Here is a 44,680-nt window from a genome sequence, read left to right on the forward strand (position 1 = left end):
AAGTTATTTGTATTGAATCCGCCGACAGCGTAACCGCCTTTACGAGCAGCTTTTAAAAATTCAGCTCCTGATACTACTGGCATAATAAATTCCTCCTAAGTTTTGTAAAACTAAATTTGTTAAGACTATCCTTAACCAACGAACCTATTTTACCAAACATTTTCAGAGTTTTCTACTAAAATCAATGAAAATGAAAATTTTCAAGAACTTTTTTGCAAAAAATAAGGTTTTCAGTTGGCTGATTTAGTCAAAAATGGCTAGTTTATCGTTTTTTATTGTTCAAACAATAACAATTTATTTATAACTGTTTTCTCTAAATTCATCTGAAACATTAAAAGCGTATTTGTCCCGCTTATTTTCCTTCACGTTCAGACAAAGCAGCTCCGACAAATCCTTTGATCAATTTTTGTGGGCGATTTGGTCTTGAGATCAATTCTGGATGGAATTGACAACCAACAAAGAATTTTTTCTCTGTTAATTCCACGATTTCCACTAAACGATTATCAGGAGAAACACCTGAGAATACTAATCCTTTTTCTTCAAATAATTGACGGTATTTATTGTTGAATTCATAACGATGACGGTGACGTTCTTGTACTACATCGGCTCCGTCATAAGCTTCGGCTGTTTTCGTTCCTTTTTTAATTTTACATGGGTAAAGACCTAGACGTAACGTTCCACCTAAGTTTTCGATATTTTCTTGGTCTGCCATCAAATCAATGATATTGTTCGTTGTTTCTGGTGTAGTTTCTGCTGAAGCAGCATCTTCCAAACCAACCACATTACGAGCAAACTCAACACACGCCATTTGCATGCCTAAACAAATCCCTAAGAAAGGCACATCATTTTCACGAGCATAACGGATCGCTTCAATTTTTCCTTCGACCCCACGATCGCCAAAGCCACCAGGTACTAAGATACCATCTGCATCTTTCAAATATTCTGCTACATTTTCTTTGGTTAGATCTTGGGCCTTGATCCAGTCAAGTTCGATATCCGCATCAAAAGCAAAGCCTGAATGTTTCAACGCTTCAACAACTGAAATATAAGCATCTGGTAATTCAACATATTTACCTACTAAAGCAATTCGGACTTTTTTCTTCAGATTCAATACTTTTTCTTCTAATTGTTTCCATTCTTCCATATCAGCTTCTGGCGTTTCTAGTTTCAAATGTTCACAAACGATGCGATCCATGCCTTGTTTTTGTAAAAGCAACGGAATAGAGTAAAGAGTGTCCACATCTGGTGATTCAATGACCGCTTCGGGTTCTACGTCACAAAATTGTGCTAATTTATTTTTCACATTTTGTGAAACAGGTTGCTCTGTTCGAACCACCAAGATATTAGGTTGGATTCCTAAACCACGTAATTCTTTTACACTATGTTGAGTTGGTTTAGTTTTCATTTCTCCCGCAGCTTTTAGATAAGGAATCAATGTGGTGTGGATATACATCACGTTATCAGCACCAACATCCGCCTTCATTTGGCGTAGTGCTTCTAAAAATGGTAAAGATTCGATATCGCCGACTGTTCCGCCAACTTCAGTGATGATCACGTCTGAATCAGTCATTTTTGCTGCACGCATGATTTTCTCTTTGATTTCATTTGTGATATGAGGGATGACTTGAACAGTTGCTCCTAAGTATTCCCCTTTTCGTTCTTTACGAAGTACTTCTGAATAAATTTTCCCTGTAGTAACATTGGAGTATTTGTTCAAATTGATATCGATAAAACGTTCATAATGGCCTAGATCCAAATCAGTTTCTGCTCCGTCGTCTGTTACAAAAACTTCTCCGTGTTGGTACGGACTCATCGTTCCCGGGTCTACGTTGATGTAGGGATCAAATTTTTGGATGGTTACTTTTAAGCCACGATTTTTCAACAAACGACCTAAAGAAGCTGCAACGATTCCTTTACCAATCGATGAAACTACGCCGCCCGTTACAAAAATGTATTTTGTCATAAGTTCAAAAACTCCTTCTTCTTTTATCTGCAGGAAAAGTCCCAGAAAATGAACAAAGCTCCCTATTCTAGTTAGAATAGGGAGCAAAATTTCTGTGAACTTCTGACCCTTTAAAAGGGTGCCCAATGAGTATACTACAAGCAAATTTGAAGAAAGTCAAGCCTCTAATTTAACGTTGCAGATGTCGTTAGTCATAAGAATAATCCAACGTCATTGATAAATGAAAACAGGTAGTTCACTCTCTAATAAAAAACTGCACGAAAAATAGTACACTCATTCTTTTAGTAAGAACGATTAGCCATACGACTTCTTTACTCATTCACTAGACTATCTTTGATGATCTCTAGAAGATTTTTGTCCTTTTTTTTCAGATATGTTTGTACTTCTCGTTCTTGCAGCATTGAATTTTTCTGTCCTATTTTTTAACGGTGACAATTTTTCTACATCTAATTGTTTCCAGTTTTCTTGTCTTCTTTTCTTAAAATCCTCCACTTTTTTCATTACCTGTTCCTGTTGTTCAGGGGTCAAATTAGAAAATTCAGCTTGAAAATCTAATTTATCTTCAGCTTTAGTTCCCACCTTGCCTACACTTTCTTTAACCAACTCTCTAAATTCTCTTTTATATAATTCAAGGTTTGAAAGTTCCTGTGGATTGCCATGCACAAGATCTGTTTGTGGATGCTGTAACATATTGAATTCAGCATAGTTAGTCAGCAGTTCTACAGCATGGCGGTTAACCTGCCAACGTTCATTTACGTTTTCCACGCTCAAACCGAGATTATGTATAATTTCCCTATATTCATTCTGCCTAAGAGGCAAAACACGTCTTGAAGTACCTTCTATTGTTATACTATGTCGTGTATCTAAATTCGCTTCTAATATAGATACAACCTCGTGTTGTGCAAGTGGAATAACTGGGTCATTCATTTGCTCACGAAGTACTGAAGTGATATCCTGTATCAGGGTAACAGGACGGCGTATTCTCAACTCCTCTATTTTTATTGAAAGTCCAACATCCCTACTTGCTTTCATACCCTCAATTCTTTTCTTTTGAGATTCTTTAATTTCATTACGAGTATCAGGATTGAGGTCAAACAAGTCCACGAAAGAACCAATATCATTAGGTTTCATCTTAAACGTTTCTATTACAAATCCTATATCCTCACTTAAATCAGCCTCATTAACTTTGTAAGGTAACTCTGAATACATTTTTTTAAGACTTTCTGCAACCTCTGTGAATGTCCTTGAAGAATCTGTCATCGACTGTTGCACCATTTCGTTAATTTTTTGCTTTCGTTCTTTTTTTAAAAACTTGATTTTACGTCGAGGTTCTTGTTCAATCTCCGTTTTTCTAAGTGTTTCACGAAAATTTTCTTTATTTGCTAGTTCTAGCTTATCAATAGTTGAATTTATTTCATCTGGTGTAAAATAGTTTTTTTCAAAGAAGATGTATAATGCCTCACTTATCTCAGACTCGTCTATCGGTCGAATAGCATTAATTTCCGGATCATGAATCAATTGATTGATAGATACAACAACTGTATCTATCCTCTTTGAGCGATCAGAGAATGAATGGACTTCCTCACTTTGTTTGTTTAAATTTCTATGAACAGCTCTAAGTTTTTCTTCTCTTAATAAATATTTTTTTTTCACTTGATGTTTTTCCATTGAATTAATTTGTGATTTTCTAACCTGTTCACGCATATGATCATTTAGATTAAGACGATCTACTACGTAATTGATTTCATCTTTAGAATAAGTACGTAGGTCTAATACAAATATATTTTCTTCATCTTCCTCTAATCCTTCATTCATATCTTTGATTATTTGATCTAATTCAACTTTATTCATAAATTTATGCCTCCTTTATAATATAATAATAAGGCAATAACTTTAATTTGAGCATACCTAATTTTCCCCCCAGAAGAAATAGGTATGCTCAAATTAAAAAAATTCAATTATTTATCATCATATACAATCTTCAATGAACTCATTTTTTACTTGTGCGTATCAACCAGGAGTGCAATAATCACTGTAAAACAAGAATATTCTTAGAAAAATTCTACACAAAAAAAATGAAAAAAATTTTTTTATACTATAGAATAGGTGTGTTATTCATATTTTGCAAATAATTTTCTTTCCATTAAAATTTTAAAAAAAATTTCAATCAGAAATAGCTGTATACTACTCGTAGAGAATGATTTCATTACACAATCCAACCAGTTATTTGTGATTCAGAATAACTTAACATCATCCGTTTCTCATTCTCGTACTCCTGAAGTGTATTCTTCAGGAGTTTTTTGTTGTCCCACCACATAAGTTACTCACCAAACAATGCGCGAACAAAATAAGCCAAAATTTCCTAAAATAAGTCTTCAGCGACTAAGAAATCAGTTAAAACAAACTGTCTTTCTTTTCAGTCGTACTCATTTTTCGTAAAATTTTGGCTTATTGTCCTGTTTATCAAGCATAAGAAGGTTGTGAATCAGAGGTTGTGAATCAGAGGTCGTGAAAACATCGGTCAGCTCCGATGACAATAAGAAAGAATTTTTCAAAACAGCTTCTCATGTTTTGAAAAATTCAGACTTACTTCAAGGAGCTAATGCTTAAAAACCATTCACTCGTTTTTAAAGTGAAGTGAGATTGATATCTTCAACTCCAATTATTCGTATTCTAATGGGGAAGCGATAATCAATATAATTCCAAGTATTGTTCTCTTTCCCATTCTGAAACAGTTTGTCTAAAGGCTGCCCATTCTAAGCGTTTTGCTTCGACAAAGTTCGAAAAGATATGTTGTCCCAATGCATCGATCATCACTTTGTCTTTTCTTAATTCTTTGATTGCATTATGGATCGTTGAAGGAAGATCTTGAATGTGGGCTTCTTCTCGTTCTTCTTCGTTCATCACATAAATATTTCGGTCCACCGCTGCTGGTGGTGTGATTTCATTACGGACACCATCTAATCCAGCTTGTAATAAAACAGCCATTGCTAAATATGGGTTAGCAGATGGATCAACTGAACGCAATTCCAAACGTGTGGATAAGCCACGTGATTCTGGAACACGGACTAATGGTGAACGATTACGACCGCTCCATGCCACATATACTGGTGCTTCATAGCCAGGAACTAAACGTTTATATGAGTTGACGGTAGGATTGCAAACCGCTGTATAGGCACGAGCATGTTTCAATAGCCCACCTAGGAAATGATACGCTGTTTGGCTAAGTTCTAAATCGCCATCTTTGTCATAAAAGACATTTCCTTCATCATTGAACAAGGACATATTACAGTGCATCCCCGAACCATTGATCCCGAATAATGGTTTAGGCATGAACGTTGCGTGTAACCCATGTTTACGAGCAATTGTTTTAACGACTAGTTTGAATGTTTGAATATTGTCACAAGCATCCACAACGTCTGCATATTTAAAATCAATCTCATGTTGCCCAGGAGCTACTTCGTGGTGAGAAGCTTCTACTTCAAACCCAAGGCTTTCTAATTCTAAAACAATATCACGACGACAGTTCTCACCTAAATCTGTTGGTGCAAAATCAAAATATCCACCTTTATCGTTTAACGTGGTCGTGATTCCACCATCTTCATCTAACTTAAATAAGAAGAATTCTGGTTCTGGACCTAAGTTGAAAGAGGTAAATCCAAGGTTGCGCATATCTTTTAATGCACGTTTCAAATTCCCGCGTGGATCACCTGCAAAAGGTGTGCCATCTGGGTTATAGATATCACAAATCAAACGAGCTACTTTGCCATGATCACTTTCCCAAGGGAAGATCATCCATGTTGAAAGATCAGGATACAAATACATATCGCTTTCTTCAATCCGAACAAAACCTTCGATCGAAGAACCATCAAACATCATTTTGTTTTCAAGTACTTTATCGATTTGACTAACGGGTACTTCGACATTTTTGATCGTTCCTAAGATATCTGTGAACATTAATCTTAAAAATCGAACGTTCTCTTCTTCAATGATTCGTTTAATTTCATCACCAGTTATTTGTTTCTTTACCATGGTATCCCTCTTTCTTTTTCTTTATATTATTCAGTCAAAGAATTGTCGTTGCATTCCTTGCGACTGATAATGCCCAGTTTTACTTAGCCCACCTTGCGCCAATATCTCATCACGAAAAATTTGTCGAACGTCATGATCAGTTAGCGGTTTTTTGCTCTTTTCTTCCTGTTTTTTGGCTTGAGCCATTTCGTAAACTCGTTTGATACCAGCCATATTTAATCCATCAGAAAGATAATCTTTGATCTCTAACAACAAGTCAATATCGTTTAATGAATACATTCGACGATTTCCTTCGCTTCTTTCAGGATGAACAAAATCTTGTTCTTCATAATAACGAATTTGTCGTGCGGATAAATCAGTCAGTTTCATTACTGTACCAATTGGAAATACAGACATTGAACGGCGCAATTCCTTTTCTCCCATCAGACGTCCCCTTTCGTTTAACAAGTTGGGTAAAGTATACCAATCAAAAAAACTACTGTCAACCGCTTATGTCAGGTTTTCTAACATGAGAGTTGGTTTTTTTTACAAAAAAACTTGAGCAACGATTCATTGCTCAAGTTTTCTAACTTTTAATAAAAGAGAAAATACATAGGTCACTCTGATAAGAAAGAGACAACGACCATTTAACTATTCAGCCATTTAGAAGTTGACTTTGCAAATCCTTTTACTTCATATCCATTTTTTTCTTCTACAAAATGCTCTTTCAAAACGAGCGTTTGTCTTCGTAAAGCACTTAACGTTTGCCCATCCTGACTGGGTACAAAGAGCGTGTATGGCACCATCAATTCCAACAACTGCTGTTTGATCGCTTGTACTAGCTTTTCTTTCCCATCGGTACTTTGCGCCGATATCAATACATTTGGAAAGAGTGAGGGAATAAATAAGGCTGGATCAATTTGATCCGCTTTGTTATAGACTGTTAATACAGGCATCTCTTCCATCTTTAGTTCCGCCATCAACTGTAATACAGTCTGCTCCTGCAAAATACGATCTGGCGAACTTGCATCAACTACATGTAACAATAGATCCATTGATTGACTTTCTTCCAATGTTGAATGGAACGCATCAATTAATTGTGTCGGAAGATCTTGAATAAATCCAACCGTATCAGTAACAGTAATCTCAAATCCTTCTGCAAATCGCCATTTCTTTGTTAAGGGATCCAAAGTAGCAAATAACTGATCTTTAGAATACGTATCCGCTTGCGTAAGCAAATTAAGAATGGTTGACTTCCCCGCATTGGTATACCCAATCAAACCAATTTGAAAGATTTCACTAGACTGTCTTTTTTGGCGATTTCTCGCTCGATGGGCTTCTACAGCCTTCAACTCACGTTTTACCCCTAATATTTTATTACGGATATGACGTCGATCCGTTTCCAATTTGGTTTCCCCAGGTCCTCTCGTTCCAATTCCACCACCTAATCGAGACAATGACTTTCCTTGTCCAGCTAAGCGTGGTAAAAGGTATTCTAATTGAGCTAGCTCTACTTGCAACTTTCCTTCTTTCGAACGGGCTCTCATGGCAAAAATATCTAAAATCAACTGGACTCGGTCAATGATAGGGATTCCTACTGCTTCTGAGACTAGCTGACTCTGCCGAGGGGTCATTTCATGGTTAAAGATAATCAGATCCGCTTCATGAGCATCCGCTTGTTGGATCAATTCTTGTAATTTACCTTTACCGATAATGGTTTGACGATCGACTTGCGGTCGTTTTTGCGTCAATGTAAATACAACTTCCCCAGAAGCTGTATTGGTCAGCTTGCTTAATTCTGCCATCGACTCTGTGAAGTATCGTTGATTCTGTTCTGTCTCAACGCCTACGATGATCACTTTTTCTTTTTTATTTGTCATCTTTTTCCTCCAACCACGTTCTGATCAATTGATCAATTTGCTCCATACTACTGGACTCTGCTAATAAGTCAAACCAATGTGCATCAAGACGATTACGAAACCATGTTAATTGTCGCTTTGCATACCGTCTCGAGTTCATCTTCAACTGCTCCACAACGTTTTCTAAAGATTCTTCTCCCTTAAAATACGGATAAAATTCTTTGTATCCAATACCTTGACTCGCTTGGACTTCACCAAGTTCATACACAAAACGTGCTTCTTCTAATAAGCCTTCCTCTAACATACTATCTACACGTTGATTGATGCGCTGGTATAACAAGGATCTCTCGGTATTAAGACCAATCATACAATAATCATAAAGACGTGCGGGTTCCTCTTGCGGTGTTGTGATACTGTAGCCAGTCACTTCAAATACTTCTAAAGCTCGAATCACTTTTCGTTGGTTGTTCCAATGAATTTTTTCCGCTGCTAGCGGATCTTTTGTTTTCAAGTACTCCCAAAGTTCTTTTTTACTGAGTGTTTCAGCTAATTCTTCATATTTTTTTCGTACTGCTGTGACGCTTTCCTCTTTTGCACCCAATTGAAAATCATAAAGCAAAGATTGAATATACAACCCTGTTCCGCCAACGATCATCGGCAAATGGCCACGTTCTGTGATTTCTGTGATCAATTTTCGTCCAGCTTTTTGAAAATCTGCTACGGAATAAGTTTCATTAGGTTCGATGATATCAATCAAATGATGGGGAATACTTTCCATTTCTGACGTCTTTATTTTAGCTGTTCCGATATCTAATTTCTTGTAAACTTGCAGTGAATCCCCACTAATAATTTCACCGTTAAATTTTTTAGCCAATTCCACGCTAAGCGCTGTTTTCCCTACCGCTGTAGGTCCAACGATTACTAATACTTTTTCCATTATCATCCTACTTTTTCATTGTTTGTTTTATCCAAAATGCTTTTTGGGGAAAGTCTGTGATTATTGCATCTAGTTGTTGATCGAAACATCGTGTCATCTGCTGGTCGTCGTTGATGGTCCAGCATCTGATCGATTTGGGGAATGTCTCCATGGATGGCAAATGCTCCAAGTACCAGTCACCTCTAGGATGAATCCCTTCTATCCAAGGAGTATCTTCAGCTAACTGTACTTTCTTTTGTGACGTACTTAAAAGAAGATCCAGCTGTGCCTGAGGATCAATTTTTACTACTCGTTCCAATGTATGAAAGTTAAAACTGCAGTACGCATGTCGAAAAGGCCATTCCACTGCTTTTAATTGTTGAACTACTTTTTCTTCGATGCCAGCATACTCATATTTATCTGTTTTAATCTCGATCATTACCGTTCCACGATAATTCATTTCCCAAAAAAGATGCAAGACCTCTTTCAAAGTTGGCACTTTTGTTGCCTGAAACTCTGTATTGAACCACTTTCCTGCATTCAACTTTTTTATCTCTGTTAATGTTTTTTCCCGTACCAATCCTTTGCCATCCGTCGTCCGATCCACTTCCTCATCATGAATCACCACGATCTGCTCATCTTTCGTCAAATGAACATCTAGTTCAATCCCATCTGCACCTATTCGAACAGCTTCGGCAAACGCAGGCAATGTATTCTCTGGATGGGTACCACTACTTCCACGATGCGCAAAAATCTGAACCATTTCATCACCACTTTCAGTCTCTTTGATTGTACCATAGGAAAAAGGCTGTGAAAAAGTCGTAATACTTCGAATGTCTAAGAATGAGGTTGACTTGTCATTCTAAAAAATGAGTAAACGGTATTCAATAAAGAACTACTCAGCAATAAGCGATGATTTTCTAAAATATGAAAAGCTATAAAAAAGTCCTCTCTCATTCATAGTGTTCCCTCTATCGAAAATAAGCCGAAAAAACCAAAAATATAAGGAACTACTTTTGGATTCTTCGGCTTATTTCTAAAAGCTAGACAATTCTGTCACAACCTTGACTTTACAAATTATAAAAGTTTTTTGATCCTCTTCGATCTCAACTCAAAAAACAATTAGCTCCACACATTATCATTTGAGAAAAAGCCAATGGGTTGTCGCGTGACACTTTTTAATTGCGCTTTTTTTTCATTGATCATTTCCGTCAGATTATCCGTGAAGTTTTCTAAGATCACACGTCCACCTTTATAAGCATAACCGCCTATTTTCATCGTTTCGTCAGGAGAAAGAACGACTTTACGGTGCGCAATGTTTTTAAACAATTCTTCTAAGATGTAATTTGGAAGATAAAAATTATTTTGTGCAGCAAATGACTGTAAATAAGCAAAATCATCAATAGTGATATAACAATCATCAAATGCATCAAAGCTGACATATTCATCTAACAGTGTTGCTCTTTTTTGCAAGATTTCATTGATTTTTTTATTTAGTTGATTCAAAGTCTCAATCTCTTTGACTTTTAATTCTAACTCCCGTCTTCGTTGCTCTTTGTTTTCAAGATGGCGCATCTGAACAACCATCCCGATATATACTAAAATAGCTCCTAATAAAACGCCAATTAAGCCTACGATGCCAACTACCAATTAGTGTTCCTCCTTGCTGTATTCTTCTATTTCATCATAACATAAACGTGCAAGCACAGACTATTTTCTAAAATTTTTTTATTTGACCTTTATTGACCAAGAATGTATACTACTTTTTAGGTAGAAGAAATGAATTTGTGTTACACTATTTGTAAAGAACTTAAGGAGGAACCAAATTATGAATTTAATCCCTACAGTTATTGAGCAATCCTCTCGTGGCGAACGAGCTTATGATATTTATTCACGCTTATTAAAAGACCGCATTATCATGTTAAGTGGTCAAGTGACTGATGATCTTGCAAACTCGATTATTGCCCAATTGCTTTTCCTAGATGCACAAGATTCTGAAAAAGACATTTATCTTTATATCAACTCTCCTGGCGGTTCTGTTACTGCTGGAATGGCGATTTATGATACGATGAATTTTGTTAAAGCAGATGTCCAAACCATTGTGATGGGTATGGCTGCTTCTATGGGTAGTTTCTTACTGACAGCAGGTAAAAAAGGCAAACGTTTTGCTTTACCAAATGCTGAAATCATGATCCATCAACCACTTGGCGGCGCACAAGGTCAAGCGACAGAAATCGAAATCGCAGCTCGTCACATTTTACAAACACGAGAACGCTTGAACAAAATTTTAGCAGAACGTACTGGTCAACCTCTTGAAGTGATCGAAAAAGATACCGACCGTGATAATTACATGACTGCTGAACAAGCGAAAGCATACGGTTTGATTGATGAAGTGATGGAAAACAGTGCTGGATTAAACTAATATCATTTGTAAACTAAAAGGACGATGGGACTGCTCGATTGAGCGGCTCATCGTCCTTTTTTCAGTTGGAACGAAAGCTCGGTTTTTCAATGCTGTTCTTTAAACTTTCCTTCGTTATATTGTTCTCCAAGTTCAACGTAATGTTGAATATTTTGGCGATTCTTTTCAATCTCTTCTTCCGTTAAAGGACGAATGACTTTAGCTGGCCGACCAAACGCTAATACGTTGGGCGGAATGACCTTGCCTTCGGTCACTAAAGAACCAGCACCAATCAAACTATTTTCACCGATCACTGCATGGTTCAAAATAGTTGATCCCATACCAATCAACGCGCCCTTTTCGATGGTGCAACCATGAAGCATACATTGATGTCCTACCGTTACATTTTCAGCAATTTCAACTGGTGCATCATGGTCCACATGAATAACAGTACCATCTTGAATATTCGTTCTTGCTCCAACTTTAACCGTATTGCTATCCCCACGAATCACCGCTTGATACCAAACTGTGACCGATTCTGCGAGCTCTACATCGCCAACAACAGTTGCATTCGGTGCAATAAATTTTTGACTCATTTTTACACATCTCCTTTTTTGGCTTATTTCCAATTATAGCAGAAGATGGATTTCTCCTTCAAAAAGACTGGCAGCTATTATTTCATAGTCCCTTCAAGCACGCCTACTCTCTAGGGACTGAGACAAAAGTTGTCTCAGTCTCTTCTAGTATCTCTAAAAACGAATAAACGGCGTTCAAGAAGCAACTCCTCAACAATAAGCCTGAATTTTTCAAAACATGAGAAGCTGTTTAAAAAATTCTTTCTTATTGTCATCAGAGCTACCCGATGTTTTCACGACCTCTGATTCACGGTGATACAAAAGTAGCATCTTCGGAAAATTTGCCGAAATTTACCAAAAATTTGAGAAGCACCAAGTAGGTAACAATCAACATCAAAAACTAGTTTTTGTGTTTCTTGTCAATTTTCGGAAATTCCTTCTTATTTCTTGATGCTGAACACTTTTGTCTCAACCTCTCGTTTTTACACAAATAAAGAGCTCAGAACAATCTTTCGTGTTCCAAGCTCTTTCCTTTTATCTATATGCTATCTAAACTGGTAGCTAAATTTTATCCATTTACTTTAGAAATATTGATTGAGCCGATATAGCCAGCTTTATAGTTTTCCACATTGATTAGTGGGCTTGTTTCTCCTTTATTTACTTTAAAAGTAGTTGTAAGTCGATAGTATCCTTTTTCTTCTAAAACCCCATCTCTCATCAATGTGGTGTTAAGGAGTTCACGACTATCTTTAGACGAAGTATCTTCCTTCAATGCCACTTTTACATAATGGTCACTCAACATATCGACCACTGGTTTCACATAAACGGTTACTCGATAAGTTGCATTTTCTTCTAAAGCTTCACTACCGTTAAAGATTTTATATACACTAGCATGCTGATCAGCAAAGAAAGTATAGTCACCTACTAAAGCATTCACAGGGTCTTTCACTAGTTCAATGTCATCTCCTGAGAACATTTTCCATCCAGCAGTTTGTCCGTCAGGCCAAGTATCATTGATTTTCACCGTTACATTAATCGTTTTTCTAGCCACTTCATTTACACTATTTTTCACTTCATAAGTGACTTGGTATTTTCCAGGAATAGAGGAATCAACGTTGTTTTCTACCACTTTGATTTTGTCTGTGATGTCTCCGTCAACACGATCATAAGCACTTAGATTGATTCGTTTGTCAAATGGATCAAATAACTCATCGTGCAAAATTTCAATATCATTTGCATGTAACTCTGGTTTTTCAAAAACAGCTGCAAATTGATTGATTCTGACAGTATGCGTATTGAAGTGTTCTCCTGTTGCAGCTCCAATCGTAAAAGTATATTTCTTTGATTTATCGATGTTTGGATTTTTCAATTCCCAATGTTGCCCATCATAATCTGCAGTAATAAGTTGTTGCTTGCTATTCCATTTTAACGTTAATTTTTTAAAAGTATTTGGCGTGAATTTAATTTGTTGCATAGGAGCTAAAGCGGTTAAAAATCCGCTGTTGGCATCTGTTGAAACAAAGCCTCCATGAGCACCAACCATTTGAGCATGGTTGAAAGAAGTATCCGCATCATCTCTATCTGGCGCTTTAGAATAGGTATCCAATTCAAATCCAATTCCCTTTTTCAGGCCTCTGATACCTAGACCACCACCATTAGCTCCAATGTCGCCAATTGCTCCTTGGTGGAAAGCCACACCTACCCCATCAGCACCATTTACATTATCACCTAAATTGACATCCATATCCAACAAGAAATCATAGTTCATATCAAGGGAGACGATTCCAGATATTGTTCCTTTTTGAAATTGTTTCGATTGAGTAAGACGAGCTGTATGGGAATCAAGTTGGACGGCACTTCCATTAAATGCGACGATGTCTTTCAAATCAAAATTATTTTGATCCACATTTTGGGAGATAGCAATATTTTTATTGACTAAAACATTACTAGTTTCTGCATTTACTGACAATCCAACAACACTTACCCCAATTAATCCAATAGTTCCTGCACATACTTTTTTATAAAAGGTCTTTTTGTTCATAATAAATAACGCTCCCATTCATATAGTTATTTTTTATACACTATCCTTTTCCGTTCTATCTGCATTTCACCATCTCTTTTCATTCTTTTAGTAAACAATTACGCGTAAAATTCATTTACTAGCAAGCATCCAGTAGTAGAAGCATTTTTGAATGCTATTTCGCCTCCCTTGATCTTTTTTCTACTACAAAATTATCGTAACGCTCAGATCCTATTATTTTTATTTTGTATAGTAGTCCAACAAATAAAAAAAGAGGTGAGACAAAAATGTTTCGCATCAAGAAATAAGAAGGGATTTCTGAAAATTAACAAGAAGCATAAACACTCGTTTTTTGCTGTTGATCGTTACCTACTTGGTGCTTCTTATTTCTTGATGCTACTTTTATCTCACTGTTTATTCGATTTTTAGAGATACTAAAAGAGACTGAGGAAAGTTTTTCCTCAGTCTCTCTCTTCTAAAATTCTTTCTTATTGTCATCGGAGCTGTTCGCTTCTTTCACAACCTCTTGGTTTAATCGGTATCAAGCATCAGCAACATCTTCAGCAAATTGGCTATTGTACAGTTTTTCATAGAATCCGCCTTGAGCTAACAGCCCTTCATGCGTTCCTTTTTCGATAATTTGTCCTTGATCCATCACTAAGATCAAATCCGCATCACGAATCGTTGAAAGGCGATGAGCAATAACGAAACTTGTTCGTCCTTCCATTACACGATCCATTGCTTTTTGGATCAATGCTTCTAAACGAGTATCGACAGAACTAGTAGCTTCATCAAGTATCAAGATTTTAGGATCAGAAACCACGGCTCTGGCAATAGTCAATAATTGCTTTTGCCCTAACGAAACATTGTCACCTTCAGCGTTGATTTCCATTTCGTACCCATCAGGCATTGTCCGAATAAAATGATCAACGTTAGCTGTTTTTGCTGCATCAACGACTTCATAATCCGTCGCATCTAATTTACCAAAACGAATATTATCAGCAATTGTCCCTTCATAGAGCCAAGCATCTTGAAGAACCATCCCGAATAATGAGCGGACATCACTACGACTCATCGTTTTAGTATCAATACCATCGATTTTTATTGCCCCATGACTCACATCATAAAAACGCATCAATAAATTAATCAGAGTGGTTTTCCCTGCACCGGTTGGCCCGACTACCGCAACAGTTTGACCAGCTTTTACTTCAAAGTTCAAATCTTGAATCAACGGTTTTTTAGGGTCATAAGCAAAATCAACATGTTCAAATGAAACATTTCCTGCTACTGTTTCTGGTAAAGTGACATCCACTTTATTTTCTTTTTCTTCTGGTTCATCTAAAATCTCAAAGACACATCTGGTAGCCGCAGATGCACTTTGCAATACAGAAGATAACTGTGTGATATTCCCCATTGGCTGGCTGATTTGCCAAATATATTGGATAAATGCTTGTAATTGCCCCACAACGATGACACCCGTAATGACGTAAAAACTTCCCAATACAGCCATACCGATATAAGTAGCATATGCGGTCAACTGAACTAAGGGCATCATCAATCCAGATATAAAGGCTGCTCTAAATCCATAATGTTTCAATCGATGATTGACTTGTTTGAATCCTTCAAACGTTTTTTGCTCACGTCCATAAACTTTTAACACACTAAAACCAGTCATATTTTCTTGGACATAACCATTTAAATCCCCTAACGAATTTTGCATTTCTTGGAAATATTTTTGCGAAGCATTGATCACACGTTTTGAAATCCAGATAGATGCAGGAATCATGATCATCGAGATCAACGCCATCAATGGCTGGATATAAAACATCATCGCTGCTGCCAGTGTGATCCCTAAAATAGCATTCACCACACCGATAAACGCTTGCTGTAACGCTCCACTGACTGCGTCTACGTCATTCGTCACCCGAGATAAGATATTTCCTTGTTGATTTTTATCAAAATAAGAAACAGGCAATCGATTGATTTTTTCTTCAATATCTCTTCGCAAATCTTGCATTGCACTTTGCACGACATTCGTCATCAAAACACCTGAAAGTAATTGCGAAACACAATAACCAACGCCCACGATCGTGATCCAAATCAAACAATTGAAAATATAAGAAAAATTAATCGCTTCGTTGTTTGCAATATTGTGACTGATCTCAGTAGTTGGCAATCCGACAACGTAGGGTAAAGCAACGTTGAAAATCACCGTCAAAACAGTAAACAACAGCACAAAGAAAAATGTTAACTGATAAGGTTTGATGTATCGAGCTAATCGTTTTAAGGAAGATAATGTTTGTTTCATGCTAATTCCTCCTTCGATAATTGCGAAGCTGCGATATCATAATAGATTGGACAGTTTTCTAATAATTCACGGTGTGTCCCGATACCTACGACTTCTCCCTCATTCAAGACGATGATTTTATCAGCATGCATGATCGTACCCACTCGCTGCGCCACGATTAACACCGTTGATTCGGTCGTTTCTTTTTTCAAGCGAGCCCGAAGTTTTGCATCCGTTTGATAATCAAGTGCCGAGAAGCTGTCATCAAAAATATAGATTTCCGGACGTCGAATAATAGCTCTGGCAATCGCTAAACGCTGCTTTTGTCCTCCAGAGAAATTAGCTCCACCTTCGGAAAGAAGTTCATCATACCCATCCGTTTTCTTCGAAATGAAGTCCGTTGCTTGTGCGATTTCAGCTGCTCGCTCCATCTCCTCTTGCGTAGCATCTTCTTTTCCATATCTTAAATTATCTGCGATCGTCCCAGTAAATAACAATGCTTTTTGAGGAATAAAGCCAATTTTATCTCTTAATTTACTCAAGCGATAGTCCCTGACATCTACGCCATCAATAAGGATTTCCCCATCACTTACATCGTAAAATCGAGGAATCAATTGAATCAACGTTGACTTCCCGCTACCTGTACTACCGATGAATGCGACTGTCTCTCCTGGTGAAGCAGTAAAACTCACATTACGGATCACGGGTTCTTGTGAATGTCCAGGGTAAGCAAATGTCACATTCTTAAACTCAATATATCCTTTGGTTTTTGTTTCAGATACACCATTTGGATCTTCTTTGATCGACGGTGAGGCATCTAATGCTTCTTGGATACGCCCTGCTGAAACAGCTGCCCGTGGATACATCATAAAGACACTTGCAAACAGCATGAAGGAGAATAATGCATGGAAAATATATTCAATAAATGCAATCAGATCCCCCACTTGAAGAGAACCAGCATCGATTTGAACCGCTCCGCTCCAAATAATCAAGACCATTACAATGTTAAACAGGAAGTAGAATCCAGGCTGTGCAACAGCCATTAAACGAAACAAGCTTTTCGAGCTTTTTGTATAGTTATCATTAACTTTCGCAAATCGTTTTTCTTCAAATTTTTCATTAACGAATGCCCGGATAACACGTAATCCTGAAAGATTTTCACGTAAAATACTATTGATCTTATCCAAATTTTTCTGTTGTTTTTTTGATAACGGTTCAGAAAATTTCGCAATCGCAACCACTGAAAGTAGTAAAAACGGTAGAGCTCCGATCACATAATAACTCAATGAAACACTGGTCCGCATAACCATATAAAGACTGACAACAAACATCATCGGTGTCATAAATCCGATCCGTAAGATATTTTGTAAGAACAGCATAATTTGATAAGCGTCGTTTGTCGTACGCGTGATCAACGAAGCAACCCCTAATGTTTCATATTCTTGGTGAGAATAACTCTGGATTTTCTTGAATAGATCGTCACGAATATCCGCAACGATGTTCGTCGTGATCCGTGAACCAAAATAGCCTAATAGAATATTCATAATGATCCCAACCACAGTAATCACGACCATCAAGATCCCTTGTTGTTTTACATAACCAAAATCGTTGTTACGAATCCCGACATCAATCATACGAGCTAAAATCGTTGGTAAGCCTAACTCAATTAAAATAAAACCAAATACGCAGATGAAATTTAATAACAAATATTTCTTATAGCGCATGGTATAGTGCCACATCAACTTCAAACTCTCATCTCCTTTTAATTAGAATAAATTTAGCTATTAATAAAAATAATAGCACACTCCTATAGTATATAGAACACTTCTCTCATCAAAAATTTTTTTTATTACATTTAAATGATAAAAAACATTTTTCCTTTCCACCTTGTTGATTTCTATACTTATCCACTTTTTTATGCTAAAATAGCAATTAACTATTGTATGAATTTATACAGAAGGTACGGTTGAAAAAATTTCCGAACAGAGAAGCAAAACGAGGCTTGTCTCTTTGATTAGAATCGCTCATTTTAATCAAAGCATATCAAAAAACAGGTGGCTTGACCCCTCGTTTTGTGTTGTCTAAAAAATCAACTAGCTAAATTACTGCGACATGCAGATAAAGGAGACATAAACATGATTTACAAAGTATATTATCAAGAATCAAAAATCCGTAATCCTAAACGGGAAGAAACAAAATCACTTTACATTGAAGCAAATAGTGATGTTGACGCACGTCAACAAGTGGAAGAAAATACCCCATACAACATTGAATTCGTTCAACTTCTAGAAGGCAGTCATCTAGAATACGAAAAAGAAAATGCTGAATTCACATTAGTGGAGTTTTAAAATGAAACTTTCCATCAAAAATAATGAGACAGGCGTCTTTGCTATTGGTGGATTAGGTGAAATCGGGAAAAACACGTATGGGGTACAATTCCAAGATGAGATTATCATCATTGATGCTGGAATCAAGTTTCCAGAAGATGATCTGCTTGGGATTGACTACGTAATTCCTGACTACAACTATATCGTTCAAAATATACACAAAGTGAAAGCACTGGTGATCACGCATGGACACGAAGACCATATCGGTGGCATTCCTTATTTGTTGAAACAAGCGAATATCCCTATTTATGCTGGGCCATTAGCGCTTGCACTGATTACCAATAAGTTGGATGAACATGGATTGCTTAGAGATGCACAATTGCATGAAATCAATGAAGATACCGTGATTCGTTTCAGAAAAACATCGGTCAGCTTTTTTAGAACAACCCATAGTATCCCTGATGCGTTGGGTGTCGTTGTAAAAACACCTTCTGGTAATATCGTTGCAACAGGTGACTTTAAATTTGATTTCACCCCAGTCGGTGAACCTGCTAACCTGCACAAAATGGCACGGATCGGTGAAGAAGGCGTACTCTGCTTGCTATCAGACAGTACAAATGCTGAGATCCCAACATTTACAAAATCAGAAAAAACGATTGGTCTTTCGATCCTAAAGATTTTTGAGAAAATCGAAGGTCGGATCATTTTTGCCAGCTTCGCTTCAAACATCTTCCGTCTACAACAAGCAGCAGATGCAGCGGTTGCTACCGGCAGAAAAATTGCTGTTTTTGGACGCAGTATGGAAAATGCGATCGTTAACGGCCAACGTTTAGGCTATATCAAAGTCCCAGAAGGAACCTTCGTTGATGCACATGAAATCAATCGATTACCTGCGAATGAAACGATGATCTTATGTACTGGTTCTCAAGGTGAACCGATGGCTGCTTTAAGTCGTATTGCTAATGGTACCCATCGCCAAATCCAGATCCAACCAGATGATACCGTCATTTTCTCAAGCTCACCAATTCCTGGGAATACTACCAGCGTCAACCATTTGATCAATTTATTATCTGAAGCTGGTGCAGAAGTCATTCATGGGAAAATCAACAATATCCATACTTCTGGACACGGTGGTCAAGAAGAACAAAAGCTGATGCTTCGTTTGATGAAGCCTAAATACTTTGTTCCAGTCCACGGAGAATTCAGAATGTTGAAGATCCATGCTTCCCTTGCTCAAGATACTGGTGTACCTGCTGAAAATTGCTTTATTATGGAAAATGGAGATGTGTTGGCTTTGACTAGCGAAACCGCTCGTCCAGCCGGACATTTTATTGCCGGTGACGTCTATATCGACGGTAGCGGGATCGGTGACATTGGAAATGTTGTTTTGAGAGACCGTCATTTGTTATCTGAAGAAGGACTAGTTCTGGCAGTTGCTACTGTCGACATCAAAAAGAAAGAAATTTTAGCGGGACCTGATATTTTATCACGTGGCTTTGTTTATATGCGTGAATCAGGTGAGATGATCAATGAGGCGCAACGCATCCTTTTCCATGCATTGCGTGAAGTGTTAAATGCTCCTGATTGCTCTGAACATAAACTGAAAGAAGCCATGACAGGCGCTTTACAACCTTTCTTATTTGAACGAACAGAAAGACATCCAATGATCCTTCCAATGGTCATGACACCTGATGAAGAAAAATAAATGAAAAACTTATAATGGCTACATGCGCCGACTACCTACATAGATGGGTAAAGTTCGGCGCAGTTGTCCATTATAAGTTTTTTTGTAACAAAAAAGAGCGTAATCACTTACGCTCTTAACATGTTTAAATAGGTGAACAACACTTATTTAGTTTACTCGCTCTACTTAAGCTTTTTCAACATTAGCAGCTTGTGGGCCACGATCTGATTCTTCAACATCAAAAGTCACTGCTTGACCTTCTTCTAAAGTTTTGAATCCGTCACCTTGGATAGCTGAAAAGTGAACAAAAACATCGCTTCCGTCTTCACGTGAAATAAAACCAAATCCTTTTTCAGCGTTGAACCATTTAACTGTTCCGTTTTCCATTAATAATACCCTCCTCGTGCCTAAGCACTTAATTGATTGTAACATTGCTCGCGTACGATAGAGGTGCAACAGATGTTTCAACTTCTATTCCCAAACAAAATTACAATACAATTGTACACTTGGTTCTTTTTTTTTGCAAGAAAGCTACTTCCACTTATTCAATTTATTCCTCTTCCATCAATCCCTCCTCTCTCAGACTAAAATACTGTTTGCATCCAATGATCAAATGATCTAAGACATCGATTCCCATCATCTCCCCACATTTTTGAACTCTTTTAGTAAAAAGCAAGTCTTGTTTAGATGGAAGAACATTCCCCGATGGATGATTATGAACTAAAATAATTCTCGCTGCAGAATATCGAACAGCATAATGGAACACTTCTCTTGGATGTGCGATCGTTTGATCCAGGGAACCAATAAATAGCGTTTTTTTCAACAATACTTGATTCTTAGTATCCAAATAAATACAAATCAAATGTTCTTGTTTGTGATCCTTTAATTCTATGATCAATTGATGCGCTAATTCATAGCTGGCATGGATCGTGGGTTGTACCGCTACATGCTGTGTTTGGATTCTTTTTCCTAGCTCGATCAGTGCTTTGATTTCAAGAGCCTTAACCTGACCAATTCCTCGTATTTTTTCCAGCTCCGACAGCGTTGCCTGTCTTAACAGTGCAAGTCCACCAAATGTTTTCAACAAATTACCTGCTAGTTCCAAGACATTATAGGGATGCTGTCCCGTGCGTAATAAAATAGCAAGTAATTCTTGATCAGAGAGTGCTTTCTCTCCGTAAAGCAACATTCGCTCCCTTGGAAGTGAGGTTGCTGGCACAGCATCCAGCAAATTTTTTTCCATAAAATCCCCCCTTTCTTCTTCTCACTAATAAGATACGAAAAAAGGGGGGAGCTATTTTTATTTTTTTAGATATCCTGGTACTTCGTGCAGAGAAGATAAAACTGCTAACGTTTTTTGTTGCAAGTCTTCTGAAGGAGCCAGCAAATCTGGGATCATGATCACTGGGATCTCCGCACTTGCAGCTGCAAGTATCCCATTTTTAGAATCTTCTAGAACTAATGTTTCCTGTTTTTTTGTTCCTAAATATTCATGGGCTAGTAAAAAAATTTCTGGATCGGGCTTAGCACGTTTGACATTTTCTGCCGAAACAATCGTTTCAAAATAGTTTGTCAGTTGGTTCTTTTCCAATAATAGCTCAATAATATGACGTTGGTTACTAGAAGCGACAACTTTAGGTATTCGGTGTTCTTCTAAAAAATCCAGTAATTCGATTACTCCTGGTTTTAATTGCACTGCACCTAAAGAAAACCGTCTGATCGTTTCTTCATAAGCATCATTAATGAATTTTTGGACATTGTTTTTCCCAAAACTTGCAAAGATCTGATGATAATTTGCCCAAACCTCTTCATCTGATACACCTAGATATTTCAAATACAATTCTTTGTCGTAAGGAAAGCCCATTTGATCAGCAACCATTTGCGAGGCTTCATAGTAGACGATTTCTGTGTCAAAGAGTAACCCATCCATGTCAAAAATGACAGCTTTATAATTCATTTTTTCCTCCTAACTGTAACAATAGTGTTCGTACTTCGGAAATAAAGTAAAGGGAACCTGTAACCACTAAGACATCTTCATTGGTCATTTTTTCTAATATTTCAGCTAAACCAAATTGCCATAATGAAACAAGTGAAACTGTTTCATCTACAAGATCAGTCACGGTGCTTAAATCCAATGCTTTCGGGTGTTCAAACGTCGTTAAATACAAATGCGCATTAGGAACTGCTTTTAATTGGGTTAGCATTGCTTCTACATCTTTTGTACTTAGTGCAGAAAATAAAATATTGATCCGATAATCTTTGAACTCTTTCTTCAAATTTTGAACCAAACGGCTGACTGCATGTGTATTATGAGCGCCATCTAAAATAACAAAAGGTTCTTCACTTAATTTTTCCATTCGTCCAGGCCAGTGCGCTTTTTTCAGCCCTTTGCGAATTTCTTTTTCACTAAATGGTATTCCTGTCATCTTGCAGTAAACTTGGTATAGTTCAATTGCCATACCAGCATTTTCTGTCTGATGTTGTCCAATCATGCCAATCGTAAGCGAGGTCATTTTTCCATGCTCATTATGAAATGAAAATACTTCTCCCCATTGCTCAGCTGGATGTTGATAAGTAACTTGATAGTTTTCGCCAAAAATATGAAGGGGGGCATTTCTTAGTCTAGCCTGTATTTTGATTACTTCTAAAGCTCTTTCTTCGATATTTCCCGTAACGACAGGAACCCCTTGCTTGATTATTCCTGCTTTTTGGGCAGCAATTTCTTCAATTGTTTCTCCTAAAATATCCGTATGATCCAAGCCAATCGTGGTGATTCCTGTAAGTAATGGTACGGCAACATTTGTTGAGTCTAGTAAACCGCCTAACCCAACTTCAATAATAGCAACGTCGACTTTTTGACACAAAAAATAATCAAATGCCATTGCTGTCAGCGTTTCAAACTCAGTGATTCCGGCAACTGCTTCAAATCGATCCAAATGTTCAACAAGTGGTCGGTATTTTTGTACAAGCTTGATTAAGTCTTGATCTGGAATTTCTTGTCCATTGATCGAGATTCGTTCATTAAAAGATTCAATATACGGAGAAGTAAATGTCCCCACTGTCAGACCTGCTTCTTCTAGTAGACATCTCAGATACGTAACCGTCGAACCTTTTCCGTTGGTTCCTGCGATATGAATCGTTTTCACCTGTTTTTCTGGATGCCCGACTATCTCTAATAATGCCTCCACTCGATCTAGTCCCGGACGAGAGCCAAATGGCAAGCGGCTATGGATCCAGGCGATTGCTTCTTCTATTTTCATCAACGTTTCCCCCATTCCATATTTATTATAGCAAAAAGCAAGCGGAAACACAGAAAAAGACGTAGTATATGTAAAAGAAGAAGAGATACTGAATAGCCAATTCTGATTCTACTTATTTGTGCTGACGTCTTGCTTTTTACTTAAAAAAAGAGCGGAAATGTTTTTCAACTACTTTCCGCTCTCTTTTGCATTTGTACGATTGTTCGAATGTCAGATTACTGGATTGTTCTTAAGCTGCGGATTCTTTCTGTAACTGCTGCTTGTTTGTCCAAATAATCTTTTTCTTTTGCCCGCTCTGCTTCAACCACTTCTGCTGGCGCATTGGCAACAAAGCGTTCATTGCCTAATTTTCCTTGTACTCGTTTCACTTCATCTGTCCATTTCGCTAGTTCTTTTTCTAACCGTTTGATTTCTTCTTCGATATTGATCAAACCTGCTAATGGTAAGAAAATTTCTGCCCCTGTCAATACAGCTGACATTGCTAGATCAGGCGCAACGATTTCACTTGAGATCGTTAGCTCTTCTGGATTACAGAAACGCTCGATATAGCTGGTATTTTCTGTTAAGAATTGACCGATTTTCGGATCATTGATCTTAATCATTAATGTAATTGGTTTTGATAATGGTGTATTCACTTCAGAACGAATATTACGTACGGAACGAATTAGTTCTTTGAGTACTTCCATCCCTTTTGAAGCTGTTTCATCATTAAATTCCGGATGAACCACCGGATAATCAGCAACTACTAAAGAAGTACCTTGATGTGGGATGTGTTGCCAAATTTCTTCAGTAACAAATGGCATAATTGGATGCAATAGACGCAAAATTTGATCTAACGTATGCACCAAAATACTTTGTGTTGTTTGTTTTGAGACAGCATCATCACCATACAAGACTTCTTTACTCATCTCGATATACCAGTCACAAAAATCATCCCAAATAAAGTTATACAACTGACGCCCAGCTTCCCCAAATTCAAAATGATCAAAGAGTTCAGTAACCTTAGCGATCGTTTCATTTAGACGTGTCAAGATCCAGCGGTCTGCCACAGTTTTCTCGCCAGTTAGCGCAATATCTTCAACTGTCATGCCTTCACTGTTCATAATAACAAAACGTGAAGCATTCCAAATTTTATTAATGAAATTCCAAGCTGCATCCATTTTTTCATAGCTGAAACGGACATCTTGACCAGGTGCTGAACCGTTTGATAAGAACCAACGTAAGGCATCAGCGCCATATTTTTCAATCACTTCCATTGGGTCAATGCCGTTTCCAAGAGATTTACTCATCTTACGTCCTTGCTCGTCCCGAATCAACCCATGAATCAAAACATTTTCAAACGGACGACGATCTGTAAATTCTAAGCTTTGGAAAATCATTCGACTAACCCAGAAGAAGATAATGTCGTAGCCAGTTACTAATGTGCTTGTTGGGAAATAGCGTTGATAATCAGCACTATTTTCATCTGGCCATCCCATCGTTGAAAAAGGCCATAACGCTGAACTAAACCAAGTATCTAATACATCTGGATCTTGTACCCACTCTTCACTATTTTCTGGAGCTTCCATCCCTACATACATTTCACCCGTTTCTTTATGGTACCAAGCCGGGATTTGGTGTCCCCACCACAATTGACGAGAGATAACCCAATCGTGAACATTTTCCATCCAACGTAAAAATGTTTGATTAAAACGTGGTGGGAAAAATTCAACTGCATCATCAGTCTCTTGATTTTTCATTGCTTTCTCAGCTAATGGAGCCATTTTAACAAACCATTGTGTGGACAAGCGTGGTTCAATGACTACTCCCGTACGTTCTGAATGCCCAACATTATGGATCATTTTTTCAATTTTGATCAATCGTCCGATTTCCTTCAAATCAGAGACAATCGCTTTACGTGCTTCGAAACGATCCATACCTGCATATTTTCCAGCTAAGTCATTCATCGTTCCATTTTCGTTCATCACATTTACACGTGGCAGATCATGACGGTTACCTACCTCAAAGTCATTTGGATCATGCGCAGGTGTAATTTTCACTACGCCTGTTCCAAATTCCATATCAACATACGTATCTGCAATAATCGGAATTTCTTTATTTACTAATGGTAAAATTACTTTTTTGCCGATCAACGCTTGATAACGCTCGTCTTCTGGGTGTACAGCAATCGCTGTGTCACCCAACATAGTTTCTGGACGAGTCGTTGCAATTTCCACTACACCCGAACCATCAGCCAGTTCATAGCTCATGTGGTAGAAAGCACCTTCAATCTCTTTGTGGATCACTTCGATATCCGATAAAGCAGTGCGTGCTTGTGGGTCCCAGTTAATGATGTATTCACCACGGTAAATCAAGCCTTTTTCATAAAGTGTCACGAATACTTTACGAACAGCTTCTGACAAGCCATCGTCTAGTGTAAAACGTTCACGACTATAATCGAGAGATAAGCCCATTTTTGCCCATTGTTCACGGATATGGCTTGCATACTCTTCTTTCCATTCCCATACTTGATCCACAAATTTTTCACGTCCTAAGTCATAACGCGAAATTCCTTGTTGACGAAGCTTTTCTTCTACTTTTGCCTGTGTAGCGATCCCAGCATGGTCCATCCCAGGTAACCACAAGGTATCAAAGCCTTGCATCCGTTTTTGACGAATCAGCATGTCTTGTAAAGTCGTATCCCAGGCATGTCCTAAGTGAAGTTTTCCTGTGACATTTGGTGGGGGGATTACGATTGAATAGGGTTTTGCTTTCTGATCGCCACTTGGTTTGAACAAATCTTGTTCCAACCATTTTTCATAACGGCCAGCTTCAACTTCTTGCGGATTGTATTTTGTTGATAGATTTTTTTCTTCCGTCATACTGATGTCCTCCTTAAAAATAAAAAAAGTCCTAAAATACTTTCGTATTTTAGGACGTATTGATTTACGCGGTACCACCTAATTTGTAGCAGTTTCCTACTACCTCTCATGTGAGTTAACGATCACGACTCGTTTATCTCTAGGTTTTATCGGTTTGCTGTACACGATAAAGGGTTCAAGATAAAAACTCCCAAGCTACCTTCACTAGTCTCTCCTAAGAACGTCCCACCATCTCGTTCTCTCTCTAAAAGGCTGTAACTAGTTACTCCTCTTGATCAACGTCATGCCTCATTTTACAATGGTTCAATTTTAAAGTCAATAAAAGACGGTAAGAATCGTATTTCCCCAAATAGTACCTCTTTAGGCTTATGATTCGCCTATTATAAAGAATTGACTAAACAATAAGCAGTAGTGACAATGTTTGCTTATTCAGAACGTGACTGTTCAAATTAATTTTTTAACTCTCTTACAGAAGACTGATTTTTTCCTGCTTCCTTCATCTCATTTAGATTATTAGCCTTATTTGTAGACTGATTCATTCGCTCCTCTAGTGTTTGAATTTTTATTACAGGGTGACTATTAGCCGTTTGAGGTGATTTATTTGTTAGAGATTGATCCCTGATTTCCTTGGGAATTGGTGTTGGTTGAATACCAGCGGACTTCTCTTGATTTAGACTATCAGCCACATTTGTAGACTGATTCATTTGCTCCTCGAATGTTTGATTTTTTATTACAAGGGGCGTTTTGGTTTGTTTATCTGTTAGAGAGTGATTACTGATTCCGAGAGGTGTTAATGTTGGTTCAATACCTTCAGACTTTTCTTTAGGTTGTTCCTTTTTTCTCTCTGGTTCCTTTACTGAATTACTTATTAGAGACTGATTACTTGTTCCCTGAGGCATTGGAGTTGGTTCAACATCTATATTCAGTTCTTTAAGTTGCTTCATTTCCTGTCTATGTGAGTGTAATTTCTCGAAACTCTCAACTAGTCTTTTAATTTTCCATCGATTCTGTTGGTATTCTGAGTCTTTATTAAGATACCCTGCCGTGTATTTAGGATTTATATTTTTAAATACACCAGATGAATATACCAAGAAAGACAAAACAACCTGGGAACAACAATGCTCATCCTTGATTAGTAATTCTTCAATCTGTCGATTCACATCAGACACTAATAGGTTTTTCGGACTTACGTAAGTATTTATAAACTGCTTAATCTTATCGCTTTCCTGTTGCCACCACTCCCTTTCGAATGGAGTCAGCACCTTATTAAGATTTTTAAAATATTTATTATTGTTACTCTCAACTTCATTAATCGTTACCTTCTTAAGATCAACAGAAACTAAAGGAATTTGTTTGCTACACTCGTCAATGACACTTTTTAATTTGGGATATGTATGTATAAAATGTTGTATCTCTTTTTTTTGATTAAGGATATTTGAAAATTGCTCCTCTATACTAAGTCGATCATCTCTAAATTCGTACACCTCAATCACACTATATTTCATTTGTTTTTTAATTTCTTCTTTTTTATTATTTAAATCTTTTTGAAACGTCTCAATTACTTTATTGACTCTGACTTGTTTTGTATTTTTTTTATTTTTTATCTTCAATAAACTATTTTTAATCTTATTTATTACAACTTGGGATTCACTTTGCCGCTTTTTTTCATCCATTGATAAACATTTTTCCGTCCAATTGATGACATCCGATTCAGTAAAATTAATATTTTGTGAACGAAGTGCTTCTTTAATTGATTGAAGGAGAGACTCAGCTTGTGAAAGGTCCTTGGTTTCCTTTAATAGTCCTTCTCCGTCATCCCCAAACCTTTTTTTTAAATCAGTTACATCACTTGAATTTCCCCATTCTCTACTCATTACAGAATAAATGACTGTTGATAAAGTCTCTCCCTCCTTTTTTTGCTGGAGTGCTTCTTCGATTTTTGGAAGTATTTCTTTTTTTGTCTGATAATCTTGTAATAGATTTAATGCTTTTTCCCTATCCGAACGATTCGAACAATCAATTCCTTCTTCACTTAGTGTATGATTAATCGTTTCCAGTATTATAGGAAAAAGGTAATCTACTTTTTGTTTTTTTAAATCTTTTCTTACTTCCCCCACTATATCAAGACCTTTTATTTTATCAATAGGGGCAAGTATTATAGTTTGTGCTTTTTCTCCCATTTCCATGCTTATTGCGGATATTCTTAAGATCACTTCTTTTTCATTCAAAATTTTGTTTGTTTGAATCTTATCCTCTTCATTTAAATAAGTGCTTAATTGATTATTGACTTGTTCAAAGTTTTTTTCCGTCCAGTTTGGGTAATTAACTTTTAACTGAAGCATAATCGTTGCGATCTGCTCGGGTTTTAATTGTTTGAGATAGTCATTGTTCGCCAGTTTATTATCAATTGATCGAAGTCCATTCATGTGTCGCTGATTTTCGATTTCACTCAGATCTTTTTTCATCATTTCCGATAAGGAACTATTTTTTTTTGCTTCTGTCTCCTTTAATTCTTCTTTAAATGCCTGAACTGTTTCAAATTTGTGCCATTGATTTTCACCAAAAACAAGTCTCCCTAAATAGGATAACTGTTTTTTTGACTCTGGAGAATTCAATAATCTATAGAATCTATCAAATCGGTCTATTTTTGCCCCACTATTCAATAAATCTTCTAATTGATCCCCTAAATCTGATCGATTTTCTTTTTTTAGTTTTTCGATGATACTTTTTTTATAAAATTCTAAACGGTCCGTTTCTTTGAAGGAAGTATTGACATGTTGCCTAACAGACTCTTTTACTAATGTGGACTGAGACTCAACATAAATTTGTGTCATCACCTCAACTGTTCCTTGTTCTTCTCCTCTTAATATTTCATCATATTTTACAGCCAACTCTGGGGTTACTTCTTTAGCAATCAAATAAACGAGCTCTTGATCAAGGATTCTTTTTTTTGTGATTATGGTACTTTCTTCTAAATTTATTTTTTTAAAATATGGAATGCTATTACCAATAAACGGCGAATCACTATGATTTGTAGCTATAGAAATATATGTTTTTTTTTCAGCTTCTGATAAATTCTTTCTTTGGAGAAGTTTAGAAATTATTTTATCATCTCTCAAAAAGTCAAAAAACCATTTATACTCATTATTCTTAGAAGATCTATTCATCGTTTCAAAAAATCCATCAATTACGATTTCTCTACATCCTTCTTCATAATCTAGCTCCATATTGACTAATTGTTGGTATTTTACACTGCCCTCGTTTAATAGTTCAAATGTACGAGCTAAAATATCCTCTTTGACTTTAGCTGAGTCCATGCCATATTGTAATTCTATACATATCTCTTTAATTTTTTTCTCGATTTCATCTGTCGATAATTTTATTTTATTAATACTAAACAAAACATTCTCATGAAAAAATTTATCACCATCCACAGATAAACTATTAGTTAAAGATGTTAATAAGTTGAGCTGTTCTGTCAGATTTCTAGTTGGAACCATTAGAAGATCAAAAAGATGAATCTGATTTATTACATTATCAGAATTTTGTTGAAAATAGAGACAAGATTCCACGATCTCTCTCGTTATTACTCTCTCTTGTTTCAGCATCATTATCAGCTCATCAAGAGTTTCAAATCTGTTAATTGCCGTCCCCCCTCTTAATGTATCCAGTAATTGCTGATAGTCTGCAGTTATTTTGTAAGGGAATTTATTCAACACTGCTTTCATTTGGTGGTATCCTTCACTTGTTTTGTCCGAAAACCGTTCCATTTCCATAAGAATTGTATTTTTTACCTTCTCTTGATTCATTTTTACCATCCTTTACATTTTTTTGTTATAGCATCCGTGGCTTGTCTGTTTTGCTAGACATTCATATCTAGCCTGAATCATAAGAATTAAGGATTGTTCCTTTTATGTACATTCAATCAAATCTTAAACTTCATTAGTATTTTTTACTCCAACTTGTTTCATAACCGCCTCCTTCAGATTAACTTTTTTCTTACAACAGTGATTCTATCCATTGCATTCATCTTTATTACTGTCATTCACTCCTAAAAAAAGGTTTCTTCTTTCAAAAAAACCAGTTATTTTATAATCCCTGCATACGATGATACAATGAACTGAAAGCTATTATATCAGTATTATGATTGTAAACAAACAAAAATAGATATAAACATGCGTTATAAAAAAACGCTTAGAAACATTGGCTCTAAGCGCTAAAACTATGGATTGTCATAAAAAAACTTCTGAATATTTCTCGTTAAAAAATATAAGCGTTTGCAATTCTGTCGTCAAATCAATGTATTGAATATTCACATGCTTGGGTACGATCACTCGGTCAGGAGCAAAGTTTAAGATCGCTGATACGCCACCTTTCACAATTTCATCGATTGCTGACTGGGAGTGTTTACTTGGAACCGTTGAAATCGCAACTGTTACTTTTTCTTTTTTGACGATTTCGCCAAACTGTTCGATTGGATAAATAAATTGACCATCGATTTCTTGGTTGACGATTTTAGGGTCATTGTCAAATACACAGACGATATTCAAATTTTCATTTCTTCTAAAATTATTGTGCTTTAAAGCTTTCCCTAGATTCCCATACCCAACTAAGGCAATTCGTTTTTCCTCTTCCGTCTTTAAGATCCGATCAAATACTTCGATCAGATAAGGCACTTCATAACCATAGCCACTGCGCCCCAACTCCCCTAAATATGAAAAATCTCTACGGATCGACGCAGAAGGTACTTGGGTGATTTGACTAAATTCATTTGATTTAATCCGCTTCACACCTGAATCATTGAGCATTTTTAAATAACGTAAATATAAAGGTAGTCTTTTAGCTGTTGCTTTTGGTAAAATCGCTATTTTTTCTCCCATCTTCAAACTCCTTTGTTAATTTCTTCACATAGTCAGTTTATCATTTATCCTCTCTTAGAGCAACAGTAGGGAACATAAAAAAGAGTCTGGGATTGATCCCAGACTCTTAAATAAGTGTAAGAACAAATAAAAAGTAATGTTTTTAAAGTATGTTTTATTAAACATAAAAAAACGGTTCAATCTACTTTCTTATTCTTGTCAAAGCTCACGATAATTTCAAGACTCTTATAACAAATCAGCAAATTCTTCTACTTGTTCAGCTTCGGTAGCTGTATGGATCGTTTCCATTTTTAAACCAGAAAGAGCTCGTTCGATCATTTCTTCGATTGGTAAACGTTCTTCGTATTGATGAACTTTATCAAGTCGTGGTCGGGTCTTTGGTTGAGGTGGGGCAAAAATCGTACAGCAATCTTCAAATGGTTGGACTGAAAGCTCAAAGGTATCGATTTGTTCAGCTACTTCAATGATTTCTAATTTATCCATCGTAGCAACTGGACGAATGATAGGCGTATTCGTTACTTCATTGATAGCAACCATGCTTTGTAAGGTCTGGGAAGCTACTTGTCCTAAAGACTCCCCATTAAGGATAATCAACCCATGGCGTAATCGGCGGATCTCATCCGTTAATCGCAGCATCATCCGTCGAGTAATCGTCATCCAGTACCCTTGCGGAATGTTTTTCTTGATTTCTTCTTGGATCTCAGTAAACGGTACCTCGATAAACTCGATTTTACCGACATAAGGAGTCAATTTTGCTGTTAAATCTTTTGCTTTTTGTAATGCCTGCTCACTCGTGTAAGGTGGACTAGCAAAGTGGACCGCTTCAATTTCGACACCACGCTTCATGGCAAAATAACCAGCCACAGGTGAATCGATCCCACCAGACAACATCAACATGCCTTTACCACTCGTTCCCACTGGCAATCCGCCTGCTCCTTTAATCGTTTCATAGGATAGGTAAGCAGCATCTCGACGGATTTCTACCCGTAGTGGAATATCTGGTTTACGCATTTGTGCTTCTATATCAGGGAAGATATCTACCACCGCATTTCCTAACGTTTGATTTAATTCATTACTTGTTAATTCAAAGTCGTGGTCACTACGTTTCGCAATAATTTTAAAGGTTTCTTTTCCTGTATAGACTTCTTTCATGATAGCTTGAACTGCATCTTTTAACTTTTGAACATCTTTTTCGATTCGAATACTTGGTGAGAAATTTTGGATACCGAAAATTTTAGCCAATTTAGGTATAACTAACGCACTATCAGCACCATTTAACAGTAGGTGCATCCGGTCACGATCAGCATGGATCTTGATTTCGGGAAAATCACTCAATGCTTGACGAACATTTTGAGCAAGTTGCATAATAAAACTTTTACGGTTTTTTCCTTTTGTTGACAGTTCACCATAGCGGACCATGATTTCACTATATTTCACAAAAACACTCCTTATTGATTAATTGATGGTTGAAAATTTCTTATATAATTGTTTAAAAATGATCATAAATTGTTCTACTTCTGCCATAGAATTACTTTCATCTAAACTAATGCGAACAGCTGACGTAGCTAAATCATCAGGCACATGCATGGCATGCAACGTGCTACTTGCAAGGTGTTTACGAGAAGAACAAGCACTAGTTGTAGAAATAAATATTTGTTTTTCTTCTAACGCATGAACAAGGACTTCTCCTCGAATCCCTTTGAGTGAAAAACATAAGATATGTGGTGCATAATCTTCTCCCTCTGAAAAAATAGTCACTTTTTCATAGACTTTCAAAGCGTTGATCAATGCCTCTTTTAAATGTTTGGTGTGATCTGGCTTTTGAAGTTTTCGATCCAGTGCAATTCGTAAGGCTTTCGCCATTGCGACAATCGCAGGAACATTTTCTGTTCCACTTCGTTGATTTTTTTCTTGGCCACCACCATTAAGAAGCGGTGCTAAACGTCGTCCCTTCTTCCAATAAATAAAACCTATACCACGTGGTCCATGAAATTTATGAGCTGAAAACGTCGCAAAATCAACTCTTTCGGTCAGCCATTCAGATAAAGAAACTTTTCCGATTGCTTGCACAGCATCCACATGAAAATGGATTTTAGGGTATTCTTTTAGCAACTCACTGATTTCTAAAATTGGTTGGATTGATCCAATTTCGTTATTGACTGCCATGATTGAAACCAATACCGTGTCTTTACGAATTAGTTTCTTCAATTCATCAACAATGACAAATCCTTGATTATTTACTGGCGCTATACTAACTTCTACCCCTAGAGATTTAAGTTGTTCAGCTGTTTCACTTACAGCAGGATGTTCTATCCCAGAGATGATCATGTGGTTTCCATATTCACGTTTTTCAATCATCGTCCCTTTAAGTACCCAATTATCGCCTTCTGTCCCACCAGAAGTAAAATAAATTTCATCTGGAGTAACAGTGATCAGCTCAGCAATTTGTTTTCTAGCTTGTTGTAACAAACGGTTTGCTTGATTGCCTAAATCATGCAAACTTGACGGATTCCCAATAATCCGCTGACTTGTCTTTATATAGGCATCTAAACTTTGCGGAAAGATTGGGGTTGTCGCACTATTATCAAAATATATCATAAGAAACCCCTCTTTTTTGAAATTCTTTACTATTATAACGGTTGTCCCAATTGCTTTCAAGAGGAGGTTGTTTTTTCAGAAAGTTTCGTGTAATTGAACACGAAAAAAGACAACACTTGGTGGATTGACCAGTGTTGCCTTTTTAGTTAGTTTTATTAAACTAAATCAGGATTCTTAAAATAAAAATCTTCAATTCGCTTGAAAGCACCAGGTTCAACACGTTCGAGTGCTGTACCGATCTCGTCCAAAGCTTCTTGATAATGATGTTCCTTATTGAATAAGTAATAACTTTTATCAATTGCTTCTCTGATTTCTTCATGTGTGTGGCGATAACGATTTGCATACTGTAGCATTTGTTCTGTCAGTGCTGCAGCATCCACTAAATCATGCGTTTTCTTATCAAGTAAGTCTAAATCTTCTTCACATAACGTAACTAAGCGATTGACTTCTTCCATATTGACTCTGATTTTATTTAGCACGATACTTAGCTCTTCAATCCGATCAGTTGCCACAAAGAAAAATTCTAAATAATCATTTGGTAGACCAGGCAAACGTTGTTGTTCCACAAAACGTTTCAAATTACGCAATTTAAATTCGAAAGTATCGATTTTTTCTTGCGCTTCTTTTTCACCTTTTCTTAACTCGTGTAGTGAGTCATCGATTTCAACTTGTTGGTTTTCGATATCTTCTAAAACTTTGAATACTTTTTTATAGAAAGTCCGTACTTCAGAATATGGTAGCAAGTGTTGCTGGATTTGTGGTTTCATCTGTTCGTTTTGACGTTCAATTTCTTCCACTTCTGTTTGGAATCCGCGTACTCGACCAATTTCATTATGATTCAACGCATAACTTTGAGCAGTATGATCTAACTCAATCAATAATTGACGATTGTTTTTTGTGGCATGTTTGATGTATTGTTCAATGGTTGCTTGATTGGTTGTGACATAATTTTGGGCTTCCATTTCCCGCTCTAGAATGTCGTAGAGCGAATCAATCATACTAGCAGTTTCACGATTCTCGAATTCAACCGTTTCAACTTCTGTTTTTTCAAGATTTGCTAATGAACTTTCAATACGATGGCTTACTTTTTCAATCTCACCAACAAGATCTTCTTCTGGGAAAACATATTGTTCCTGCATCAATTTTTCATAAGTTTGCTGGATTTCTTCCAGTTGTTCTGGGAAAGTAGTGTTCAAATCTTCAAATAGCGGCGGAACTTTTTTCATCAAAGCTTCAACTTCATACGTATGTTTTTCTGCTTTATCCAAAACTTCTCGAGCTTCAACAGGATCACCTGAAGTATTCAATGCAACAAATTGCGTGAATTCATTTTCGATCATCTTGACTTGCTTTTGTAATTCAGGAAACGCAGGACCGTATTCTTGCTCATCTTCTCTGATTGTTTCTTTCAGTTCTTCATAGACATCCAAAGCTTGCTGAACCGCTAGTGAATTACGTTCTTCTGTTTCACGTAACTCTTTTAGTCCATCACGAATCTCAGAAACTTTCTTTTCCATTTGGTCCATGGTTTTTTCTGCTTCGATCACAGCTTTTTTACCTTTTAAAAATCGGAAACTCTCATTAAGATTTTCTACTTCAAAAATTTGACTTTCTAACTCAGCAAACGAGGAAGTGGATATGTCATTCCATTTTTGACTCCATTCACGAAAGGTATTTTGGCTTTGCCCCACCAGATGCATTTTTTTAACATCATCGACTTCTTCAATCACAGGCAAGTCGAATAATTCTTCCTTGCGCTTTTCCAAGGCGTCCAATCGATCTTGGTTTTTTTTCTTCATATAGTAACTAACCAAAAAGACGACTAGGGCGACTATAATGATTGCTATGACGATTCCGATGATAACATTATTTCCCATTTAAGGTACCTCCGTTTTCAATATGCATCTATTTTTTATGCTTAGTTAAATAATTTGTGTGCATAAAACAATAAATACGTCTTCCGTGCAAAAGACATCTATTGTAAATTATAACACACAATTTTTAAGCATTCACTAACTTCATCGAAAATCTTTTATTCCTACCTAGAAAATAGCATAACCAGTATGAAACGCCGGTTTATTTTGGTTTGTTTCGTCTATTCAAGACTGTTTCTTTCGAGTCGCTTGGGCGATTTGCCGTTGAATTTCTTTGGCGATCTTAGGTTCAGGGGCACACTGCTCTTCCCAGTTATCAGGTTTTAATACCTTATTCGTGACCGGATGATAATGTGGTTTACCATCTGGGAATAATTTCCCCATGTTTGCTTGGTGAACGATCTCAAATATCTTCGTAGGATCAACACCCAATAATGAAAAAGAACCATAAGTAAAATATAAAAGATCGGTTAAAGCATCGACTTGCTCGATCAAAGGTGCTTGTCCCCATTCTTTTTTAGTCAACATTTTTTGTTCTGCTTTCTCTAATGCTTCGTGAAGAGCTGTTACTCCTTCGTGTAATTGTTCCTGATCTCCCTGACAATTGGCCGCAATCAATTCGACTAATTCTTCGATTTTAAATTCTGCACGATAAATGGCTGCTTGTTTCGAAAATGCAGTCGGTACATCAGGTGAACGAGGGTCAAAAATTTCATGAAACTCCTCTACTTGTTGAAAGGGTGTTTTCTCAGACATCTTTTTCTACCTTCTTTTCTTACTTCTCTTAACATTTTTACTGAAGTCTAGTCTATCAACTATTTTAGTAAATCAAACCATAATGCTTCAGTCCTTGATAAATTCCGTCTTTTTCATTGGTATCCGTCACATAATCAGCAGCTTGCTTAACTTCTTTTTGAGCATTCCCCATAGCAACCCCGATTCCGACACCTTCCAGCATCTCAATGTCGTTATAATGATCACCAAATGCCATGATCTCGGTCATTTCGATCCCCATGTCTTTGGCAAAGGCTGCAATTCCTGAAAGCTTTGAGCCACCTTTTGGAATGATATCAACGGTATACGCATTGGACCGTTGAAAGCTGCACTCCGGAAACCGCTCTTCTAATTTTTCTTGTTCTGATTCCTGACTCAATAAAATGCATTGGTAAATTGGCTCATCAAGAATCTCCAGTGCTTCATATCGCTTTTTCTGCCGATGTGGGCTAAACATTTGCAGTCCTTTTTTCATCAATCGAACGGGAAATTTTTTTGGTAATAAACTAACTAAACGTTTGATTAAAATCGACTGTCCTAATAGCATCGTGGTCGAACCAGCTAGTTGATCTCTTCCACCAAAAATGATCTGGCGATGGTTCTTATCAGCATATTCCACGATCTTACTTAAAACGACTTGATCAAATGGTTGATCTACAATCGTTCGTTCGGCAGTAAATACCAATTGTCCATTATAGACAACATACATATCTAATTCCAATTCATCAATCACTTCTTTGATTTTAACTGGACTCCGCCCAGTTGCTACACCACACAATATCCCATTTTTTCTAGCATAGCTAATCGCACGTTTAGTCGAAGCAAGTGCTTTTGAACGGTCGTTGACTAATGTGCCATCAATATCAAAAAAAATTGCTTTGATCATTCAACGCTCCCTCTCTAAAATAAATCCATTTGTTGTGGGTTTAAGCCTTCCGGTTTTATTTTTAATATTTTTTGTAAAGCTAACGCATTTTCTGCAGCATCTCCACCAGAATTGTTGTTAAAGATAATTCCGATTTCTTTCGTTTTTGAGCTAACAGAGTCAATAGCAGTTGCTAGTTCACTCAGTTCCTGCTCAGAATAGCGATAAAGAGTTCTTTTTTTACGCCAATCTTTATCATTGGCCTGCCAACCTTGAGCATTTCTTCCGTGAAACCTGAAAAGAGCAAAGTCTGGATTCGTGATGAATGGGTCAAAAGGAACTGTTGTGTTTAACAACTGTGGTTCATCAATTACTGCCAAAGAAAATTCTGCTCGAGTCATGAAGCTTCTCGTGCGCTCAACGAATTCCTCACTGTACCACGAAAAGTCCCGAAGTTCGATTGCTACCGGATAGCCAGCAAACCATTTTCGAAGCTTACGTAGGTATTGTACACTTTCCTTGGTGCATTTAAAGGAAGCTGGAAATTGGACTAAAAAACAAAAAAGCTTGTTCGCATCACTCATTGGTTTCATTACTTCCAGAAATTTAGCAATCATTTCTTCTTCTGTTTGATAATATTTTTCCCAGTCTCCTTGACCACTAATCCCTTGATACGCCTTAACAACAAAACGAAAATCATTTGGAACCTCTTGCACCCATTTTTCTACCGAAGTTCGTCTTGGGATTCCATAGTAAGCTGTATCAAGCTCCACTAATGGCAAATATCTAGCATACTCATAAAGTGTGTTATTCTTTTTTCCAGTCAATTTATCATGTTCTTTAAATGAGGTTAATCCGATTCGTATCATTTCAAGCCACCTTTGCTTTTCCATCCAAAAATCAACTATGTATAGTGAGATTTACTACTCATTGCTCAATGCCACGGATAGCAAAACTCTTTCATATAGTATACAATAAGCGTTAAAGCCTATGCAAAATTATATGTAAGGAAGTCCGAAAAAAAATGAAAAAAATTCTAATTTTACACACTGGCGGAACGATTGCCATGAGAGAAAATCTTTTAACTGGTGGAGTGAGTCCTGATGTTGTGAATCCTTTGCTAGATGCTGAAATTGAAATTCCAGAAGATGTTGATTTAGTAATAGAAGATATCTTTAATCTTCCTTCACCTCATATCATGCCTAAACATATGTTAATTTTAAAAAATCGGATTAATGAAGCCTATCATTTGGGGTTTGACGGTGTTGTAATCACTCATGGAACAGATACGTTAGAAGAAACCGCCTTTTTCTTAGACACGACGATTGGAGATAAACTGCCGATCGTACTAACTGGCGCTATGCGATCTAGCAACGAATTAGGGAGCGATGGGCTGTACAATTTCGAGAGTGCTATTCGAGTCGCTAGTTGTAAGGAAGCAAATGGAAAAGGTGTATTGGTCGTAATGAACGATGAGATCCACTCCGCGCGTTACGTGACCAAAACCCACACAACAAATGTTGCCACTTTTCGTACACCCACATTAGGTCCAATTGGTCTAGTAACAAAACATCGGATCTTATTTATGCAAGAATTACTAGAAACTACACGCTTAGATATCACTTCAGTCAATGGTACGATCCCAATCGTTAAGGCTTATGCGGGGATGCAAGGTGATCTATTAGAAGCTATCGCCCATACCAAAGTAGATGGCCTAGTGATCGAAGCTTTAGGAGCTGGCAATTTACCACCACAAGCTGTAACAGCTTTGAAAAAATTATTAGTACAAAAAATCCCAGTGGTCTTAGTTTCCCGGTGTTTTAATGGGATAGCAGAACCTGTTTATGACTACGAGGGTGGCGGAAAAGAACTAGCAAACATGGGGATTATTTTTTGTAATAGCATCAATAGCCAAAAAGCTCGCATCAAACTACTAATTGCCTTGAATCACGGGTTAAAAGATCAATCATTGATTTCGTTTATTACTCAATAAGTTATAGCTAAATCACATACAAAAATTCCTGACATTAAAATTCCGTTCTAAAAAAATCCAGTGTTCGTTTAGCAATTGAACCAATTTTGCGCATTCTTTTTTCAATCATGGAAGGTTATCGATCCTTACCTATTACTGGATATCCAAAAGTCTTATTTCCATGTTAGAATGTCCAAAAGTATGAACACCTAAAGAATTCTTTATTATTCAGCACTTCGGCAATCAATCAAAAAAGAGGTTGAGACAAAAGTGTTCAGCATCAAGAAATAAGAAGGAATTTCCGAAAATTGCTTCTCAAATTTTTGGTAAATTTCGGCTTATTTCCGAAGATGCTACTTTTGTCTCACCGTTTATTCGTTTTTAGAGATACTAGAAGAGACTGAGACAACTTTTGTCTCAGTCCCTTTTTTCCCTTGTTGTTCCTGCTTATTTCCCAGAGCTAGACACTTCTGCGACAACCTCTTTCCGATTGGAACATCGTTTGCTATTAGCAGTTTATTTATTTTTCCAAGTGATATTTGCTTCACAATAGAGTTGTTCTTGCATTCTGATTTCATGTCTTGTTTTCACACCATGTTCCATCTCTACTTGTTCATAATGACTTTCAATTTCATTGCCATATTCCACTTCTTTGTCAAAACGGATCAAAACTTTTTCTGGTACATGTGTCGTCAAGAAATCATAGCCTAAGACATCAATAATCCAGTTGAAATACATGGCATTGTTCACATGTTGGTTACTATCGATATCATAGAAACGCACGCGATAAGGTAACATCGTGCCCGATTCAATCTTTTCTATTTTTTCTTGCCGTTTGATTTTTTTGATTTTTTCGCTTTCAAACGGCGCAATAATTTCTTCATTGACGCTACTCATTTTCCGATTCACAAAATCCATTAATACAAAAACTGATTCTATTTTCACCAGTTCTGTGCCTTCTTCATCATGAATCCAAAAATTACGATAACAAAAGAATTTATTGTACTCCATGGCTTGTGTTGTTATAGAAATCGTCTCTCCTACTTTTGGCAAACGAGTGATTGTCATTGAATAATTGGTAATGACCCAAGTCAGTCCAAAACTATTGACAAATTTACTGCCACGATCAAGCGCATCACTTTGATCTTCCGATGTCTTGATCACGATTCCTAACATTGATGGAAATGTCATGGTCTGATTAATGTCACATTCATAATATGAAACTTCATGTTTTTTTGTATATCTCTTTGCCAAAAAAACACCCTCCTCTTATCTTTTCGCTAATAATTGATCCACTTGTGAACCATAACTTTCCCCAAACATATTTAGATGGGCTAACAAATAATATAACTGGTAAATCGGCAATCGTTTTTCCCAATTTTTTTCCAAAGGATAGACCATTTGATAACTTTGTAAAAACTCTGGACGAAACCCACCAAATAGCTGGCTCATAGCTATGTCCTGCTCACGATCACCGTAAGAAACGGCTGGATCAACGAAGACTGGTTCTCCTTGCTGATCAAAGAACACATTACCACTCCACAAGTCGCCATGCAAGAGGCTAGGGACAATCTTTTTATCACTAAAGTTTTCTAACACGTATTGCTTAAAAGAAATAAATGTTTCTTGGCGGTTTTGATTCCAATGGTTGTTTTTTTGTGCCAAAGCAATTTGACTTTCTAGACGATTTTTGAAGAAGAAAAGCCACCAATCTTCTTCCACATGATTGAATTGCGGAACGGTCCCTAAATAGTTATCCTTTCGATACCCAAATTGAGGAGCGGTTACCTTGTGCAATTTCGCCAAAGAAACGGCTAGATCTTTTTGATTTCCTTTGCCAGGTTCGATCCATTCCATCAAAAGATAGGCACCATCTTTTTGTTCACCCAGCATGTAAGTTTCAGGTACTCGAACGTAGGGAGCTAGTTCTTTTAACCCATCCACTTCCGCTTCAAAAAAAGACTTTCCAATATTAGGATGAAGCTTTAAGAAATATGATTTATTTTGCTCTTCAATTCGATACGTTTGATTAACGTCCCCACCAGTGATAGGTATCACTTTGCCTTCTAATTGGATTTCTGCTAACACCGACTGAATATTCATCTCTACTCCTCCTTACATGCTTTTCCAACCTATTTGTTAGCTATCATTATATCACAAAGAATCTAAAACAAAGAAAATGAGTCTAGTAACTCTTTGTTCAACAGTAAAAGTCCATTGCTCATATTTATAGACAAAAAAAGAGAGGCTTCTTTCAAAATTAGCAACCCTACTAATTTCGAAGACTAACCTCGTCTTTCTTTCAATCCCTCATTTACTTTCTTTTTCAGTAATCTGAGACACCAATTCGTCTATTTTCTTCATACTTTGAGTAGAATCAGTTTTTTAAGCCAATGCGCCCATTGGATCCCAAGGAGCTAAAACGATTGGTTCTTCATTGAAGGCTTGGAGTTGCTCTTTCGACAACAAATCTTTGCGAACAACGATTTGATACGTGTATTCGTTCATCCAATCGTCACTCATTACAAAAAATCCTTTATTGCCAACTTTTTCTCCCCAGCTATTTTCGACTTTCCATTTCGTTGATTTCCCATCAACAAGATCGACTCCCGTCAATACCATCGCGTGGGTCATTAAGCTTTCACCATAATCTAAACGTTGTGCTTTAGTCATCGTAAAATCTACATCGAATAAGTCATCCATGTCGTAAACATCCAGTGCCATGACCCCACTATCTCTAGTTGAAGATTGTCCGACATCACAACCAAACCAAACAGACTCTCCTTGTTCCAGTTGGGCAATAGCCAACTGTTTAAACGTTGACATATCTACGTTCAAATAACGAACTTCTTTCCCGCCAACCACATTACCTAACATTTCTACAGTGTAAGAACGATCAAAAGGTTTGTCTTTTGTCGGTGCATTGATGATACTAACGTAATCATCTAGTTTTACACCAATATATTTATCATAAAAGAGTTGAGGTGTAAGCTGTTGGTCAATATGATAATTGTTTTCTTCGTCACGGTATTCAAAATCAAATTCTTTTGGTGGTGTTCCTAAGGAGATGGCTAAAAATTGATAGATTCCTTCTAGCATTTCCTCTTTTTTTGCTTGAATCGCTTCAGCAGTTTCACCACCGGCAATCATTTCACGTAAGACCGTCGCATCTTTACGCAACAATTTATTCAAGTAATTATTTAAATCTCGTGAATTTGAACTATTTGCACTTTCTGGCATAACAGATTTAGGAACTACACCATATTTCTGGAAGAGGGAAACGATCATATCCCATTGTCCGCCATCTTGTTGTGGGGTTGTTAATAAAAAGGCTACTTTTCGGCTATCTAAGGCATCATTCCCTGTTGCGATAATATTTTCATAAAAATAATTAGCTTTTTCATATTTGTCCCAGAAAAACGTATAGTTTTGTGATAATTCAAATTCTTTCAAATGGAATTGATTGAGCAATTTATGTCGGAAAGTATTTAATGCTGCAAACATCCAGCAACGACCAGATTGTTTCTGATTTGAAACCTTTCCCGTTGATAAATCAATTGAAAAAACCGGTGTATTAGACACATGGGCAGCCACATTTTCAGCAGAAGCGGTGATCCCATTTTTTACTACCGCTCTTTGTAGAGCTTGTTGCTTGTTGTTTTCTTCAAAACCTTTTGCAAATTTTTTCGTCATTTCAGGTGTAATAGCTTTCATCCAATCATCCTTCCAATCAAAAATATATCTTTAATTCTACCCTTAAGTGGTTTGAAATACAACGACTCACTTTTAATCGTTACAACAAATCGACTGAATCCCCCTCACGACAACCCTTTTTTGTTATTCTCAAAAGTTTTTGAGAATAACAAAAAAACCACAGCTTAGAGGCTGTGGTTGAAGTACTCCGGCAGTAGGACTCGAACCTACGACATCATGATTAACAGTCATGCGCTACTACCAACTGAGCTATGCCGGAATCAAGTACATGTATATAATATCAATTTATCTTAAATAACGCAATACTTTTTTTACATATTTTTTTGTTTTTTCACAAAAATCACTGCCCAAAATTTGTTATTTATACAATTTAGAATGATCATCCTATGAAACCAAATTTTTTTTGTTTTAGATATTGACAAAATTGATTATTTTCGTTATTCTATTACTTGTATTAAGAAATCATGCCGCTTTAGCTCAGTTGGTAGAGCGCTTCCATGGTAAGGAAGAGGTCGCCGGTTCAAGCCCGGCAAGTGGCTTACTTAGATAACGTAACCTGTTGTTTTAACAATAAGGTTACGTTGTTTTTTTATCTTCATTTTTTTAAATACTATATGATTTTATAGCTAACAAAACTAAGCTGTAATGAATAGATAGTTGTAAATAAACGTAAAGGACTAGAGCCTTAGATATAAATCTTACGTTTACTCTAATAACGAGTAAACAGTGTTCAATCAACCACTCCTTGCAATAAGCCTGAATTTTTCATAATATGAGAAGCTGTTTCAAGATCCCCATCCTTATTGGCCCTGCAATTACTCATCGCAGTTTCTACTTAGTGAGCGCTCAGATCAGAACGCTCTTTTCGCATCCTCTGATCTACGATGTTCCAAGTAGTATCGAAAATAAGCTGGAGAATCCAAAAAATAAGAAGAACTATTTTTGGATTCTCCAGCTTATTTCTCAGTGCTAAACACTGCTGTCACAACTGCATGTCTTTAAGGGCGTAAATCAACTAGAGGGACTTGGTTATCCAAAGTTCCACTAGGGGATTCAAGTTTAAAACTATTTAAACGGGGGTCTAAAGTTAACGTCATCGTTTCATCCATGTACATTTTTGAATAGTCTTTGATATAAATGGCTCCCATATCACTGTCAATCTTCATTGGATAGTCTGTTTTCTCTTGTTTGCTAGCTAATAACAATAGACGGAAGCTCGTATCTAACGAACACACACCCATCTTAGAATACTTACCCACACCATCATCTAGGTCAAGAATGATGGGGGCACCTTCTTGGATATACTTTTCTAATCTTTCCTGCGCTTTTTCAGAGATTTTTAAATACATATTACCTTCCACCTCCAACTCTCATTACCTTACGATGCTAGCACGTTTCTTTCTATGAAGCGAACCATCTGCTCAGTTCCCGCCTAAACTATTCCTTTTGTTAAAAGTTATCTTTTGAAATACCAGTCTAATCGCATCCATTAAGAAAAAACTATTGTTCAATCGCACTGATAAATTAACTAGTCTTATACTGTGACCAAAATATATAAAGACAAAAAAACACGATAGAAATTCTATCGTGTCTAAATACTCCGGCAGTAGGACTCGAACCTACGACATCATGATTAACAGTCATGCGCTACTACCAACTGAGCTATGCCGGAATCACCTTGTTCGTTTTTTACAACGAACACACACATAAGATAAACTTATGGGGTTTATATAAACCGCGTGGCGACGTCCTACTCTCACAAGGGGCAACCCCTCACTACAATCGGCGCTAAGAAGCTTAACTTCTGTGTTCGGCATGGTTACAGGTGTATCCTTCTCG

Annotated in this window: 34 protein-coding genes, 3 tRNA genes, 1 rRNA gene and 1 other annotated feature (2 of these 39 cut by a window edge); of the genes, 5 read left to right on the top strand and 33 right to left on the bottom strand. The window is 36.9% G+C overall.

Going from position 1 to position 44,680, the window contains the following annotated elements; genetic code table 11:
- From IGJ18_RS10715 to IGJ18_RS10755, 9 genes are all read right to left on the bottom strand, one after another.
- Positions 1–83, bottom strand: the start of a protein-coding gene (locus tag IGJ18_RS10715; protein ID WP_010718708.1) for a class II fructose-bisphosphate aldolase. The gene continues 787 nt to the left of window position 1, outside the view; 83 of the gene's 870 nt are visible here — the first part of the coding sequence; the start codon lies at positions 81–83; the stop codon falls past the left edge of the window.
- Positions 84–352: 269 nt separating this feature from the next.
- Complete coding sequence (locus IGJ18_RS10720; RefSeq protein ID WP_010718709.1) at positions 353–1,963, bottom strand: CTP synthase; 1,611 nt, start codon at positions 1,961–1,963, stop codon at positions 353–355.
- 327 nt (positions 1,964–2,290) lie between these two features.
- Entirely contained in the window at positions 2,291–3,814 is a 1,524-nt protein-coding gene (locus tag IGJ18_RS10725) for a hypothetical protein (protein WP_438843306.1), read from the bottom strand.
- Positions 3,815–4,654: 840 nt separating this feature from the next.
- A complete protein-coding gene (glnA, locus tag IGJ18_RS10730; RefSeq protein ID WP_010718711.1) occupies positions 4,655–5,995 on the bottom strand; it encodes a type I glutamate--ammonia ligase in 1,341 nt (446 codons plus the stop codon).
- A 30-nt stretch (positions 5,996–6,025) separates the two neighbouring features.
- Positions 6,026–6,418 (bottom strand): MerR family transcriptional regulator, encoded by a 393-nt coding sequence (locus tag IGJ18_RS10735; RefSeq protein WP_010718712.1) that lies wholly within the window; start codon positions 6,416–6,418, stop codon positions 6,026–6,028.
- A gap of 203 nt (positions 6,419–6,621) precedes the next feature.
- Positions 6,622–7,854, bottom strand: coding sequence for a GTPase HflX (gene hflX, locus IGJ18_RS10740; RefSeq protein WP_438843307.1), 1,233 nt, complete (start codon positions 7,852–7,854; stop codon positions 6,622–6,624).
- Positions 7,844–8,770, bottom strand: a complete 927-nt coding sequence (gene miaA, locus IGJ18_RS10745) for a tRNA (adenosine(37)-N6)-dimethylallyltransferase MiaA (protein ID WP_438843308.1) — start codon at positions 8,768–8,770, stop codon at positions 7,844–7,846. The genes hflX and miaA overlap by 11 nt, the downstream gene beginning before the upstream one ends.
- 7 nt (positions 8,771–8,777) lie before the next feature.
- Entirely contained in the window at positions 8,778–9,512 is a 735-nt protein-coding gene (locus IGJ18_RS10750; protein ID WP_438843309.1) for a glycerophosphodiester phosphodiesterase, read from the bottom strand.
- Positions 9,513–9,871: 359 nt separating this feature from the next.
- Positions 9,872–10,399, bottom strand: coding sequence for a hypothetical protein (locus tag IGJ18_RS10755; protein WP_010718716.1), 528 nt, complete (start codon positions 10,397–10,399; stop codon positions 9,872–9,874).
- 178 nt (positions 10,400–10,577) lie between these two features.
- Between IGJ18_RS10755 and clpP the strand changes: the two genes are divergently transcribed.
- Positions 10,578–11,171, top strand: coding sequence for an ATP-dependent Clp endopeptidase proteolytic subunit ClpP (gene clpP, locus IGJ18_RS10760; RefSeq protein WP_010718717.1), 594 nt, complete (start codon positions 10,578–10,580; stop codon positions 11,169–11,171).
- Positions 11,172–11,257: 86 nt separating this feature from the next.
- On the opposite strand, the gene IGJ18_RS10765 is transcribed toward clpP, so the two are convergent.
- The 4 genes from IGJ18_RS10765 to efrA all read right to left on the bottom strand — a co-directional run bounded on the left by IGJ18_RS10765 (position 11,258) and on the right by efrA (position 17,780).
- Positions 11,258–11,746, bottom strand: coding sequence for a gamma carbonic anhydrase family protein (locus tag IGJ18_RS10765; RefSeq protein ID WP_010718718.1), 489 nt, complete (start codon positions 11,744–11,746; stop codon positions 11,258–11,260).
- A 547-nt stretch (positions 11,747–12,293) separates the two neighbouring features.
- A complete protein-coding gene (locus tag IGJ18_RS10770) occupies positions 12,294–13,766 on the bottom strand; it encodes a lectin-like domain-containing protein (protein WP_207426806.1) in 1,473 nt (490 codons plus the stop codon).
- Between the two features lie 520 nt (positions 13,767–14,286).
- Complete coding sequence (gene efrB / locus IGJ18_RS10775) at positions 14,287–16,053, bottom strand: multidrug efflux ABC transporter subunit EfrB (RefSeq protein WP_438843310.1); 1,767 nt, start codon at positions 16,051–16,053, stop codon at positions 14,287–14,289.
- Entirely contained in the window at positions 16,050–17,780 is a 1,731-nt protein-coding gene (gene efrA, locus IGJ18_RS10780) for a multidrug efflux ABC transporter subunit EfrA (RefSeq protein WP_010738063.1), read from the bottom strand. Before efrA ends, efrB begins: the two co-directional genes overlap by 4 nt.
- A gap of 387 nt (positions 17,781–18,167) precedes the next feature.
- Between efrA and IGJ18_RS10785 the strand changes: the two genes are divergently transcribed.
- Both IGJ18_RS10785 and rnjA read left to right on the top strand, forming a co-directional pair.
- Complete coding sequence (locus IGJ18_RS10785; RefSeq protein ID WP_010718722.1) at positions 18,168–18,380, top strand: DNA-directed RNA polymerase subunit epsilon; 213 nt, start codon at positions 18,168–18,170, stop codon at positions 18,378–18,380.
- A gap of 1 nt (position 18,381) precedes the next feature.
- Positions 18,382–20,064, top strand: coding sequence for a ribonuclease J1 (gene rnjA / locus IGJ18_RS10790; protein WP_010718723.1), 1,683 nt, complete (start codon positions 18,382–18,384; stop codon positions 20,062–20,064).
- A 165-nt stretch (positions 20,065–20,229) separates the two neighbouring features.
- On the opposite strand, the gene IGJ18_RS10795 is transcribed toward rnjA, so the two are convergent.
- The 13 genes from IGJ18_RS10795 to IGJ18_RS10855 form a co-directional block, all read right to left on the bottom strand.
- Complete coding sequence (locus tag IGJ18_RS10795; RefSeq protein WP_010718724.1) at positions 20,230–20,430, bottom strand: cold-shock protein; 201 nt, start codon at positions 20,428–20,430, stop codon at positions 20,230–20,232.
- Between the two features lie 163 nt (positions 20,431–20,593).
- Positions 20,594–21,286 (bottom strand): RadC family protein, encoded by a 693-nt coding sequence (gene radC, locus IGJ18_RS10800; RefSeq protein ID WP_034698946.1) that lies wholly within the window; start codon positions 21,284–21,286, stop codon positions 20,594–20,596.
- Positions 21,287–21,343: 57 nt separating this feature from the next.
- Positions 21,344–22,000 (bottom strand): HAD family hydrolase, encoded by a 657-nt coding sequence (locus tag IGJ18_RS10805; RefSeq protein WP_010718726.1) that lies wholly within the window; start codon positions 21,998–22,000, stop codon positions 21,344–21,346.
- Entirely contained in the window at positions 21,990–23,303 is a 1,314-nt protein-coding gene (locus tag IGJ18_RS10810) for a bifunctional folylpolyglutamate synthase/dihydrofolate synthase (RefSeq protein ID WP_438843311.1), read from the bottom strand. The genes IGJ18_RS10805 and IGJ18_RS10810 overlap by 11 nt, the downstream gene beginning before the upstream one ends.
- A gap of 215 nt (positions 23,304–23,518) precedes the next feature.
- Positions 23,519–26,164, bottom strand: a complete 2,646-nt coding sequence (locus IGJ18_RS10815) for a valine--tRNA ligase (RefSeq protein WP_096710025.1) — start codon at positions 26,162–26,164, stop codon at positions 23,519–23,521.
- A gap of 47 nt (positions 26,165–26,211) precedes the next feature.
- Positions 26,212–26,452: a binding site (T-box leader), on the bottom strand.
- A 161-nt stretch (positions 26,453–26,613) separates the two neighbouring features.
- Entirely contained in the window at positions 26,614–29,973 is a 3,360-nt protein-coding gene (locus tag IGJ18_RS10820) for a hypothetical protein (RefSeq protein WP_438843312.1), read from the bottom strand.
- Between the two features lie 423 nt (positions 29,974–30,396).
- Positions 30,397–31,044 (bottom strand): redox-sensing transcriptional repressor Rex, encoded by a 648-nt coding sequence (locus IGJ18_RS10825; RefSeq protein WP_438843313.1) that lies wholly within the window; start codon positions 31,042–31,044, stop codon positions 30,397–30,399.
- A gap of 225 nt (positions 31,045–31,269) precedes the next feature.
- Positions 31,270–32,481 (bottom strand): tRNA uracil 4-sulfurtransferase ThiI, encoded by a 1,212-nt coding sequence (gene thiI, locus IGJ18_RS10830; RefSeq protein ID WP_010718731.1) that lies wholly within the window; start codon positions 32,479–32,481, stop codon positions 31,270–31,272.
- Between the two features lie 18 nt (positions 32,482–32,499).
- The gene (locus IGJ18_RS10835) at positions 32,500–33,642 is read right to left on the bottom strand and encodes a cysteine desulfurase family protein (protein WP_207426795.1); all 1,143 of its coding nucleotides are present in this window, start codon (positions 33,640–33,642) and stop codon (positions 32,500–32,502) included.
- 155 nt (positions 33,643–33,797) lie between these two features.
- Complete coding sequence (locus IGJ18_RS10840) at positions 33,798–35,519, bottom strand: septation ring formation regulator EzrA (RefSeq protein ID WP_010718733.1); 1,722 nt, start codon at positions 35,517–35,519, stop codon at positions 33,798–33,800.
- A 222-nt stretch (positions 35,520–35,741) separates the two neighbouring features.
- A complete protein-coding gene (locus IGJ18_RS10845) occupies positions 35,742–36,272 on the bottom strand; it encodes an HAD family hydrolase (RefSeq protein WP_311817234.1) in 531 nt (176 codons plus the stop codon).
- Between the two features lie 64 nt (positions 36,273–36,336).
- Positions 36,337–37,176 (bottom strand): Cof-type HAD-IIB family hydrolase, encoded by an 840-nt coding sequence (locus tag IGJ18_RS10850; protein ID WP_010738072.1) that lies wholly within the window; start codon positions 37,174–37,176, stop codon positions 36,337–36,339.
- A 14-nt stretch (positions 37,177–37,190) separates the two neighbouring features.
- Positions 37,191–38,024, bottom strand: a complete 834-nt coding sequence (locus IGJ18_RS10855; protein ID WP_311817233.1) for a DUF72 domain-containing protein — start codon at positions 38,022–38,024, stop codon at positions 37,191–37,193.
- A 155-nt stretch (positions 38,025–38,179) separates the two neighbouring features.
- Between IGJ18_RS10855 and IGJ18_RS10860 the strand changes: the two genes are divergently transcribed.
- Positions 38,180–39,148 carry an asparaginase gene (locus tag IGJ18_RS10860; RefSeq protein ID WP_010718737.1) on the top strand — a complete coding sequence of 323 codons (969 nt, stop codon included), beginning with the start codon at positions 38,180–38,182 and terminating at the stop codon, positions 39,146–39,148.
- Between the two features lie 495 nt (positions 39,149–39,643).
- On the opposite strand, the gene IGJ18_RS10865 is transcribed toward IGJ18_RS10860, so the two are convergent.
- The 4 genes from IGJ18_RS10865 to IGJ18_RS10880 all read right to left on the bottom strand — a co-directional run bounded on the left by IGJ18_RS10865 (position 39,644) and on the right by IGJ18_RS10880 (position 43,100).
- Positions 39,644–40,381: an acyl-ACP thioesterase domain-containing protein gene (locus IGJ18_RS10865; protein ID WP_034698929.1), complete on the bottom strand. Its 738-nt coding sequence runs from the start codon at positions 40,379–40,381 to the stop codon at positions 39,644–39,646.
- Between the two features lie 15 nt (positions 40,382–40,396).
- Entirely contained in the window at positions 40,397–41,230 is an 834-nt protein-coding gene (locus tag IGJ18_RS10870; protein WP_411244869.1) for a fructosamine kinase family protein, read from the bottom strand.
- 282 nt (positions 41,231–41,512) lie between these two features.
- A complete protein-coding gene (locus IGJ18_RS10875; protein WP_010718740.1) occupies positions 41,513–42,841 on the bottom strand; it encodes an aminopeptidase C in 1,329 nt (442 codons plus the stop codon).
- Positions 42,842–43,026: 185 nt separating this feature from the next.
- Positions 43,027–43,100, bottom strand: a tRNA-Asn gene (locus IGJ18_RS10880).
- Between the two features lie 207 nt (positions 43,101–43,307).
- Between IGJ18_RS10880 and IGJ18_RS10885 the strand changes: the two genes are divergently transcribed.
- A tRNA-Thr gene (locus IGJ18_RS10885) sits at positions 43,308–43,380 on the top strand.
- Between the two features lie 459 nt (positions 43,381–43,839).
- Here the strand turns inward: IGJ18_RS10885 and IGJ18_RS10890 are convergent.
- The 3 genes from IGJ18_RS10890 to rrf form a co-directional block, all read right to left on the bottom strand.
- Complete coding sequence (locus IGJ18_RS10890; RefSeq protein WP_438843314.1) at positions 43,840–44,190, bottom strand: iron-sulfur cluster biosynthesis family protein; 351 nt, start codon at positions 44,188–44,190, stop codon at positions 43,840–43,842.
- Between the two features lie 249 nt (positions 44,191–44,439).
- Positions 44,440–44,513: transfer RNA gene (locus IGJ18_RS10895), tRNA-Asn, on the bottom strand.
- A 65-nt stretch (positions 44,514–44,578) separates the two neighbouring features.
- Positions 44,579–44,680: ribosomal RNA gene (gene rrf / locus IGJ18_RS10900) — 5S ribosomal RNA — on the bottom strand; it runs 14 nt beyond the window's last position.

This window comes from Enterococcus sp. AZ078 (genome assembly GCF_051714985.1).
GTDB lineage: Bacteria > Bacillota > Bacilli > Lactobacillales > Enterococcaceae > Enterococcus_B > Enterococcus_B hirae.

Coding starts and splice junctions, on each gene's coding strand:
- IGJ18_RS10860 (WP_010718737.1), top strand. CDS start 38,180: ATGAAAAAAATTCTAATTTTACACACTGGCGGAACGATTGCCATGAGA.
- efrB (WP_438843310.1), bottom strand. CDS start 16,053: ATGAAACAAACATTATCTTCCTTAAAACGATTAGCTCGATACATCAAA.
- IGJ18_RS10770 (WP_207426806.1), bottom strand. CDS start 13,766: ATGAACAAAAAGACCTTTTATAAAAAAGTATGTGCAGGAACTATTGGA.
- IGJ18_RS10805 (WP_010718726.1), bottom strand. CDS start 22,000: ATGAATTATAAAGCTGTCATTTTTGACATGGATGGGTTACTCTTTGAC.
- rnjA (WP_010718723.1), top strand. CDS start 18,382: ATGAAACTTTCCATCAAAAATAATGAGACAGGCGTCTTTGCTATTGGT.
- IGJ18_RS10735 (WP_010718712.1), bottom strand. CDS start 6,418: ATGGGAGAAAAGGAATTGCGCCGTTCAATGTCTGTATTTCCAATTGGT.
- IGJ18_RS10850 (WP_010738072.1), bottom strand. CDS start 37,176: ATGATCAAAGCAATTTTTTTTGATATTGATGGCACATTAGTCAACGAC.
- IGJ18_RS10815 (WP_096710025.1), bottom strand. CDS start 26,164: ATGACGGAAGAAAAAAATCTATCAACAAAATACAATCCGCAAGAAGTT.
- IGJ18_RS10870 (WP_411244869.1), bottom strand. CDS start 41,230: ATGAATATTCAGTCGGTGTTAGCAGAAATCCAATTAGAAGGCAAAGTG.
- glnA (WP_010718711.1), bottom strand. CDS start 5,995: ATGGTAAAGAAACAAATAACTGGTGATGAAATTAAACGAATCATTGAA.
- IGJ18_RS10720 (WP_010718709.1), bottom strand. CDS start 1,963: ATGACAAAATACATTTTTGTAACGGGCGGCGTAGTTTCATCGATTGGT.
- IGJ18_RS10845 (WP_311817234.1), bottom strand. CDS start 36,272: ATGTCTGAGAAAACACCCTTTCAACAAGTAGAGGAGTTTCATGAAATT.
- IGJ18_RS10785 (WP_010718722.1), top strand. CDS start 18,168: ATGATTTACAAAGTATATTATCAAGAATCAAAAATCCGTAATCCTAAA.
- IGJ18_RS10725 (WP_438843306.1), bottom strand. CDS start 3,814: ATGAATAAAGTTGAATTAGATCAAATAATCAAAGATATGAATGAAGGA.
- IGJ18_RS10750 (WP_438843309.1), bottom strand. CDS start 9,512: ATGGTTCAGATTTTTGCGCATCGTGGAAGTAGTGGTACCCATCCAGAG.
- miaA (WP_438843308.1), bottom strand. CDS start 8,770: ATGGAAAAAGTATTAGTAATCGTTGGACCTACAGCGGTAGGGAAAACA.
- IGJ18_RS10855 (WP_311817233.1), bottom strand. CDS start 38,024: ATGATACGAATCGGATTAACCTCATTTAAAGAACATGATAAATTGACT.
- clpP (WP_010718717.1), top strand. CDS start 10,578: ATGAATTTAATCCCTACAGTTATTGAGCAATCCTCTCGTGGCGAACGA.
- IGJ18_RS10820 (WP_438843312.1), bottom strand. CDS start 29,973: ATGAATCAAGAGAAGGTAAAAAATACAATTCTTATGGAAATGGAACGG.
- IGJ18_RS10835 (WP_207426795.1), bottom strand. CDS start 33,642: ATGATATATTTTGATAATAGTGCGACAACCCCAATCTTTCCGCAAAGT.
- IGJ18_RS10890 (WP_438843314.1), bottom strand. CDS start 44,190: ATGTATTTAAAAATCTCTGAAAAAGCGCAGGAAAGATTAGAAAAGTAT.
- IGJ18_RS10825 (WP_438843313.1), bottom strand. CDS start 31,044: ATGGGAGAAAAAATAGCGATTTTACCAAAAGCAACAGCTAAAAGACTA.
- IGJ18_RS10840 (WP_010718733.1), bottom strand. CDS start 35,519: ATGGGAAATAATGTTATCATCGGAATCGTCATAGCAATCATTATAGTC.
- IGJ18_RS10810 (WP_438843311.1), bottom strand. CDS start 23,303: ATGAAAATAGAAGAAGCAATCGCCTGGATCCATAGCCGCTTGCCATTT.
- IGJ18_RS10795 (WP_010718724.1), bottom strand. CDS start 20,430: ATGGAAAACGGAACAGTTAAATGGTTCAACGCTGAAAAAGGATTTGGT.
- IGJ18_RS10875 (WP_010718740.1), bottom strand. CDS start 42,841: ATGAAAGCTATTACACCTGAAATGACGAAAAAATTTGCAAAAGGTTTT.
- radC (WP_034698946.1), bottom strand. CDS start 21,286: ATGGAAAAAAATTTGCTGGATGCTGTGCCAGCAACCTCACTTCCAAGG.
- hflX (WP_438843307.1), bottom strand. CDS start 7,854: ATGACAAATAAAAAAGAAAAAGTGATCATCGTAGGCGTTGAGACAGAA.
- IGJ18_RS10765 (WP_010718718.1), bottom strand. CDS start 11,746: ATGAGTCAAAAATTTATTGCACCGAATGCAACTGTTGTTGGCGATGTA.